The 57,671-nt window shown below is 54.0% G+C and carries 35 protein-coding genes (1 of these 35 running past the window's edge); 20 read left to right on the top strand and 15 right to left on the bottom strand.

What is annotated here, in order from left to right; genetic code table 11:
• On the bottom strand, positions 1-638 hold the 5' end (the start) of the coding sequence (locus B3M32_RS04845; protein ID WP_290743938.1) for a glycogen/starch/alpha-glucan phosphorylase. The gene continues 1,837 nt to the left of window position 1, outside the view; the window shows 638 of its 2,475 coding nt (coding positions 1-638); the start codon lies at positions 636-638; the stop codon falls past the left edge of the window.
• A gap of 116 nt (positions 639-754) precedes the next feature.
• Here B3M32_RS04845 and B3M32_RS04840 point away from each other — a divergent pair, with 116 nt between their 5' ends.
• Positions 755-1,819, top strand: a complete 1,065-nt coding sequence (locus B3M32_RS04840) for a histidine phosphatase family protein (protein ID WP_290743937.1) — start codon at positions 755-757, stop codon at positions 1,817-1,819.
• Between the two features lie 12 nt (positions 1,820-1,831).
• Here the strand turns inward: B3M32_RS04840 and B3M32_RS04835 are convergent, their stop codons facing one another.
• The 6 genes from B3M32_RS04835 to B3M32_RS04810 all read right to left on the bottom strand — a co-directional run bounded on the left by B3M32_RS04835 (position 1,832) and on the right by B3M32_RS04810 (position 7,473).
• Complete coding sequence (locus tag B3M32_RS04835) at positions 1,832-2,533, bottom strand: type II secretion system protein (protein WP_290743936.1); 702 nt, start codon at positions 2,531-2,533, stop codon at positions 1,832-1,834.
• A gap of 29 nt (positions 2,534-2,562) precedes the next feature.
• Positions 2,563-3,765, bottom strand: coding sequence for an NAD(P)/FAD-dependent oxidoreductase (locus tag B3M32_RS04830; RefSeq protein WP_290743935.1), 1,203 nt, complete (start codon positions 3,763-3,765; stop codon positions 2,563-2,565).
• Positions 3,758-3,949 carry a 4Fe-4S binding protein gene (locus B3M32_RS04825; protein ID WP_290743934.1) on the bottom strand — a complete coding sequence of 64 codons (192 nt, stop codon included), beginning with the start codon at positions 3,947-3,949 and terminating at the stop codon, positions 3,758-3,760. The genes B3M32_RS04830 and B3M32_RS04825 overlap by 8 nt, the downstream gene beginning before the upstream one ends.
• Positions 3,950-4,020: 71 nt before the next feature.
• Positions 4,021-5,601, bottom strand: coding sequence for a LamG-like jellyroll fold domain-containing protein (locus B3M32_RS04820; RefSeq protein ID WP_290743933.1), 1,581 nt, complete (start codon positions 5,599-5,601; stop codon positions 4,021-4,023).
• 75 nt (positions 5,602-5,676) lie between these two features.
• Positions 5,677-6,528: a TIGR02147 family protein gene (locus tag B3M32_RS04815; RefSeq protein ID WP_290743932.1), complete on the bottom strand. Its 852-nt coding sequence runs from the start codon at positions 6,526-6,528 to the stop codon at positions 5,677-5,679.
• A 60-nt stretch (positions 6,529-6,588) separates the two neighbouring features.
• The gene (locus tag B3M32_RS04810) at positions 6,589-7,473 is read right to left on the bottom strand and encodes a GGDEF domain-containing protein (protein ID WP_290743930.1); all 885 of its coding nucleotides are present in this window, start codon (positions 7,471-7,473) and stop codon (positions 6,589-6,591) included.
• 709 nt (positions 7,474-8,182) lie between these two features.
• On the opposite strand from B3M32_RS04810, the gene B3M32_RS04805 reads away from it, so the two are divergent.
• Together B3M32_RS04805 and B3M32_RS04800 are read left to right on the top strand one after the other, a co-directional pair.
• The gene (locus B3M32_RS04805) at positions 8,183-12,199 is read left to right on the top strand and encodes a fibro-slime domain-containing protein (RefSeq protein ID WP_290743929.1); all 4,017 of its coding nucleotides are present in this window, start codon (positions 8,183-8,185) and stop codon (positions 12,197-12,199) included.
• 65 nt (positions 12,200-12,264) lie between these two features.
• A complete protein-coding gene (locus tag B3M32_RS04800; RefSeq protein WP_290743928.1) occupies positions 12,265-12,672 on the top strand; it encodes an SPOR domain-containing protein in 408 nt (135 codons plus the stop codon).
• Between the two features lie 72 nt (positions 12,673-12,744).
• On the opposite strand, the gene B3M32_RS04795 is transcribed toward B3M32_RS04800, so the two are convergent.
• On the bottom strand, positions 12,745-16,848 hold the full coding sequence (locus B3M32_RS04795; RefSeq protein ID WP_290743927.1) for a hypothetical protein: 4,104 nt from the start codon (positions 16,846-16,848) through the stop codon (positions 12,745-12,747).
• Between the two features lie 35 nt (positions 16,849-16,883).
• A complete protein-coding gene (locus tag B3M32_RS04790) occupies positions 16,884-17,807 on the bottom strand; it encodes a glutamate--tRNA ligase family protein (protein ID WP_290743926.1) in 924 nt (307 codons plus the stop codon).
• Positions 17,808-17,979: 172 nt separating this feature from the next.
• Between B3M32_RS04790 and B3M32_RS04785 the strand changes: the two genes are divergently transcribed.
• Entirely contained in the window at positions 17,980-18,561 is a 582-nt protein-coding gene (locus B3M32_RS04785; protein ID WP_290743925.1) for a hypothetical protein, read from the top strand.
• A gap of 5 nt (positions 18,562-18,566) precedes the next feature.
• Positions 18,567-19,109 carry a 3'-5' exonuclease gene (locus B3M32_RS04780; RefSeq protein WP_290743923.1) on the top strand — a complete coding sequence of 181 codons (543 nt, stop codon included), beginning with the start codon at positions 18,567-18,569 and terminating at the stop codon, positions 19,107-19,109.
• A 54-nt stretch (positions 19,110-19,163) separates the two neighbouring features.
• On the opposite strand, the gene B3M32_RS04775 is transcribed toward B3M32_RS04780, so the two are convergent.
• Genes B3M32_RS04775 through B3M32_RS04765 form a run of 3 tightly spaced genes read right to left on the bottom strand, consistent with a single transcriptional unit; the run spans position 19,164 to position 24,057 of the window.
• Positions 19,164-20,387 carry a glycoside hydrolase family 3 N-terminal domain-containing protein gene (locus tag B3M32_RS04775; protein ID WP_290743922.1) on the bottom strand — a complete coding sequence of 408 codons (1,224 nt, stop codon included), beginning with the start codon at positions 20,385-20,387 and terminating at the stop codon, positions 19,164-19,166.
• A 17-nt stretch (positions 20,388-20,404) separates the two neighbouring features.
• Complete coding sequence (locus B3M32_RS04770) at positions 20,405-22,921, bottom strand: DNA topoisomerase III (RefSeq protein ID WP_290743921.1); 2,517 nt, start codon at positions 22,919-22,921, stop codon at positions 20,405-20,407.
• A gap of 2 nt (positions 22,922-22,923) precedes the next feature.
• Positions 22,924-24,057, bottom strand: a complete 1,134-nt coding sequence (locus B3M32_RS04765) for a glycosyltransferase (RefSeq protein WP_290743920.1) — start codon at positions 24,055-24,057, stop codon at positions 22,924-22,926.
• Between the two features lie 205 nt (positions 24,058-24,262).
• Here B3M32_RS04765 and B3M32_RS04760 point away from each other — a divergent pair, with 205 nt between their 5' ends.
• The 9 genes from B3M32_RS04760 to B3M32_RS04720 all read left to right on the top strand — a co-directional run bounded on the left by B3M32_RS04760 (position 24,263) and on the right by B3M32_RS04720 (position 32,318).
• Entirely contained in the window at positions 24,263-25,219 is a 957-nt protein-coding gene (locus B3M32_RS04760) for a hypothetical protein (RefSeq protein ID WP_290743919.1), read from the top strand.
• 269 nt (positions 25,220-25,488) lie between these two features.
• Entirely contained in the window at positions 25,489-26,019 is a 531-nt protein-coding gene (locus tag B3M32_RS04755) for a YceD family protein (RefSeq protein WP_290743918.1), read from the top strand.
• A 2-nt stretch (positions 26,020-26,021) separates the two neighbouring features.
• Positions 26,022-26,210 carry a 50S ribosomal protein L32 gene (rpmF, locus tag B3M32_RS04750; RefSeq protein WP_173341318.1) on the top strand — a complete coding sequence of 63 codons (189 nt, stop codon included), beginning with the start codon at positions 26,022-26,024 and terminating at the stop codon, positions 26,208-26,210.
• A gap of 34 nt (positions 26,211-26,244) precedes the next feature.
• Positions 26,245-27,222 (top strand): phosphate acyltransferase PlsX, encoded by a 978-nt coding sequence (plsX, locus tag B3M32_RS04745; RefSeq protein WP_290743916.1) that lies wholly within the window; start codon positions 26,245-26,247, stop codon positions 27,220-27,222.
• 223 nt (positions 27,223-27,445) lie between these two features.
• Complete coding sequence (gene fabD / locus B3M32_RS04740) at positions 27,446-28,363, top strand: ACP S-malonyltransferase (RefSeq protein WP_290743915.1); 918 nt, start codon at positions 27,446-27,448, stop codon at positions 28,361-28,363.
• Positions 28,364-28,489: 126 nt separating this feature from the next.
• Complete coding sequence (gene fabG / locus B3M32_RS04735) at positions 28,490-29,230, top strand: 3-oxoacyl-[acyl-carrier-protein] reductase (protein WP_290743914.1); 741 nt, start codon at positions 28,490-28,492, stop codon at positions 29,228-29,230.
• 48 nt (positions 29,231-29,278) lie between these two features.
• Complete coding sequence (acpP, locus tag B3M32_RS04730) at positions 29,279-29,521, top strand: acyl carrier protein (RefSeq protein WP_290743913.1); 243 nt, start codon at positions 29,279-29,281, stop codon at positions 29,519-29,521.
• Between the two features lie 126 nt (positions 29,522-29,647).
• The gene (gene rnc, locus B3M32_RS04725) at positions 29,648-30,466 is read left to right on the top strand and encodes a ribonuclease III (protein WP_290743912.1); all 819 of its coding nucleotides are present in this window, start codon (positions 29,648-29,650) and stop codon (positions 30,464-30,466) included.
• A gap of 46 nt (positions 30,467-30,512) precedes the next feature.
• Positions 30,513-32,318 carry an extracellular solute-binding protein gene (locus tag B3M32_RS04720; protein WP_290743911.1) on the top strand — a complete coding sequence of 602 codons (1,806 nt, stop codon included), beginning with the start codon at positions 30,513-30,515 and terminating at the stop codon, positions 32,316-32,318.
• Positions 32,319-32,480: 162 nt separating this feature from the next.
• Here B3M32_RS04720 and B3M32_RS04715 read toward each other — a convergent pair whose 3' ends face one another.
• The 3 genes from B3M32_RS04715 to B3M32_RS04705 form a co-directional block, all read right to left on the bottom strand.
• On the bottom strand, positions 32,481-33,290 hold the full coding sequence (locus tag B3M32_RS04715) for a hypothetical protein (RefSeq protein ID WP_290743909.1): 810 nt from the start codon (positions 33,288-33,290) through the stop codon (positions 32,481-32,483).
• A gap of 132 nt (positions 33,291-33,422) precedes the next feature.
• A complete protein-coding gene (locus B3M32_RS04710; protein WP_290743908.1) occupies positions 33,423-34,181 on the bottom strand; it encodes a hypothetical protein in 759 nt (252 codons plus the stop codon).
• Between the two features lie 148 nt (positions 34,182-34,329).
• The gene (locus tag B3M32_RS04705; protein ID WP_290743907.1) at positions 34,330-34,977 is read right to left on the bottom strand and encodes a porin family protein; all 648 of its coding nucleotides are present in this window, start codon (positions 34,975-34,977) and stop codon (positions 34,330-34,332) included.
• Between the two features lie 225 nt (positions 34,978-35,202).
• Between B3M32_RS04705 and B3M32_RS04700 the strand changes: the two genes are divergently transcribed.
• The 6 genes from B3M32_RS04700 to carB all read left to right on the top strand — a co-directional run.
• Positions 35,203-40,122 carry a T9SS type A sorting domain-containing protein gene (locus B3M32_RS04700; protein WP_290743906.1) on the top strand — a complete coding sequence of 1,640 codons (4,920 nt, stop codon included), beginning with the start codon at positions 35,203-35,205 and terminating at the stop codon, positions 40,120-40,122.
• 111 nt (positions 40,123-40,233) lie between these two features.
• A complete protein-coding gene (locus B3M32_RS04695) occupies positions 40,234-46,437 on the top strand; it encodes a T9SS type A sorting domain-containing protein (protein ID WP_290743905.1) in 6,204 nt (2,067 codons plus the stop codon).
• A gap of 107 nt (positions 46,438-46,544) precedes the next feature.
• Positions 46,545-52,769, top strand: coding sequence for a T9SS type A sorting domain-containing protein (locus B3M32_RS04690; RefSeq protein ID WP_290743903.1), 6,225 nt, complete (start codon positions 46,545-46,547; stop codon positions 52,767-52,769).
• Positions 52,770-52,819: 50 nt separating this feature from the next.
• Positions 52,820-54,487: an SLC13 family permease gene (locus B3M32_RS04685; RefSeq protein ID WP_290743902.1), complete on the top strand. Its 1,668-nt coding sequence runs from the start codon at positions 52,820-52,822 to the stop codon at positions 54,485-54,487.
• A gap of 338 nt (positions 54,488-54,825) precedes the next feature.
• Positions 54,826-55,050, top strand: a complete 225-nt coding sequence (locus B3M32_RS04680) for a hypothetical protein (RefSeq protein ID WP_290743901.1) — start codon at positions 54,826-54,828, stop codon at positions 55,048-55,050.
• 22 nt (positions 55,051-55,072) lie between these two features.
• The coding region (carB, locus tag B3M32_RS04675) for a carbamoyl-phosphate synthase large subunit (RefSeq protein ID WP_290743900.1) at positions 55,073-57,671 on the top strand (2,599 nt) is incomplete at its 3' end.

Genomic DNA, 57,671 nt, shown 5'->3' with positions numbered 1-57,671 from the left:
CGGTTGCGGAGCTTGCCGTGATCGTCCATCCAGCTTACCACGTAGCCGTAGAACGGGACCTTGATGGCGTTGGCCGGGCGGGCGATTTCCCAGGGGTTCGGGAGGCGCAGCCAGTTGTCCGGCTGTTCTTCCTGCTCGCCGTTCACAATCTTCTGGCTGAACATGCCGTATTCGTAGCGGATGCCCATGCCGGTGGCCGGGAGCTCGAGCGTTGCCATGGAGTCGAGGAAGCAGGCGGCGAGGCGGCCTAGGCCACCGTTACCGAGACCCGCGTCGACTTCCTGTTCGCGGAGTTCTTCGAGCGTCATGCCGATTTCGTCGAGCGCTTCGGTGACGGCGCTTTCGACGTCGAGGTTCAGCACGGAGTTGCCGAGCGTGCGGCCAATCAAGAATTCGAGGGAGAGGTAGTAGACGCGCTTCACGTCCTGCTTGTAGTAGGTCTCCTGGGTCTTGATCCAGCGGTCGACGAGGCGGTCGCGGACGGCGTATGCGACAGCGAGGAACTTTTCGTGGTCGGTCACGGTCACCTTGTTACGGGCGAGCGTGTGGTGGATGTGGTCGGTGAACGCCTTGCGGAACGATTCCGCGTCGGTGCCGAGCACTTCGACTTCTTCTGCTTTCTTGGTTGCTTTTGCCATGAAATTACACCTACGTGTTAGGGTTTGAATTTTCTCGCTTCAAGTTTAGAAATTTTTACGGGGTGTGGCAAAAGAAAATATTAAATTATGATGGTATTCACAATCAAGGAGCTTTTATGCATATAGCCCGCTTGTCCTCCAAGAAAATTTGCCTTTTTACCGGGGTTTTTGCCTTTACATTTTTTGTTGCGGGATGCGGAGGCGATTCGTCCAGTTCCCCGTCCGAAGATGTCGCCGAACAGCAGGCTCCGGCTTCTTGCGCCTCCCAGGGAACACCCGTATCGAGCGCAGATGTCGCCACGTCCAGTGCGACGGTGATTGCGTCTAGCGATGCCGCGGTGACTTCCAGCCCGACTGTTGAATCTTCGTCTGCAGTTGAATCCAGCGAGTCAAACTATGTCGCCCCGACCGATCCGGCCGAGCTCCTCTATACTATCGATCCTTCGCTTGCCGTAACGCCGGATTCCAACGGCTTTTACTATGTCGCCGACATCTACAAGGCGTTGCCTGCTACAAGCAAGGTGGTGTTCGTGCTCCGTCATTCCGAACGCGGAAAGAGCGAAGGCCAGGAATCGCAACTGACCGAGAACGGCGTGCAGATGGCCTTGAATCTCGGTGCCGACATGGCTGGCGGCGACGAAAGCTTCTATTATGCCTCGACCGATTTCATCCGTACTCGAGAAACCTGCAACAACATTGCCAAGGGCCGTGGGGAGACCGGATACCAGACTGTCACTTGGGACGGAATCAATGGCGGATATTTCCTCAAGGTGCCGACAAGCGAACTCGATACCCTTGTGGGTAAGCGCGGGGGCTCGTGGAAGAATATCTCCCAGTGGGCTTACGGGGCGCAGATTACCAATAGGTTTGTCGCCAATGTCGCCAATGACTTCTTCTATGACCTGTTCCAGAGGGGACACCGTTTTGTGAACGAAGTAATCCTTGCGAATATGGATAACTGGAAACGCGTAAGCATCCTGGTCAGTCACGACGTGTTGCTGGAACCTCTCACGGTCTATGCGACGAACAGGGAAATTGACCTCAAGTTCTATGAAAGCGGCAAGTGGATCAACTACATGGCCGGCATAGCCGTTGTCGTGAACGAGGCCGGTGCCGTGAGTCTGTTCCCCGTGCGCGGTGCGGACCTCGGCTGGATGTACTACGTGAAGCAGGAAGAGTAGCGAGGGAACTGGCTAACTTTTTTTGCCGCCTTTTCCACTCCCATTCCCGTTTCCGTTTCCATTCCCGTTTCCATTCCCGTTATTATTCTCGTTGCCGTTACCATTGCCGGGTTTCTCGGCGTCCGGGTCGCATTTCTTTTGTTGTCCCCAAGCGTGTTCAAGGCCGGCGCCATGTCCGTTACTTGCGATGCATTCGTCATCAGAATCACTCTGTGCGGGTTGCGTGGCTTCTGCGGAACAGGCGTTAACGTTGATGTTGCCGACTTCCCAGTATTTGGAAAAGGTCGCACATTCTGCGGCTGATGCTAATTGAGCATAATAAGCCATTTGTTGGCCGGCGGGCGTGAGGACAATGGCCCAGGAACTACCTTTGGAACATTCGTTGAGACCGGAAAGGTTTGTCGCATGCCAGCCAATGTAGTTGTTCTCGCTCTCTTGGGAGGATTCTTGAAGGCAATCGCCGTATTCGAAATAATTGGACTTTCCGTTTCCGGGGGCTGTATAGCCGATTTTTTGCCAAGACCCGACGCCAAGTCCTTGCTGTAGGTATGCGTCTTGAAGGTGAATGTAGGTGCCTGCTGCGGAGAGAAGTTCCGAGGATTTAGCCTTGGCAATCATGCCGAACAGCTTGGGAATGCCCACGGCGGCAAGAATGCCCATGATGACGATGACGACCATTATTTCGATGAGCGTGAATCCGTTCCGTTTTGTCATGGGAGTCCTTCTGTTGTTGTTCTTGTGAATTATTTGAACATCGCGAATTTATAGAGGTATTTGGCGGTTTGGATGGGCGTCTTCAAGAAGGCGCTCTTCTTGTATCCGCTTAGGGCGAACCCCTGCAATACCTTGTAGAGCCCGATTTGGTCTTCGCGGTTGATGGCGAGCAGGAACCGGCGGAACTTGTATTCGAAGTCGTGCATCTTGCCGAAGTAGCCGTAGCAGCGCTGTTCGTACTGCTTGAGGAAAGCCTTCGAAAGGTCTCCGGCTTTGAGCCCCTGGTCCACGTACTCGGCGCAGAAACGGCCGGCTCTCATCGCGGCAGCGATGCCACCACCCGTGAGCGGGTTGGTGTGGTGGGCGGCGTCGCCCACGAGGGCCAGGCGGTCGAGCGTGTAATCCTTGAGCGTGCTGGAGACGGGCACGAGCCCGCCGACGGTATGGTTGATCTTTGCGCCCGGGAAAAGCTTCTCGAGCCATTCCATCGTGATTTCGAGGATGTTACCGTCGTGCTTTCCGTTCGCGAGGAATCCGGCGCCGAAGTTCGTGACGTTCGACTTCTGCTTCGGGAAGCTCCAGATATAACCGTCGTTGATAAAGTCGTGGCCTTGCCAGAAGGTGAGGTAGTCGGGCCTGGTTAAAAGTCCCTGTACCTGGATGTCGACACCCGTGCATGTTTCACGCGGGTCTTGTGCGCTCTTGAGGCCCACCATGCGCCCGATGCGGCTTTCCACGCCGTCGGCCGCGATGACCATCTTGGCGAAAATTTCTTGTTTGCCTATTTCGGTAACGCTCCCGTTCCCGTCGCCCTTGCCAAGCACGACGCGGACCATGCGCTTGCCGCCTTCGACATCGCCTACGAATTCAGCACGGGCGCAAGTTTCCACCTCTGCGCCGTCATCGGTGGCGAGCTTCGCGAGCCACGGGTCGAAAACTTCGCGGTTCAGCATGATGCCCGTACCCGGCTTGGGGACTTCGATGTTCACGCCGTTCGGGCCGTAAATGTAAAGGCCGTTGATGATGCTCTCGATGCAGCTCTCGTCGATGGGACCGTATGTCTGGAGGTCGGCCAGCGTGGTGCTCGCCTCTCCGCAACGTACCGGGAATCCGATGCGTTCGCGCTTTTCGAGGAGCAAAACCTTGTGCCCCGCCCGTGCGAGGTTCCTTGCGGCAACGGAGCCTCCGGGCCCGGCGCCAATCACCACGACATCGTAATTGGAATCAAGCATCGCCGCCCTCCGTAATCTTGAGTGCACCGACAGGGCACGCCTTTGTGCAGATGCCGCACTTGATGCACTTCTCGTTATCGATTTGCAGGTCGAGACCGTACATGTCAAGCGCCATCTTGGGGCACACGCCGACACAGCCGGCGCACTGCAGGCATTTGCTTTTGTTGTGAGCGAGACGTTTCATAAAGGAAAATATACAAAGATATCGCCGCAAGAGTGCGGCGACAATCACAAAGAATCAGGAATAAACAGATTCTAGTCTAGGATGGCGGGTTCTTTTTGCAATTCGTAAAAAATGCTGAGCCAGCTTTGCAGTTGCTGCCAGGTGGTGTCGCCTTTGGCCCGGATGGAATCGTCGAAAGACGTGAGGAAGATTTCGTCGATTTCTCCATTGAAGGCGTTTTTCCCTCCGATACCAATGTTGAACTGCAATTCAGAAAAATCGTCGCTAATTTTGATATCGGTGTTGCGGATGGTTTTCCCGTCAACGGCAATGGTCAGGTGCTTTTGCACAAAAACGACAAAGTAGTGGTGCCAGGAACCATCGAGAATTTTGGCGCTTCCGTAGAGGGTTGTGTCGGTGGATGCGGATTCAAGGCCACTATAGATTCTTGTGCAGATGGTGGCGGGGTCCTTTGAACATTGCCTGATTTCAAAGCCTCCGTTGACGGAGGGTGTAGATGAAAAGATAGTGAACCCGGTGTCGGCAGGGGCTTCTCCCTTGATCCAAAAACTGAACCCTAGACTTCCGTCTTCGAACAGCGGGAATCCATCGGCATGTTTGTGGACCTTGAGGTCTTTTTTTGTTGAATCCAGGTGCAGGCCGGTTCCGTAGAAGCCTTCGCTGTCGTATTCGTCCAGGTTATAAAAGGTGTAGGGGTGGGGCCCGAAGGAAAGGTAGGTGGGCTCGATTTCGCGCAGGCTTAATACGTTTCCGTCCAGCATGTTTGCCGAAATTTCGGGAAGGTCCATCAGCAACACTTCTTTTCCCTTGGCGGATTTTACATCCAGCAGGTAATCGATTTCGTAGCCGTTGGCATCGATCAGGGTTGGGACTGTTTCGGACTTACTTTCCACCAAGATGGGAATGTGCTTCAACGTGATGCCTGCATCCATGGCCTTGAGGGTTGCCACGACACTGTCGTTGAATGTCATTTTGCGGAGTCCCACCAAATAGCCGGGCTTGTCCCTGGTCACAAGGAGGGTGTCTTCAGAGCGGAAGCTCCAGTAGACGGAATCCGTCTCCGTTTCGCCTTCTGCAGTCATGATGGTGATTTTCTCAAAATAAGCATTGGGAATGCCATCGGCCAGTATGTAGCCACGGTCCATGTCTTCGGAATTCACGACGAAGCAATTCAGCGAGCCGTCGATGCATATCGTGTCGCCAAGAGCGAGGTCGTAGGCGTTCAGTTCCAGCTTCAGGTTCGAGCCTTCGGAGACCTCAAAGCGATAGACGGAATCCTCAAGCTTCGTGATGTCGAGAATATTCCTGAAGTCCAGCAATCCGTCGGATGAGACCTGGATGTTGAAGGAGTCACTTTTTATATCTTCAAAAGAGAATTTCCCGGAATCGTCGGTGGTCGTCTCCATTTCGGGATTGTCTCTCACGGCAATGAAGTCTCTCCGCATGAGGGCGACTTTGGCGCCCTTGATGGTGTTACCGTCAAAGTCCGTCACGATGCCCGCGATGGTCTTCCCCGATTCCGTCTCGGAAATTACGCCCGCGGTGTCCGTGCTGTCGCTGCATGCGCTGAGGAGCGCCAAAACCGCCCCCGCGAACAGGATGACGCTGGAACTTATCTTTCGTCTATCGTCTATCGTCTTTCGTCTAAACATAAAACCTCTTCTGGATCCTTCGACTTCCCCTATCGCGCTTCGCGCTCCAGGGTTCGCTCAGGATGACGCTGAAACTTATCTTTCGTCTTTCGTCTCTCGTCTTTCGTCTAAAAGTGAGAACAGGTGGATGTTCATCTGGTAGACGCCGTCGGCCTTTTCCTTGTCTTCGCCGATGATGCGCCTAGCCTTCGCCTTGAATTCCTGCAGTTCGGCCTCGAGCTTCTTGTACGCCTCGCTCGAGATGCTGAACGTGAGCGTGCTCATGACGGTCGGCTTCTTGGGCGGCGTGATGAGCGCCTGCTTCGAGAGTTCAAAGCACTGCAGCTGGTACTGCTTGATGAGCTCCGCGTTGTTGTACGGACCGCTGCTGATGCTTTCCTTGGTGGGCTTCCAGAATCCCTGTTCGTCTTTGCGGGCAAGCCCGAGCCTTTCCAAAAGCGTGAGAGAGTCCTTCAGCTTGCCGAGCGGGACCTTCGGGAAAATCCTCTTTTGCACGGGAGTCAGGTCGTCGCCTACATCCATCGCGTCGAGTATTGCGAACAATGCGCTGTGATACCAGCGGCTGTAGTACTCGTAGGCGTCCTCGTTCAGTATATGTTGCGGATTCGGGTGCAGTTTCAACAGTTCCTGCATCGTGGCGTTGCGGACTGCGTCACTTTTCGCCTGGTCGAGCTGCACCAGCGTCTCGAAGTACTTGGCCTCCTTCTTGTCGAGTTCCAGCACCTCGATGAACTTTGCCACCATGCGGGGGCTGACCTTCTTGCCACGGAGCACGTCGGCGAAGTAGCTGCGGCTCTTTTCCATGCCCAGCAGGTTGCAGATTTCGGTACGCGTGAATCCCGGCTCCGCCTGGGCGCGGGCCGCCTGGTATTCTTCCAGGAACTTGCGGAAATGCGTAAATTGATATATGTCTAGAAAGCGGTTCACGCCTTAAATATACATAATTTTCTCAAAAAAGTGAGAACTTTTTTTGAGAACATATGCCGCTTATGCTGTCGCGACCTGGTTTCGGCCGTTTTCCTTGGCAATATAGAGCAGTTTGTCGCTTTCGGCGATCATCTCTTCGACGGTCGGGATTTCGGCGCCGAGCTTGCTTGCGAGTCCGAGGGAAATCGTTACGGGGATAATCGTGTCGTTCCACGAGAAGCGGTGGCGTTCTACGGCCATGCGCAAACGTTCGGCGCTCTTTTTGGCGTCTTCGGGACCGATGCCGGCGAGCAGCAGCACGAATTCTTCGCCACCGTAGCGGGCGAGCAGGTCGGATTCGCGCTTTTCGTCTTTCAGCAGGCGGGCGATTTCCTTGAGCACCATGTCGCCGCACTGGTGTCCCCAGGTGTCGTTCACGTGCTTGAAGTGGTCGGCGTCCACCATGATGGTATGCACGTAGAAGTTGTTGCGCCGCGCAAGGGCAAGCTCACCGAGCCCGCGGTCAAAGAAGGTGCGGCGGTTGGAAATCTTGGTGAGCGGGTCCATGGTGGCCGCCTCGAAAAGTTCGCGGTCGAAAGCCTCTTCGTCGCGGTCCTTGAAGTCGATTTTCAGGACCATCTTGCCGATCTGGAGGCGGTTGTCGGGCTCGAGAGTCTTGATATCGACAGGCTGGCCGTCGACATAAGTCCCGTTGGTGCTTCCTAAGTCCTTGACAGACACGGCGTTACCGTCAAAGGTCAGTGCGCAGTGCCTGCGGCTGACCAGTTCGTCGTCAAGCCGGATTTCGGCATCTTGACCGCGGCCCAGGATGACAGTCCCTTTTTCGAGCGGGATTTGCTTGAATTGGGACTGCGGGTACAGTACGATAAGGTGCGGGCGCAGTTCGAACTTCCTGAAAGGAATTGTCTTGCCCGGTGTCGCTATCGTCTGGTCAAAATCCTGCATGCGGTATCTCCGATTATGGTATGAAATTTAACTAAATTTTTTTCGACGGGGGCGCCCGATGGTGTGTCAAGTCTTTTTTTGACGGCTTGATGTAAAATGTTTTTTACCTCGGCGGAAAAAAGGTGTGATATAGCCCGCATGTTTATAACTAAAATCACATTAGACCGATTGTAAATGTTATTTAATATTTAATTTTAAAAAAAATCACCCCTTTTTCCCAAGAAAAGGGTAAATTTCATGGCGGTGTGGCATCGCAAGAAGCCAGGTCTTTTTGTTATGCTATGGCTGGAGAACCTAAATGGATAGAGAAATTATGAAAAAACATAAAACCACGTTAGCCGGACTTGCTTTGGGTATTATGGTGCTTCTTGCAGGAGTGCAGGAAGGTTGGGCGCAGTGCGCCGGAACGCTATTTATTAAGCCCCCTGACTCATGGACAAGCGTTTATATCGCGGGTAACAATACCACTCCTAAAAGATTCACGCAGAAATCGGATGGTTATTTTGTAGTTGATCTTAGCACCGTGAGCTGGGGTGATGGCTTGGCTGGCTTTAATATTGGTGACAAGGCTGCACCTAACCAGTCGACTAAGGATACGCTTCATATTTTGCAGAAAACGTTGTGGGTGAAATCTGAACTCTATGACAATAATGCAATGAAAAATGCCGCTCAATTTAGTTGTCCGGGAGAGGGGACGGTAACCTATATTATGGAAAATCCGGACAGTCCGGGTAGAACCTACATGGGTGGCGCTCCGGCTACCGCGAAGTTCTTCTATGTGCTTGTTCCCGATGAAAAGGAATGGCAGTCCGACGATCTCATGATCCGTTATTCCATGGACGGTGTGACTTTCAAGGATTCCAACATGGCTCCGGCTGGAGACCTGTGCGGCTGGATGTATATGTGGTTCGAAACGCCTCCGATAAGCGTTGTTATGTACCTGAAGAACAAGCCGACTGCCCAGTTGGGCTTGAACGGCCTTTGGGGCGAAGACGAAACGGCTGTTCCGGTCGACTTGAGCGTTTTGTACGAGGCTTATGGTGTTAACAAGCTTTACTTTATTCCGGATGACAATGACTGGCCCGATGACGGCAATACGCAGGGATGGTATGTGACCGATCCCGGTGTTCCCGAAGCTGGCGATAATTCTCGTTGTACTTTCAGTCTCGCCGCTATTATTTATGATACGGATATGTTGCTCAACGATGTGTTCTCGGACTGCTGCTCGGATGCCAAGAACCCTGCTGGCCCATACGAAGCGTGCGTGGGTGTACAGTATGGCATTGTCAAGGATGTGCTGGGCGCCGACAACAAGCCGGAGTATTCCGGTTCTGCCAATGCCGTAAAGTGCTTTGGCAACCAAACGAATTTCCAGAAACTGTTCAACTATACTCCGAATGTAAACGAGGTTCAGTGCTATGACATGCCGTTCCGCCATTACGGGAACGATACCCGTTGGGGTTTCGATTCCGATTCCATGGTTACCAACGACCTCGTGGGGGGGTTCTATCCGCTAGAAGATGCTACTGATGCCGGAGTGGTTACGCTGACCATCAATGGCCAGCAGGTCAAGGCCGGCCCGACTGCCGGTGTGAGAAAGAAACGTCCTGCAGCGGGTCCTGTGCCCAATAATGCCAAGGCCATTCTCGGTGTGGATTTGGACCACTATTGCTGGACTCCGGGATTCCCGGAAGGCACGAAAAAGTGCGAAGGCAAGTTTGCCGATGGTAATGACCTTAATCCTGGTGGTGCAGATAAACCGGCTCTGTGGTGCTGGGGTAGCTACTGTGACCCCGACTTTATGCGTTGGGGCTATGAATCCAGTGACAATTATGCTAAGACCGAGACGCGCAACCAGCATTTCTGCTTTGAATCGCATGCGACGTTTACCTATAACGAAACCCAGGAATTCACCTTCCGTGGTGACGACGATATCTGGGTGTTCATCAACAAGAGACTTGCCGTGGATAACGGTGGCGCCCACTTGGCCGCCCCGGGTCACGTTGTGCTGAAAAACCTGAATACTACTTATACTCCGGGTTGCTCGGGAGACGACTGCTTGCTTGTCCCGGGTAAGGATTACCCGATTGATATCTTCTTCTGTGACCGTCGTACTACGATGAGTAACGTGATTATCAAGACGAACATGTATATCAAGCAGTCCACGGGTATCGATTTTACCACAGCCCAGACTGCTGACGGTGGCCTTAAAATGGATATTTGCGTTGAAACGTCCGGTGGCGGCGACTGCGCCGCGGTTGCCCTTGGCGCTGCCGGAGGTGGTGGAACGTCTTCACTTCAGTGCGGTGACAAGATCCAGGCAACAATAGTTTATACCATCACGACGCGTAAGGGCGACCTTATCGCAACGCTCGAAACGGGCCGCAAGAACTATGGCGGTATCGACCTTACGAATCCCAAGGTCCCGGTCGTGTATCCGAACGATATTATCGGGCTTCCTCCCGGAAACTACCGTTTGAACTTCGAAGTGAACGGAAAGAAGTCTTACTATCAGTTCCGCGTGAAGGGTAACCTCGGTGTTATCACTGAAAATGTGGAATTCATCAATACCGATAACGAAGCGAGCCTGTACGCTTCTGGTACAAAGTGGACCTACCAGGACAAGGCTATGGCAGGGACCCGCATTCCGGTGTACGTTTCCGCTCCGGATGGCCAGGGCGGCGTGGACTTGATTTCTGCCAAGGGTCAGTCCTACCAGCTGAATGTTTCTGAAGGTGCCGTGGTCTATGAATCCGAAGACGCCCAGACTCCGCTGGCATCATTGGCCAGAACAATCGGCGAGTCCGGTATCGATACGGTTTGGGTGCTTGTCCCGCTGAGCGGCCTTGGTGCCGAAGCGTCCAAGCTGGTGACGGTTTCGGCCGGCAAGACTTCCGCTACGCTGACCTTCATGGCTCCGCAGATTATGTTCGCGGAACCCTTGACCAAGGATGCCGAAGGCAATCCGCTGACCTGGAATCCGCTGACGGGCGACCCGAATACGGATCCGGTGACGGGTGAAGAATATTTCCACTGGGTGAACAGCGATGTGGACCTGTACCTGATTGCCATGAACCCGGTGACGGGAAGCCTCTGCACGGAATGCTCCTTCTTGATTGCCGATATTATTACGGCTTCGGAAAGCGTTACCGGTGCGGTATCGATGTTCACGGAAGGTGTGGCCCTGGTACGTATCAAGTCCGGTATGGAATATGCCGACCCGAATGCGGCTAGCATTATCGTTGCCAGTATCGATAACAATAGCATCGCAGCCGCCTATGGCAACATGCACTTCTACAAGCCGCCTGCACCGATGCCTGTCGTTGCCGACATTTTCGATATCAAGGGCAAGAAGAGGTCCGCCGTAGAAATCCCGAGTCCGTACTTCAGTGAAGACCAGGAATACCTCGATGGCCGTGGTGACTCCATCGCGATCATCTACGACCGTGAAATCCATCCGGACTCTGTCCCGGCCTTCATCTGCGTTAATTTCGATGAAGATCACCAGGTAGAAATCAACCCCTACCAGATGGGTCTTTCCAACAACTCGAAGGATAAGTCCTTGAAGTGCTCGTACCAGTTCGATGCCGCAAAGGTAAAGGCTGCCTACGAAAAGTCTACGGACAAGCGCGTTATCGGTCTCGTTGCCGACTCTGCGTTCAGCAGCAAGGTAAGGACTCACGTGAAGCTCGATAACAAGATCTACTCCTTCACGGAATACATCTGGAAGGGCAAGACTGTGAAGACTTCCTTCGACAAGGGTATGACCGACCGTATGGCTCCGATTATCCTTTCTGCGACTGTGATGCCCGAAGCTGAAGGTAGCTCGTTCGACATCTTGACGGTCTCGTTCTCTGAACCGGCTTCGTTGGACGAAACTTACCAGAAGGAAGGTTTCCAGTTCTACCTGAACTCTGCAACCGAACTCAGCAGCTCTGCCCGCTACCGTGCCGCCCGTTCCCAGAACGGTCCTACGGTCAAGGACACTGTCAAGGTCCGCTTTGCCAACAACGATGTCCAGAACCCGTCTCCGCACGTGGGTGACTTCATCCGCTTCCGTACGGACGGCAAGGCCGACATGTGGAAGGATACCACGGACTTGACGCTGACTGCCCAGTATCGTGTTGCCGGCGATGCTTCCATGCACTGGAACTCCCCGACGGATTACCTGGCTGGCGAAGCCCGTCTGCCGAGCCCGTGGGTAGCAATCGAAGGTGCTGCCGCTGTGGACGATGCTTCTATCAATATCGGTTCTACGGATATTTCCAAGATCAACAACCCGACGATCGAAGCCTTCCTCGTTCCGCAGAAGTTCAGCCTGCAGGATGTCAAGGACAGCTTCCCGCATACCGTGGGTAAGTACCTGAGAACCGACATGAAGTCGCTCAAGAATTCCAGCGAACAGTACAAGAACGTGAAGCCGGAAGAAGTTTACTTCCAGTACGAAATGGATATCTTCACCAACCTGGGTAACTTCGTTACTCACAAGAGTGAAAAGATCGAATGTACGGACCAGAAGTACTTTGGTGAAGGCAAGACTTGCTTCGACTCCAACCAGAACTTCTACATCGCCTGGAACATGACTTCGGACAAGAACCGTCTGGTGGGTACGGGCGCCTACATCGTGAAGTGGAGCTCCTATGTCTACCTGGGTGCGTTCAAGAAGAAGAACAAGCTGGACGGCACCGAAGTCTGGGGTGTACGTCGCGGTCCCAAGAAGAAGTAACCGAAACAATTGCAACAATGAAGAGGACGGCCTTGCGCCGCCCTCTTTTTTTGTAAATTTGGTTCATGCGAAAAATGCTATTAGCCCTTGCGATGGCCGGCCTGGTATGGGCCGGAGAACCGACGGACCTGGATTCCCTGTTTCGTGGAAATGAATACAAGCCTGTCTTGAACAATTCCCTGCGCGATACGACCGACGTATCCCAGAAGGCTGTTTCCGGGAAAGGTGCGGCCAAGTCTGCCAAGTCGGACGGCTACTACATGCTGCAGTTCGAGGCGGTTGCCGATTTCGATGCGGCACAGCGTCGCCGCGCACAGATTTCGGCCAGTACCGGCTATGCAATCCAGGTCGTTTTCGACGCCCCGTTCTACAAGCTTCGTGGCGGCGGATGGACTACCAAGAAGGCTGCGGACGACAAGGCCCGCGAACTTTCTGCATACAACATCAACGCCTTCGTCGTGAAGATTAAATAGCCTGGCGCAAACCGCGGCTACCGAGTCATCCTTCAAGTGGTTGGTGGTTGGTGGCTTGTGGGACGGCTAATCCTATTCCAGAAGGCCCAGTGCCTGGCGGATAGATTGTTCGTCCATGGAAGACGGCAGTAGGGCGCGTTCTTCGGGAGCGACGTACTGGAACTTGCGTTCGGAATCCGGTCTGGAACGGCGATCCCTGAGGACAGCGGGCGTGCTCTTCGTGGAGTAGAAGAACTTTCCGGTCTTGATGAATCGCTGTTTCTGGATTCCTGCCTTGATGGCGTCGTTCATGGCCTTCAGGATCATGGGACCGGCGCGGTCGACATGGTGCAGCTCGAGTAGACGCTGGAACAGAAGTTCTTCGTGAATGGGCGATTCGTGGTCCACGTAGAACTTGAGCTGCGATATAATAGATGTCGCGGGCAGTTCCGCGATAGGCTTGTCGTGGGGCGTACCTTCGATTTTCGGATGCACGACCTTGTACTGTTCCGTGCTCAGTGCTGGCTGCGTATCTTCTACGGTTTCTTCTTCGTTCAGTTCCGTTTCGACGGGCGGCGGAGCAACGCTCTGCTCGATGGCGATCGTCGTAATCAGATGGTCCTTTTCGTCTTTCTCGCCCATGTACCAGAACGGGAGCCAGAGGTTGATGATCTTCCAGCCGAGCTGGCGCAAGATTGTCGGGCGAATGTATTCGCGGTCTTCGATGGACTCGCGGAACCGCTCCGTAGTGCAGTCGTCTTCGACAACGGCGAGGAACCTGCGGGAATTGTTCGCGTCGATAATGGCCGGCCCCACGGCGATGCCTCCCGGCGCAAAGCAGGGCTGGTAACGGATGCCCTGGCTTTCCAGGAATTCACAAACTTGCGGTGTAAGCGGGGACTCGTTGTGCTGCACCTCGGGCGGATCCAGGGGTTCCTTTTTCTGGAGGTAGTTGATCCAATCCCAGAAGAGGTTTGCCTTGGGCGTGCGGTGCATTTCCACTTCGTCCTTGGAGACGAATACCTGCAGTTCCTGCTTGGCCAACGTGGAGCAGAGGGCCAGCTTGTGTTCTGCCGAAATCTTGTCGTTGCCGTCGAGCTCGATGCAGACCAGGATGATGTCGCGGTATCTGTCGACGGCGCGGTCCGGGGTCTTGACGTAGTAGCGGATTGCCGGGTTGGTCTGCTCGAAGAACTTTGCTGCGGGGGAATCCTTGGTCAAGAGCGCATGGATAGCCGCATCGATTTCAAAGCAGCGGGCCTGATGGAACGCGATGATGCCGAGCGTCTGCCCGGGGTTCCTTTCGGCGTGCTGGATGGCCGTCTTGGCGATGGCCATGACCTTGTCCGGGACAACCTTCAGTGTGTCGCTATTGCCCTTTTCGCTCTTGGGCGTCGGCAACTGCTTGATTCCGTAGTTGTAAATCTTGGAGTTGGCAAACTTGACAAGTGAAAATTCGCTATAGGCGTTCGTGAACCAGAGTTCACGTGTCGGGATGCCCTTGCGGAGTGCGGCGGCGAGGACGTTCTCGAGGAAGAACATGCTCTGGCGCGGCAAAATGTTCGGGAATGCGTCGAATGGCTGCGGTTCCAGTGCGGGCATGTGCGGGTCGCCAATGAGAATTACCTTGTTCGCAATGCAGATGCTGGAGAAGGCTTCGGCGACAGTAATGCAGTCGGCGTCGAGGATAATGACGATGTCGTATACGATGTCGCCGAGGTCGTAGGTTTCGTCGAGCGCCGCTATGCGCAGCAGGTCGGGATTTTCCTTGATGAGCCCGTGTACGGCACGGAAGTTTGCGTTGGTAAACTGGTCCAGCTGGGTGCGGTACAGCTTGCCTTTCTGGGCACGTTCCTTGGGCGGCAAGCCGAAGAGCTCCGGACACTTCTTGCTGAGCCGCTGAATCTGGTTCTTGGCCCAGTATTGCGCAAAGGCTCGGGCCAGGTCGTTGCTGACGGATCCGGCATTGCTGGCATAGTTGACGAGTTCCTTGCATTCGGTGGCCGCAAGTTTCTGGAGCAAGGTCGTCACCTTGATATGGGCGTCCAGCAGGTTCCAGTTATCGTTCCATGAGCCGATTTCGTCGAGCCACTTGTCGATACAGAGGCTTTCGAGCGGCGTATCGAGATGGAGCGCCTTCGAAATGTTGTGGACGGATTCCATGAGGGCCTGGAGCGACTTGGTATGCTTGGGCATGTCCGGCAACAGGACCTTGATGTTGTGCCAGTTTTCGAGTACCAGCAGCAGATAATCCAGCCTGGGATCGTTCTTGTGGATCTCGCGGAAATTGTAGATAAAGTTTATCTTGTTGTTGAGTTCGACCCAGTTCGACTTTTCGTAGAGCCAGTCCTTGCCGAGCAGATGTGCTCCGAGAACGGAGGAATCCCTGTAGGCCCTCTTGTTTTCTTGCAGGTCGATAAGCGTGTCGATGAGGTCGAGCAGCTGCGTATCGGACGAGACCGTCTTGGGACTGCGGATGACCTTGATCAAGGCCTTGCGGGAATTGCGGTAATGGTCCGAAAGCCCCTTGAGCTTTACCTTGAGGCTCGATGCGAATTCTTCACGGGCGGCAAGGACGTTTTCGTCTACGGCGTCATCGGTGTAGATGTCCGAAGTTTGCCTGCGGTAACGGACCCATTTGTCACCTGCTTCGGGGAGGCCGCGCAGGGTGTCCTTGTAGGCAAGCCAGTTGTTCGAACGCAAGTCCCATCTTTCGAAATCCGGAGTGTTTTCGTCGAAATACATCTGGATAAGTTCGATGAGTTCAGATAACGTAGCGAGAAAGATTCCCGTGGGGAATAGGCCGATTTCCTGGAAGATGTTGATGAGCGGCTTGAGCTCGTCGATCATCGAATTGGCAGTCTTGAGTTCTTTTGCGACTTCGGCCTTGGTTTCCTTGTCCAGGCTCGGAGCCATAATCTTTTCGAAGGTCTTGCGGGCGGTAATGCCGTCTTGTTCGAAATACAGGGATACCAGCTCTTCGAGTGTCGCCTTGACATCCTTGTACTGTTCGAACGACAGGTCGGCGACGCCCTTGAATATGGAGTCCGGCAGCTTGGACTTGCCAGTCGGGTTTTCGCGGAACTCCTTGAGAATGTCGGACAGGGGACCCGGGCACAGGGAGGACTTGTTGTTGACGATGCCGAAATAGGTGGCGAAATCTTCACGTGTCTTGCGCAGATCCTGTTCGATTACGTCGCGTTCCGGACCGTTGAACGAGCGGAACATCGGGTAGAGGGCGTTACAGAAGTCCTGCTTGGAAATGGACCTGCGGGCAACGACGAGCGTACGCTTTTTCTTGGAAACCGATTCTGCGACAATGTTGGCTGCGACCTTGATCTTGGCTGTTCCCGGAAGCGCCTGGATGGCATAGGCGGAAGACTTTTCGTCGAGAGCGTCTATGGAAACCTTGGTGGTATGCGAATCCGTGGGGTACAGGAAATAATGGTCGGCAGGATTGAACACCTGGTCGAAATCGGCTTCTTCGAAGACGGATTCCTTGAACTGGAAACCTTCGTTACCCAATAGCCCTTTCAAGAAGGGCGAGCTGTCGATCTTCTTATCGTTGAAGCCGCGTTCGAACCGCTTCTTGAGCAGGAGCCTGTTCGTGTTGAAGAAGGTGAGGCAGAGCCCGTGACGCGTGAACTTCCATTTCTTCTCGGAGGCGATTGCTTTCTCGAAAAGGGAGAAATACAGCAGGATGCTGAACTTGCCGTTGATGGTGGCGTCTTCGATTTTCGGCAGCGGGACGGTGTCCTTGAGCCTGTTTCTCAGGATGACATTTTCGATAGGGCCACGGGGCGAAAGCGTCAGTGAGTTCAAGTCCGGACCGACGTTCAGCGGAATCAGGATGCTGGGGGCGAGCGCGTTGCCGTCCCATTTGAGGAATCCCATGACCAGGAAAAGATCCGGGCACAGGAAGTCTTCGGCCTTGCCCTTGAAAACTTTGCGGAACTGTTCCTCGGTGCTGGTCTTTTGCTGTGCAGAAATGGTTTGCGAGACAGGGAGGAACGTGTCGAGGGTAAGAGGGTTGCCCGACTTGAGCCATTTTTCGTAGAACTGGTCGCCCGCTTCTAGCAGTAGCGGAGTCTGGAAATCGCCTTTTGTCGAAAAATTCAAAAGGCGGTCTTTGGAGTCAAAGTTCTCGGCTTCTTTACTAATATTATTGACTATTTCGGAAGGGCAAACCTGAGTCATGAAAATAATATACTTTTTTTCTATGAACCAATCTTTTACAATTGGGATTCGGTGAGAAATAAAGCCTTTTCAAGCGATATGGGGTCTGGGGACGCTTGCAGGCGCGCCTTGAAACAGACCCTTCCCAGGAGTTCTTCGGCCGTTGCTCCGGCGTTCTTGTCTTGGCGGAGGCTGTGGGCCATTTCCCGCTTCGAAAGTTTCTTGCCGGAGCCGTCTACGATAAGGGCGTGGTGCAGGTAAACGGGGGGATTGGGCCTGCCGAGGAGGTCCATTAGCGCGATTTGCCGTGCCGTGGAACTGCGGAGATCTTCGCCGCGAACCACATGCGTTATCTGTTCGTCAATATCGTCTACGCAGACGGCAAACTGGTAAGTCCATTGCCCGTCGCGGTCGCGGATAGGGAAGTCCCCGCACTGTTCCTTTGGATTTTCGCGGAAGTCTCCCAACCGCAGGTCGTGCCACTCAATTACTTTGTCCGGAATCATGACCCGCAGGTTATGCGGAACGTTGTTCTCTGTGCTGCACGTCATTCCGGCCACCGAGCCGGAATCTAGGTGGCGGGTCGTAGCCCGCCATGACGATGTTTGTAAAAAGCATTTTCCCTGATATACAATTTCGCCGGTCTCGCTTTTGGGGTTTTCTTCTTCGAGCTGCTTGCGGCTGCAAAAACAGGGGTAGACGAGGTGCCGCGCTTCGAGCGTTTCGAGAGCCTTGCCGTAGATGCCTTCGCGTCCGCTCTGGATGCTCTGGGAGTCCCAGCGGAAACCGAACCAGGCGAGGTCTTCGTAGATGCTTTGGATGTATTCTTTGCGGGCACGGCTTCGGTCGTGGTCTTCGATGCGCAGGTGGACATCCAGATGCCACTTTCTTGCTGCGGCCCATACATAGAGCGCAGAGAGCAGGTGCCCTTCGTGAAGGTACCCCGTAGGGCTCGGTGCAAATCGGATTTTTCCGGCCATGTGCAAAAAAGTAGAATATTTCGACAGGCTTTTTGTGAAAAGTGATTTTGGACATCATTGGAAATTTGCCAAAAATAATTGGTTCCTTTTTATGGAATATTTATATATATTGCTTCATGTAATAGGCCCGATTTGGGTGTATAAAGGTTTGGTTCGAATGAAACTATTTGCCGTGAAACAATCGTTTTTTGCACGCGCGCTCGTGCTTGCCAGCTTCCTTGCCGTTGCGTCCTTTGCCGAAGATATCGTCGCCACCACGTCGAACGGCTCTACCGTAATCTTGCATGACAACGGCCGCTGGGAATTCTACCAGAATAACGCCAAAATTCGCGATGTGCGCCCCGACGCCATCCCCGAAGACGCCAAGTTCAATGTTTCCGTGCTGTACGAATCCTACGACAAACTCAAGAAAAACGTCCGCATGGCGATGGAAGCGGACTTGGCGACCGAAGAAGAAATCAAGGACAGTCTCCGCAAGGTCCCCCGTGGCGGGATGGTGTATTTCCAGGTGGCTACGAGCCAAATCAAGAAGGGCATGCCGCGCGAGCTGACGTACATGCTCTACGATACCGGCAAAAAGCCTATTTTCACCAAGACGGTTTCCGATACGGAAGCGACTCCCAGCGAAGACAGGGGCGTAAGCAACCTGCTCGTTGTGCCCGTGTACAGCCGTCCCAAGGCCAAGGTGATGAAAGCCCGTGTGCAGATGGCCCGCGGCAATGCTACCCTGGATATCGACATCCCGATAAAGTAGACAGAATGCGTTTTGCCGTAGTCGATGTCGAGACCACCGGTAATGCCGGTGAACTAAACCGCATTACCGAAGTTGGTGTGGTCCTTGTCGACGATACCGAGGTTGTCGATACTTTCCATTCCCTGGTGGATCCGGGTACATCCATAAGCCCGTTTGTCCAGAACTTGACGGGAATTACCGACGAGATGGTACGTGGCGCTCCGCAATTCGGCGCCCTTGCCGAAAAACTCGACGAGTTGCTCCGCGACAGGATCTTTGTGGCGCATAATGTCCAGTTTGACTGGAAGATGATGAAGACGGAATTCAAGCGTTGCTGCATCGCCTTCGACCCGCCGCGTCTCTGCACGGTAAAGCTGTCCCGTCGCGTGTTTCCCGGATTCCCGAGCTACAGCCTGCACAAGTTGACGGAGTCGCTCGGACTCGATGATTTCCTGCATCACCGCGCGATGGACGACACGCTTGCCTGCGCGGAGATATTGAAGCTCGCTTACAACAAGGTCGGGCCAGAAAGGATTCTCAAAGAAGTGAAGAACCTGAAGAAGGGGTGACTTAGAGTGGTTAAGTAAACATACCCCAAAGGCGCAGCGCGCCGACCCCACACCCTACTTCGCGTTGCCAATAAGTCCCGCCCTGTATTTCAGCTTTAGAATGCGGGCGCAGGATTCCTCGATGCGGTTCTTGTACGTATCGCTCTGCTTGGAAAGGGATTCGAGGTAGTTTATCATCTCGACGCCCTTTGCGGGGTACGTGATCATGAACATGTCGTTGCCGGCCAGGAGTGCCGTGCGGATGAGCTTCCTGAAATCTTTCTTGGGGTATCCCTTGTGGCTGACGCGTTCCATGCCGCTTACCCAGGCGCGGAGCGAAACGCCCCACAGGTCATCGGTCAATATGACGGTTTCGGGATTCATCTTGCGCGCCATGCGGACGATCTTCGGCTCGAATACGGCGGGCTTGCTGGAAACGCGGACAAAGCGGACGCTGCTCATCATGGTGACGGGGATGTCGTCGGCGAGGTTCTTGAAAAACTTGTAGTTTTCGCTCAACCTCTTTTTCGGGGTGGAACTGACGGCTATCTGATGGTCGCTATTGGTCCAGGAATCGTATCCGGGAAAGTGTTTGGAAACGCAGAATACGCCGCTGTTGCGCATGCCGTGTACAAAGGCGCGGACTTTCTCTTCGCGGTTGCTGTCGGCGCCCCAGCTGCGCTTGCTTTCTTCCATGAATGTCTTCTTGTTGCGATGGTCATAGGCCGGATCGAGCACGGGGGCGAGATTCAGGTTGATTCCCAAACCGTAGAGGTCGTGCCCGATTTCCTGGGCGAGCGATCTTATGGAATCCGTTTCCATCTTGCGCATTTCCATGGCGCTGGGCACGTGCTTCCATTTTTCGAAGATTCCTCCGAGACGGTTCACGATGCCGCCTTCCTGGTCACTGGCTACAAGGAGGGGAATGCGGAGGCTGTCGTTGGCGATGTGGATTCTTTCCTTGAATGCGGCGGTATCCTTGAGGTGGCTTTTCATCACGAGGACGGCACCGAATTCGTGCTCGATAAGGAAGCTGGCGGGGGAGAGGTACACCATCACCATCTGGGCCGCCTTCTGCTTGATGGAAAGCGAATTCCATAGCGGCATCAGTTCGTCAGGGAGCCCATAGGGATTTTCCGGGGACTTTGCCGAATCTGCGGGTTCCTGGAGGGAGTCCGCGGATTCGGTGTTTACTTGCGAAGAGTCCACCTGCGAGGGGAACGTCCGGGACGTGTCCGTCTGCGCTTCTTGTGCGGCGGCGATGGCCGCCGAAAAAAGTAATGCGAGGAGAATGCGCATGCAGGCTCCCGTACAAACTAGGATTCGCTCTTTCCGGCGGTTTTCTTGAAGAAACGTCTTCCCTTGGAGAAATCACGCGGCGGGAAGTCGAACTTGAGCTTGCCCTTCTCGAGCATGAGGTAGGCGTCGAAGAGGCGGCGCGTCTTGTTGCTGCGGAAGCCCTTGATGAGAGCGGTTTTTTTGCCCGCAAGCAGGTTCTGGATTTCTTCGGGCGGTATTTCCTTGCCGAGCAGGATTTTCGGGAGCGAAAGTCCCGAGGGCTGCTTGTCGATGTAGCTCTGACTCACGTAGCCGGTAAGCGTCTCGAAGACGTCGGTGCCGTCGATAGGCGACTGCCCGACCTTTTCGCCGATTTCGATTTCTTCGGGCTTTTCCTCGAACACGAACTCGATCTTGTTCTGGTCGTTGATGGTGAGTACCGCCGAGAATTCGGCACCCTTCTTGCTGCGGAATCCGGTAAGCGGGCCGATTTTCCTCTTGGTGAGGAGCTCGACGATTTCTTCGTCGGAGAGGTGCTTGCCGCCGATAATCTTGCGGATGACGATGCCGTCTTCGGTGGTGTAGCGGCTCACGGTCTCGAAAACCTTCTTGCCGTTCACCGGGCTGAACTTCGCTTCGCCGGTGGTGTTCTCTTCCTTGAATCCCTTGATGTTCTTCACCATGGACTTCGTCATCTCGACAATGCCCTTCATGAAGTTCTCGCGGGATTCCTTGCCCTTGCTGATGAGGTCCATCTTGTATTCCCACTCGCCGGTGAGTTCCGGGCTCGTGAGGGCTTCGCAGTTCATGGCCGAGAGCACCTTGATGAGGTCGAAAGCCTTCGCTGTCGGAATCATTTCCTTGCCGTCGCGGATAACGTACTTGTCGCTTACGAGCTTTTCGATGATGGCGGCTCGCGTTGCCGGCGTACCAAGCCCGCGCTCCTTCATGGCGTCGCGCAGCTCGTCGTCTTCGACGAGCTTGCCCGCGCTCTCCATCATGGAAAGCAACGTGCTTTCCGTGTAGTGCGCGGGCGGCTTGGTGAAGTCCTCGTTGCTGCGGATGTCGAGCGTCTTGGCCGCGGTTCCCTTGAGCTGCGGCACGTTGGATTCATCGTCGCTGTCCTTGCCGTACACGGCCTTGAAGCCCGGGTCAACGAGAATCTTGCCTTCGGTGATGAACGTCTCGCCCTCGACGGTCGTGACGCGGGTCGTGTTCAGGTACTGCGCCGGCGGGAAGAACACGGCGATAAAGCGCTGGCAAATCATCGTGTAGATTTTTTCTTCGGCTTCGGAGAGTCCCTTCGGCGTGACGCCCGTGGGGATGATGGCGAAGTGGTCGGAGATTTTCGAGTTGTCGAAAACCTTCGGGGTGCGCTTCACGTAGCTGTTGTCGAGAGCCTCGAGCGCAAACTTGCGGAGCGGGCCTTCGATCTTGCCGAGGGTCGCCTTCACGGTCGGCACGTAGTCTTCGGGCAGGCAGCGGCTGTCGGTACGCGGGTATGTTGTCGCCTTGTAATGTTCGTATAGGCTCTGCGCAATCGAGAGCGTCGTCTTGGCGCTGAACCCGAAGCGGTTGTTGGCTTCGCGCTGCAGGGTGGTCAGGTCGTAGAGCTGGCCGCACTTCTGCTGGCTGGGGGCGGTGGTCTCCTCGATCTTGCCGGGCTTGCCCTTGCATTTCTTGAGGATCTCGTCCGCCTTCTTGCCGTCGAAAATCTGCTTCTGGCGTTCCTTGCCGTCGCCCTCGAACCACTTGCCCTGGTAGGCGTTTCCGCCGTTGTCGAAGTCGGCCTCGACGGTCCAGAATTTTTGCGGCTTGAACTGCTGGCGTTCTTCTTCGCGCTTCACGATGATGGCGAGCGTGGGCGTCTGCACGCGGCCGCACGGCGTAATCTGGAAACCGCCCATGCTGCTGTTGTACGCGGTGAGGCCGCGGCTGCCGTTCATGCCTACGAGCCAGTCGGCTTCGCTGCGGCAGAGGGCGGCGTCCTTCAGGTTTTCCATTTCCTCGGCGGTACGCAGGTGCTCGAAGGCGTCCTTGATGGCGGCAGGCGTCATGCTCTGCATCCACAGGCGCTTGAACGTCTTGCCCGTGAACTTGCCCTTGAGCACGTAGTCGATGATGTAGAAGAAAATCAGTTCACCTTCGCGGCCCGCATCGCATGCGTTCACGATGGTCGTCACGTCTTTCCTCTTGATGAGCTTGCTCACGATGGAAAGCTGGGACTTGGTTGCCGGGGTTGCCACCAGCGGGAACTTCTCGGGGAGCATGGGGAGCGTCTTCATGTCCCATGCCTTGTAGCGCTCGTCGATGTCCTTGGGGTCGGCGATGGTGACCAGGTGGCCGATGGCGTGGCTCACGATGGTCGTGTCGCTTTCATAAAATCCGTTGTTCTTCTTGAACGACTTGGCCCCGAGTACCTTCACGAGGTCGGCGGCGACGCTCGGCTTTTCTGCGATGATGAGCGTGATCCCTGCGCCGGTCGCCTTTGTGGTTTTTGTAGCCTTGGCGGTCTTTGTGGTCTTTGTCGTTTTAGTTGTTTTTGTTGTTGCCATCGTTATTTCCATTTAAAGCGCCCGAACAGGCCGAATAGCACGGCCAGAACGGTAAAGGGGGCGTGAATGATTTCGACGGGGATGCACCACTTGATGAGGTGTTCCTGCCTGAAAATCCGGAGCCCGCGGAGTATTAGGACAAGGTCGCCGACGCATTTTGCGATAAAGGCCACGAGCGCGGCGACGAGGATTTTTAAACTGAAGGGGGCGAGAACCGCTACGACGCACTGCATGGCGAGGAACAGGAACACCATGGAGAGTACGAAAACGATTTTCGGCGTATAGTATATAGTCTTGGAGGCCCAGCGCTTGCGCTGTTCCCAGAGCTCGTGAAGCGTTTCCTTGCCGTTCGTGGTCACGAAGGTGGATTCGGCGATGCAGTAGCGCATGGCCCACGGGCGGTCGGCGGCGAGTTTCTGCATCAACAGGTCGTCGTCTCCGCTCTGGATCTTGATGACGTTGTCGAACCCGTGGACGCTCTTGAAGAAACTCTTGCGGTAGGCGAGGTTGTTGCCGGTACTGGTGAGCGGGAGGTGCATCGCGAGGCCCGCAGTTCCCGCTATGCGATAGATGAGCGTCTCGACAGCCTGCATGCAAATGATGAATTTCGACTTGCCGGGCTCGGTCGGTATATAGGAATGCCCGGCCACGAGCTCGATTCCCGGTTCGAATTCGCGGACAATGCCTGCGACCCAGGTGGGCTTCACGATGCAGTCGGCGTCGGTAAGGCACAGGATATCGCCGTCGCAGGCGTCGATGAGCTTCGAGAGGGCGTGCTTCTTGGGGCTGACACCTTCGGGGATGTCCGTGATGGTAAGTACGTGCAGGCGCGGGTCGCGCTTGGCGTATTCGGCGAGGATTTCCGGGGTGTCGTCGGTGCTGCGGTCGTCGGCGACCCAGACGTCCCACTTGCCCGCGTAGTCTTGGGCGAGGACGGAATCGAGGGTGGCCCGGATGCCGGCCGACTCGTTGCGGGCGGAAATCAGGATGCTCACGTGCGGTTTGGGTTCCACGTCCGATTCACCGAGGCGTACGGTACCCAGGGCGCGGAAGAACCGTACCTCGAGGACTATATAGAATAGGCAGAACACTGCCAAAAGTCCGATGACCAGATATGTGAGCACCGTAAAGAACATTTTTTCGGGCAAAATTTAGTTCATCGGAAACGAAATTTCAAAAGGCGACGTGACGAAAATGACCCGAAAATTTTAGGACATGCCGTTTTTTTGCAAAAAAAGCGTATTCCGACTTATATTATAATATCTGTTCTCTTTTTCTTCTTTTTTACTTATATTAATGTTCGCACAATATATAACAAGCCCTGAGGGGCAAGGAGTTCCTATGCAATTCAATTATTCCGGTATGGCCAAGATTCTGTCTTGGGGTATTCCTTTCGGTCTCGCATTTGCCTTGGTGGCATGCGACGACAGTTCCAGCAACCCCACTGGTGGCGCCGGTGGAACAGGCGGCAAGGAAGAAAGTAAAGATGAAGTATCCATCAATGTCAAGAGCAACGGCTGTAACTTCAAGAAAGACGACAAGTCGTGGGAATACTCCTATACGGTTTCGGGACTAGGTAGCGGTGAAATCAGGAAAATCTATACCTACAAGGAAGACGGATCTACGGATTCCACGGTCGTGGTAAGCAATATTGGGGCGGAGGCTGCGGCCCATGCCTGTCCTGCCACTGTCGGTGATTATGGCGAAGGCGATTATTCCAGCGTCGTCTGGTGTGAAGGCGGCACCATGTATTCTGCCGATGTCAGCAGGAATATCGACGAAGGCCTGACCCGTGACGAGGCCTTCGAAGAAGTCATGCACGCATGCCAGGCAGCCAACGGTAAACTCTCCGGTTCCGATGATGGGGATGAAGGTGAAGGAGCGCTGCCGGATGGCAAGTCTTCCAGCAGCAAGGGTGGCCCGGCCGATGATGACGACCCGTCGATGGACAAGTCTTCCAGCAGCAAGGGCGGTTCTTCCGAAATTGACGAGGATATTCCCCTCACGAACGTTTCTTGCAATGTCAATAAAGAAGACGATGTCTGGGAGGTTGCTGCCGAAGAAGGCTCCGCGACCATCGAATGGGTTGGCGGCAAGCCCATTCTCAACGCGAAGGTGGACATGGAAGACGCGGAAACCTGTGAAATGATGCTCGGACTTATGGCAATGGACGAAGAGAACGAATCGGAGCTATCTTGCGACGGGAAGTTCCTGGTTCTCAGGGATGAAACTGAATTCGCCGGTTACACCAGGGACCAGCTGTACGAAGAAATCATGGAAGGATGCAGCAACCTGTAAGGCTTGGCCTGCTTTCCCAAAGAAAAAACGGACGCTTCGGCGCCCGTTTTTTTTATTCAAGCGCTTGTACGAGACGGATGGATGTGGCAAGCCCCAACCTTTGCGGCTCGGCTATAGCCATGCGAGCATGGCTGCAGCGCTCGCCTTGCAAGGTTGTCCCCTCCGCGGTGCTCGGGGGACGACGAAGGGGCCGTGGCTGCAGCGAGGGGGAGGCTTCCCCCGCCCTCACCATTGACTTTATACCCCCGTTTTATTAAATTTGGGGCACTTTGAGAATAGATATCGCACAGAAACTTACTGAACCCGAAGACCGCCGAGTGGTCTGGTCCCATGCCGACGCTCCTGAAATCTTCGACGAACTGCACCTCAAGGGCGATCTGGTAGCCGAGGTGCTGGTGAGCCCCGAAGGCCCCGGTAAGTGCCTCGTGACCGGTTCTATCTCCGGAGTGCAAACTCTGACCTGCTCCAGGACCCTGGATTTGTTCGACCGCCCCTTCTCGACCGAGATGGTGGTGGAGGTCGAGCGGACTTCTGTCGCAAAACAGGAACTGGACGAAGACGATGCAGAGGTCTTCGCCTACAAAATCCCCCAGGGGCAGGACTTCGTAGATGTATCCGAGTGCATCCGACAGCTGGTTATACTGCAAGAACCAGTCGCGCCCGTGAAAAATCCTGACGAAGATTTTATCTTTGTAACAAATAATCAACCTGACGAAGGTGACAGCGAGCCCGAAAAGCCCCTGGATCCGCGTTGGGAAAAACTCAAGGCTCTCAAGAGCAAAATGGAAAATAGGAGTTAAAAATGGCAGTACCTAAAAGAAAAACCTCGACCGCCCGTCGTGACAAGCGCCGCACCCACTGGAAGATGGAAGTGCCGGCCATGGCTACTTGCGAACATTGCGGTGCCACCAAGCGTCCGCATCGCGTGTGCCCGGTTTGCGGTTACTACAACGGCGTCGAAGTCGTCAACATGAAGGATGCCGAAGCCTAAGTCCTGAAATTGGTCGTTTTTAAGGAGATGTTTCATGGTTAAAGTAGCTCTGGACGCGTTGGGTGGCGATTTCGCCCCCGATGTGGTAGTTGAAGGCGCCGTAAACGCCGTCAAGAAAAATGCCGACCTGCATGTGGTTCTGTGCGGACCGGAGGCCGTGGTCAAGGCTAAGCTCGAATCGCTTGGCTATACCGGACACGGCATTTCCGTGGTCGATGCTCCGGATGCTGTTGCCATGGACGAACATCCCGTCGAGGTCCTGAAGAAGAAGCCCCACTCCGGCCTGGTGACTTGCGTCGCCTTGCAGAAGAAGGGCATGGTCGATGCCTCCGTGAGCGCCGGCAACTCCGGTGCCATGATGGCGAGCTGCCTCATGCTTCTGGGCCGTACGACCGACAAGTTCAGCCGTCCGCCTATCGGTTGCGTGATTCCTACCGCCGACCGTCCGATCATTTTGGTCGATGCCGGTGCGAACGTCGACGAACGCGCTTCTACGCTGGTCGATTTCGCTATCGCCGGTTCCGCCTTCGCCGAGACCTACTTCGGTTACGAAAAGCCGAAGGTCGGCCTCCTCAACATGGGCGAAGAAGAACACAAGGGCCCGGCCGTGCTCCAGGAAGCTCACCAGCTCTTGAAGTCCGCCCCGGTGAACTTCATCGGCAACATCGAAGGTGAAACGCTTATCGAAGGTGTCGCCGACGTGGTGGTTACCTCCGGCTTCACGGGCAACGTTGTCTTGAAGATGCTCGAAGGCTTCTACGAACTGCACAAGAAGATGTTCGGCGTTATCGATACTCCCGAAGGTCGTCGCTTCGACGAGATGTGGGACTACCGCATGACGGGTGGAGCCCTGCTCCTCGGCCTCAACGGCACGGGCATTATCGCCCACGGCCGTTCCGACGCTCTCGCTATCGAGAAGGCTGTCGAGGTTGCCGCGAAGTATGCCGAGAAGGGTGTCTCGAAGAACATCAACGAACGCCTGCTCGCCATCAAGGACGAACCGGTCGCTTAGTGACGTCACTGACAAAACGTTTGGAAAAGAGTCTGCCGGTTTGGCGGGCTCTTTTCTTTTGTTGAATTAAAGTTTGGGAAAAACTTTGTTATAAATTTGCTTTAATTTTACTATAATTCTGATTTTTCGCTAGGTTTCTGCAGCCCGCTGATTATGGTGGGCTGCATTTTCTAAATTAGGGGGCGAACAAAATTTTGCGGCTTTCCGCAGAGGTATATATATAATGTCCAAGACTATTCTTCTTTTCCCTGGTCAGGGCGCCCAGTACGTGGGCATGGGCCAGACTCTCGCTTCCACTTTTGAACCGGCCAAGAAGCTCATGATGCAGGCCGACGAAATCCTCGGCTTTTCGCTCTCGAAGCTCATGGCCGAAGGTCCGGAAGATGTTTTGAAGAGCACCGACAACACGCAGCCGGCCCTCTTTACCGTGTCTGCCATGGTGATGGAACTTTTGAAGTCCGAAGGTTTCGCGTTCGACTACGTGGCCGGCCACTCCCTCGGTGAATACTCCGCCATCTATGCTGCCGGCGGTTTCAGCTTTGAAGAGGGACTGCGCCTGGTACGCACCCGCGGTGAACTCATGGCATCGGCCGGTTCCAAGAATCCGGGTGCGATGGCCGCCATCATGGGCCAGGACGAAGCCAAGATTCTCGAACTCTGCGAAGCCGTGAAGGCCGAGGGCGTCGTGGTTCCGGCCAACATCAACTGCCCGGGCCAGATCGTAGTGTCCGGCGCCGTCGCCGGCGTGAACAAGCTCGTGGAAAACTGCGGTGCGGCAGGCATCAAGGCCATTCCGCTCGCCGTCTCCGGCGCCTTCCACAGCCCGCTCATGCAGTTCGCCCAGGCGGGCCTCGCCGAAGCGATTGCCAAGACGAAGTTTAACGATGTCGAAAAGCCCGTGATTGCCAACGTGATTGCCGAACCGGTCACGAAGGGTAGCGAAATTGCCGACCTGCTGGTGCGCCAACTGGTGTCTCCGGTCCGCTGGAACGATTGCATGAACAAGGCCATGTCCCTGGGTGTCACGCAGGGCGTGGAAGTCGGCTCGGGCAAGGTGCTCATGGGCCTGATGCGCAAAATCAGCCGCGACGTGAAGGTCACTCCGGTCGAAACCATCGAGGCATTCCAGGCATTGAAGTAAACAGTGATTAGTAAACAGTGGTTAGTAAATGGGCGACTTCGCCGCGACTATAAACCCTAACCACCAACCACTAACCACTAACCACCAACCACTAGCCACTTTTTAAACTACTAAGAGGAACACTCAATGGGTAAACTAACTGGTAAAAAAGCCATCGTGACCGGCGCTTCCCGCGGTATCGGTCTTGCCATTGCAACCAAGCTCGCCAGCGAAGGCGCTGACGTCGCCATCCTTTCCACCTCGGTCAAGGAAGAATTGGCCGCCAAACTTTCCGCCGAACTTGGGGTGCAGGTCAAGAGCTACGCATGCAACGTGGCCGACTCCGAAACGGTGCAGAACGTGTTCAAGCAGATCATTGCCGACATGGGCACGGTCGACATTCTGGTGAACAACGCCGGTATTACCCGCGATGGCCTGCTGATGCGCATGAAGGACGAAGACTTCGACGCCGTGATCGCCACGAACCTGCGTTCCGTGTTCCTTTGCACCCGTGCCGTCGCCCGCACCATGATGGGCAAGCGCACCGGCCGCATCATTAACATTTCGAGCATCAACGCCCTGCACGGCCAGGCCGGTCAGGCGAACTATGCTGCAGCCAAGGCTGGTATCATCGGCATGACCAGGTCCAACGCCATGGAATTTTCTTCCCGCGGCATTACCGTGAACGCCATCGCTCCCGGATTCATCGGGACCGACATGACGGCTGCCATGGACGACGCCACCAAGGAAAAATATGCCGCCCAGATCCCTCTCGGACGTATCGGAAAACCCGAAGATGTGGCCAATGCGGTCGCTTTTTTGGCCTCCGACGACGCCTGCTACATCACTGGCCAGATTCTGGGGGTAGACGGGGGGTTGAACGCCTAGGCGTTTTTTACTAAATTTGAACTCAAACAATCCAAACGGAGTAAACAAATGACACAAGAAGAAATTTTCAAGAAGGTCACTGACGTTATCGTAGCCAAGCTGGAAGTCAAGGCCGAAGATGTGAAGCCTGAATCCGAATTCGGTAACGACCTCGGTGCCGACTCTCTCGACCGCGTGGAACTCGTGATGGCTCTCGAAGACGAATTCGAAGTCGAAATCCTCGATTCCGACGCCGAAAAGTTCCAGAAGGTTGCCGACGTGGTCGCCTTCCTCGAAGCTAACAAGAAGTAATTCTTAGGTGCCTTTTGTATACTTCGCCCGCAGGTCGGGCGGAGCATTTGGCGAAACTCCCCGGCGAAAAAACCGGGGATTTTTTTCTTTAAGGCCCCCGAAACCCCAAGACTACAAGGAGAAACTTTGGAAGAAAAGAACATGCTCCACAAATTGCTGAAACTCTGGTTCCGCCAGAAGTCCGGAGGCGGGCTTGAGGCGAAGCTCGGGTACCGGTTCAAGGATCCGGAACTGCTGGCCCACGCTCTGGTCCACCGCTCGTTCCTCTCGGGCAAGGACCTGCCGTACGAGAGCAACAACGAACGCCTGGAGTTCCTGGGCGATTCCGTACTGAACATGCTTACGACGGAATACCTTTACAAGACATATCCCGACGATCCGGAAGGCGAGCTTTCCAAGCGCAAGAGCGCTATTGTCTCTGGCCATGCCTGTGCGCAGTCGTCCCGTGAATGGAGCCTGAGCGAATACGTGAAGCTGGGGAAAGCCGAGGCCAAGATGGGCGGTCGGGGCAAGGAAAGTATTTTGGCCGATGCCTACGAGGCGGTTCTCGGGGCGGTCTACCTGGACGGTGGACTCGACGAGGTCCGCGCAATCCTGAACAAGTTCCATTTCCCGCGCGTGCAGGAAATCATTGTCGCCGAGGACTTCGTGAACCACAAGAGCGCCTTGCTGGAATACGTGCAGGGCAAGCTCAAGTCGGTTCCCGAGTACGTGCTGATAGAGGAGAGCGGCCCTGAACACCAGAAGGTCTTTACGACCGAGGTCCATATCGACGGACGCGTGTACGGGCGCGGCCAGGGCGGCAGCAAGAAGAAGGCCGAGCAGGAAGCTTCGAGGGTTTCCCTGGAAATGCTCCTGGCGGAAAAGGCTGGCGAGACTGCAGAGGAACAGGACCCTGCTGCGGCCAAGAAGCCGGTCAAGCCGAAAAGATATTTTAGACCGTAGGTTAGACTTGTACAAAGACGATGGATCTAGACCCGAGGAATGAGATATGAAAGGTGATAGAATGAAGATGTTGGTTGCGTCTGCCGTGCTGATGGTGTCGGCGATGTGCCTGATGGCTTGTAACGAATCCGGCGCCTCCAAGTCCGCGGGCAAGAAGTCCGCCGACCTGAACTGCCCGGAACTCCCGCAGGACCCCGAAGCCACGGGCGAGTTCGACCCGGTGGCTTCGAAGGATGCCCGCCCCTGCGGCACGATTACCCTCTGGGGTTCCGCGATGCCGAAGTCGTTCAACATGTGGGAAGACTACAACAGCTTCTCCGCCGAGCTCATGGGCATGATGTTCGAGCCGCTCGTGAGCCTGCACTCCACTGAGGACCGCGAAGTCGGTATCCTCGCCGACAGCTGGAGCGTATCGGAAGACGGCAAGACGTTTACCTTCCACGTGGACAGCCGGGCCAGGTGGAGCGACGGCAAGCCGATTACCGCCGAAGACGTGCAGTTCTACTACGACGTCATCATGGACGAGAAGAACCTCACGCCGATTTTCAAGGTCGGGCTCAGCCGCTTTGACCGCCCGGAGGTGGTGGACAGCCTCACGGTGAAGATGACCGCAAAGGAGACGCACTGGGGGAACTTCTGGGAAGCCGCGGGCATGCTCGCGTTCCCGAAGCACGCCTGGGCAGGGAAGGACTTCAACCAGATCCGCTACGACTTCCCGATTGTATCCGGTCCCTACATCATCAAGACTTTCCGCGAGGACCGTTACGTGGAACTCCAGCGCCGCGGCGACTGGTGGGGCTTCAAGAAGAACTGGAACCGCGGCAAGTACAACTTCGAGAAAATCCGCTACCGCTTCATGAACGACCAGACGAAGGCGCTCGAGGCCTTCAAGAAGCAGGACTTCAACGCGTACGCCATCTATACCAGCAGCATCTGGATGAAGCAGACGGACTTCGACGCCGTGAAGAAGGGCTGGGCCGTGAAGCAGAGGATCTTCAACAAGGAGCCCATCGGATTCCAGGGCATGGCCATCAACCTGCGCAAGCCGCAGTTCCAGGACGTTCGCGTGCGCCGTGCTCTTTCGATGCTCTTGAACCGCGAGGCGATGAACGAGAAGTACATGTTCGGCCAGTACTTCTTGCTGAACAGCTACTATCCGGATTTGTGGGAAGGCAACAAGAACCCGACGGCACCGCTCTATACGTTCAATCCGGACAGCGCCCGTGCCCTCTTTGCGGAGGCGGGTTACAAGGTGAACGCCCAGGGCGTGCTCGAAAAGGACGGCAAGCCGTTCGCGATCAACTTCATCACGAGCCAGGAAGACCTGCGCCACCTCACGCTGTTCCAGGAAGACCTGAAGAAGGTGGGCGTGGTGGCGACCATTGAGCAGATGAGCCAGAGCACGCTCCGCAAGCGTCTGGACGATGCCGACTTCGACCTTTACTGGGTGAACTGGGGCGCTGGCCGCCTCCGCGACCCGGAAGCGAGCTGGTCTTCGGCAACCGCGCTCCAGAAGGGGACGAACAACCTTGCCGGCGTGCAGGATAAAGTCGTCGACAGCCTCATCAATTTGCAGAAGACCGAATTCGACCTCGCGAAGAGGAACGAAATCTTGAAGGCGCTCGACAACCGCCTCGCCGAAATCGTGCCGTACGTGCTCATGTGGCAGTGCGACCACCACCGCATTCTCTACTGGAACCGCTACGGCACGCCCGAGAAGGTGCTGGACCATTTCAACCGCGAAGACGCCATCCCCGTTTACTGGTGGCTCGACCCGGTCAAGTCCGCCGCGCTCGACAAGGCGATGAAGGCCGGCGAAAGCCTGCCGATTCCCGAATACGACGTGAAGTGACACGACTTTGGTCGTGTCATCCTCCGAAGGAGGATCCATCCGGTTCTATACAAGCGCCTGTAAGAAATGGATGGACCCTATCGGTTGTCCTGCGGACTCCCTCCAGGGTGACTGCAAAAAAAGAGCCGCGCATCGCGCGGCTCTTTGTCTAAGTTCTAGTCTTTAGAAGAAGTATTCTGCGCCGATGTACAGGCCGCTGGCGTCACCGCCCATGTTGTCATGGTCGCCGCTACGGACGAACAACTGGGCCTTGACATTCAGCTGGTTCGGGATGACTGCGTATCCGGCACCGAGCCAGATGATAATCTGCTTGTCGCCGTCGTCGTCTGCGCCGTATTCCTTGCCGTCATCGCCTTCCCATTCGCTTTCGGTGATGCGGAACTTGAGTTGGAGGCCTGCGTAAGGAGTGAGGCCGATGTTGGCAATCGTGTAGTCGATTTCGCCGCCCAGGTGCAGTTCAAGGCCGCGTTCCCAGTTGTCGTGTTCGAATCCCCAGAAAAGGCCGGCTTCGGTACCGAAGGCGAGGCCCGGAGCCTGTTCGATGGGCATGGAGAACTGGCCGCCGAGGTAGAGGGCGAGTTCGTCGCTACCCGGATGGTTCGTTCCCGGTCCGTCATTGTCCGTGCTGCCGATGGGGAGGAGGAAGTCCACGAAGGCGTTGACCATCGGGGTAATCTGGTAACGACCGCCCAAGGTCAGGTCGCGGAGACCGCTACCGCCGTTGGCGCATCCCTTGCAGTCCGTTTCGCCCCAGAACTGGAAGCCCCAGCTCTGCAGGGAGATTTCGAGGTTCTGGATAATGCTGTAGCGGACACCGGCCTTCAGGCCCGCCTGGGACCAGTCGTGGTGCCAGTCGTAATAGAGTCCGGCAGCGGCAGAACCCTTGCCGGCTTCGAGAACCGGGAAATAGTCCCACGTAGCAAAGCTTGCCGAAGCCACGATGGCGGTGGCAAGAATAATTTTCTTGAACATACACTTCTCCTTGTGATAAACTTCTGCGTGTAAATCTAGAAAATGATGATGTGTTGGCAATTCATTTTATGTTTACAAAAAAAAGGCGGGCCGCCTTGGGCGACCCGTCTAGAATCCTTGCGAAGTTTCTGATTAGAAGTTCACGCCGAACTTGCCCGTGAGGGTGATGGGCATGTCTTCGCCGTAGTAGTCTTCGCCGATGCCGAAGCGGGCGTCGATGCCGGCATAGAACATCTGGTTGATGGCGATGTTCAGGCCGAGGAACGGTGCAATACCGATGGTGCCGCTTGCGTCAGAACCCGGAAGTTCATCGCCATCGTGGGTGTATTCGCCGAGCCACATGTTGATGTCAACACCGACGTACGGGGTGAGCATTTCGTTCACGGCGAAGTCCGCTTCGAGGCCAATCTTCAGGTCGAACGGAGGAGAAACTTCGTCATCGCCTTCGGTGCGGAGGCCAAAGCCCAATTCAGAACCGAAGTTCACCATGCCGAAGTTCTGGGAGTACTGGACACCAGCGTAGATGCCGAGGCCATCCGGAGAGACTTCTTCGTCACCGATGGGGAGGTTCACGTCGACGAAGGCGTTCATGATGGGCATGAACTGGTAGCGGAACATCAGGTCGAGGTTGCCGATACCGTCAGCCTTGGCGTCATCACCGTCGAAATGCGTGAAGATGGTGTACGGAAGGCGGAGACCGGCTTCCAAGTTCTGGATGATGCTGTAGCGGGCGCCTACGCCGACACCGAGGCGGCTCCAGTCGCCCCACATGGAGAACGGGACGGTGAGTTCGGCCTGGCCTTTACCGGCTTCCTGGACCGGGAAGTAGTCCCAGGTAGCGAACGAGGCGGTGGCTGCAATAGCAGTTGCGAGAAGGGCTTTTTTGAACATTTAATTGCTCCTTGTTTTGAGGTTAACTGATTGAATAATAATAAATTAAGAACGCAAAAGGGGACTTGGCATCCCCTTTTGTGATAATAAACACAAAAAAGCACCCCAAAAAGGGTGCTTTTTCGAAAAAAAACCGGAAATCCAGCCCTTAGAGGAACCAGTAGGTGGCGCCGATGGAGATCTGCATGTGCTGGACGTCGACTTCTTCGGAACCGCCGAGACCCAGGTCGAGATCCTCGAAGGTGTTGGTGAAGCCCATGACGAAGCGGAAGTTCACGTCGAGGTTAGGGATGACCATGTAGCCAAGACCGGCGGCGATGCCGAACTCGAACGTCTTGGTGTCCTCGAACATGTTGAACTCGGTCATCGTGTTGCCGAAATTAGATTCGAAGGCCTTTATTTCTTCTTCGGTCATATTCGGTCCCTCGAATTCCGCCTTGCTGCTGAGGATGAACCCGATTTCCGGGCCGGCTTCCACGTAAAATTCCGGAGTCAGGTTGGCACGGAACATCAGCGGAATCTGGAGCACCCAGGCGGAGAAGGTGAAGTCGTCTTCTTCGCTGTTGGTCACGCGGCGGAAATCAATACCGAGTTCGGGGGCGGCGGAGAACATCGAGTTGATGGTGTACTTCCCGGCAACAGCGGCATTGAAGCCCAGGGAGAAGGAGAAATCGTCGGTTTGTTCTCCCCTGAAATTGCTCATGTTCACACCAAGACGACCGCCGACATTGATTTGCGCGGCTGCCGTTGCGACTAGGCCGAAAACGAGGGCGATTGTCAAGAAAAGTCTTTTCATTTGTACTCCTTTTATTTTTTTGCGATAACTGACAATAAACCTATATTAAAATGTCTGTACGTGGGGAAAAAATAAGGTAACATACCCCTTAATTGAAAACTTTTGTTTACAAACGAGTAGCCGTTACCCCGTGTCCATAATCACAATGCAGTCCGGTTTGTCCAAAATCACTATGGAATTAACATATAATAAGTTATTTTCTTTAAAAATGGATACGAGGAAAACATGTCAAAAAATCGCATCTACCTGAAATACTCCCTGGCTCTGGCACTTCTTTTGTCTGGTACCGCGTTCGGTGCTTTTACCGAAAAAATGAAGCATTTCAATGCGTTGCAGAACTGTTACACTTTTGGATTTGGCCCGGCGGCCACCCAGACTTGTTCGGGTACTGTGTTCCTGAGCCAGTCTTCGGAGCCCTGTGAACTCGGTGCAACGGTGCAAGTGGGGTTCCAGAATTTGACATGCATTGCCACGACCAAGAAGGAATTGACGACGGTAGAGGACGTGAACAAGGTTTTCCACGAGATGGTCGCCACTGTTTGGGATGCCAGGTATCCGCTTGAACTCTTATCCGATATCGACTTGGGTGGATTTGACGAGAATACACCCGAAGGAACCTGCGATGCCCAGGCTGTGCCGCTGGACTTTGTCGCAAAGCAGTCTTTCTTGGGCGGCGACCATTATGTCAAGAATTTCTGCTATGTCCACGACATCGCTGACAGCGTCATGTCGGCGCCTGTTGGTCTTTTCCGCAGCCTTCCGGAAGGATACGCTGCCAATATCCGCGTCAAGAACGTGCGTATCGTTATCAAGGATTCCCGTGCGGATCGCGATGCGGCCACTGCTGCGGACAGCTATTACCCGGTGGGAGCCCTGTTCGGTTCTGTGGACATGGCCACGGTTGAAAATGTTGTCTTGGAAGATGTCTCTATCAGCGCCCCGATTGCGGGCGGTGTCGCCGGCTTTGTCAGCAATTCTTCGATTCGCAACATCCGTGCGATAGACGATATCGATATTTCCAACAAATTGGAATTGACCCCGGCCAGCGGCAACTACGCCGGTGTGACCATGGCGGGGAAGGACTTTGCCTACAAGACCTGGCCTTCGGAATATACGGTGTTCCTGGGTGGTGTCGTCGGCATGGCGGTCAAGGATTCTCTTTACAACGTTCGTGTCCGCGGGAAAATACGCGACTTCAGCAGCGTCAAGACTCCGTCTGCGCTTGGTGGCCTTGCCGGCATGATGGCTTATGCGGACATGGACTACGGTGCTTTCAACGATACTCTGGAGCTGAAAACGGCTACGGCTACTAGCGGAGCCGGCCTTACAACTATTTCGGGTGGTCGAGCGATGGGAGGCCTGTTCGGAGAGGTGTCGCACATGTCCCCATCGTCGGCCCCCAATAGCTACACAATCCAGAACGCGTTTGTCGATAGCGTCCGGATTCTGGGCGGTGTTTCGTCTGACGTGTATGCCGGCGGCCTTGTCGGTAGGGTTTCGTTTGTGAACGGCAACCGCATAAAGATTTTGAACAGCCGTGCCAGTGTCGATATCAGTGATTCCTTGGCCACTGCCGGCGATTTCCGTTACTATGCAGGGGGTATTCTCGGTGCCACGAGCGACTGCTCGACATTGGGCGTTGCCGACAACAACGAGACGGCGTTCCTTTCTGTGGTCGGGGCGAAAAGCTCCGGTGCTATCCGTGTTGCGGCTAACGCTACCGAGGTTTCCGGATTGAATGCCGAGGTGTTCCTGGGCGGTATTGCCGGACAGGCCTGCTTCACTGCGGCTCCGGACGCGTTCCAGAAGGATACCTCTACTGTCGTTGTCGAATCGGCGGTGAAAACCGGCTCCGACAGCGTGTTTGTGGGCGGCCTTGTCGGCGTGGCCGACATCTTCAAGAACAAGACGCTGACTTTCAAGGATTCTCGCTTTAACGGTCGGGTCATTGCGGCCGACAGTACAGACAAGGTGTACATGGGCGGTGCTCTCGGTGCGTTCATCAAGCAGACCCGCTCTGTGGCTTTCTCTGGTGTTTCCGTAAACTCTCCCTCCGGCAACGTCGTGGAACTCCGCAGCGAAGGCAAGAGCGCTGCCGGAGCCAAGGCGTTTGTTGGCGGACTCTGCGGTTATAGCGCCCGCCTGGCGGGCATCGCGCTGTCCTCTGTTGTCGGGGGCCTGCTTGTAGAAGATTCAGATTATGCGGGCGACTCCCTTTATGTGGGTGGCCTTGTCGGCTCGGCCGAAAGCGATATGGCGCTTTCTGTGAATAACACGTTCAGCGTGGGTGCCGTGCAGGTGAAATCTGCTACCCGTACCAATCCGGCTGTGTTTATGGGCTACCTGATGGGTCGTATTTCCATGACGGCTTCGCTCGCCCGCGTATTTACCTCGAACTATCATTATTCCGAAGACGATGTCGACTATATCGATGCCTTCGGCAAGATCACCAACGGCGATACCGACGTGACGGGCAGCTGGAAAAGCGGGGTTCCCACGTGGACCCTCCGGTATAATGTCCGCAATGCCGACACCAAGGATGTCACGGCAAGCCTTATTAACGGTACCCTGACCGAAGCCGACATGAAAAAATCTGAATTTGCCGGGGACCTGAACAGGGAACAGAAACCGTATGTGTGGAGCTTTGAAACGGGCTACAACGACAATCTCCCGTTCTTTGCCGATGAAAGCCATCAGCCTGTCGCTCCAAACGAGATAAAGACCTATACGGTGACTTTCGTCTACTATGTGTGGGATGATGAATCTTCTGCCTACATCAAGAAAAACCATCCTGTACTCGCCGAGTCCGGTACTATCGTGTCTTCCGTGGCTCCCGAAGTCCCCGAAAGGGAAGGCTATACCTTTACCGGCTGGGACAAGGGTGGCGAACAGGTTACGTCGAACATGGGTGTGACGGCGCAGTATACTTTGAACAGCTACACTATCGTGTTCATGAACGGTGACCGTGAATTGAAGACTTTGGAACTGAAGTACCAGGAAATGCCTTCGTATGATGACCAGAACCCGGAAAAGGAACCTTCTGCAGCCTACAGGTACGTTTTCAAGGGATGGTCTCCTGAAATTACCAAGGTTGTCGGTTCTACTGTGTACAAGGCGGTGTTCGATTCCATTCCGAACCGTTACAAGATTCGTTTCGTGTATAGTCTGGGCACGGTCACCGAGGGTGATTGGGAATACGGTGCCATGCCGATATGCGAAGAGATCCCCCGGTTGCCAGCTTCTGCAAGCCATACGTACACATTCAAGGGCTGGAGCCCGGAGGTGACGACAGTGGTTGGCGAACAGACCTATACGGCCCTGTTCGATTCCACGGCTAATACCTTCAAGGTAACCTTCATTGGCTATAAGGGCGACATTCTGGATATCCAGACGGTCAGCTACGGCGACGCCGCCGTGGCCCCGAAAGAAACCATCGAAGAAGGCAAGAAGTTTGTCGGCTGGAGCAAGGATTTCAGCAACGTGACGGATGACTTGCTTGTGCTTTCGTTGGTGGAAACGGCCCTGCCGAACTCCAGCAGCAGCGTCGAATTGCCTTCCAGCAGCAGCGTGGTGGTGCCGGAATCCAGCAGCAGTGTGGTGGTGCCGGAATCTAGCAGCAGTGTGGTGGTGCCGGAATCTAGCAGCAGCGTTGTGGAACCGGAATCGAGCAGCAGTGTCGTGAAGGATACGCTCAGAATTGTGGAGCCGAAGATCGAACAGTCCGGCAGCGCTATCCGCCTCACGTTCGGTTCGAAGTTCGTCACGCCCGACGAAAAGGTTTCTGCCAAGATCGAGCTGTTTGGCGAGAATGGCGATTACAGGGATACCGTTATCACGGAATCTCTTGAAGAATCTGTCCGTACGGAATGGGAACTGTTCCCGGCTCCGATGGGCAAGTTCACCGTGGTCTTGACTCTTGACAATGGCGATACGACGGCTGTCTACAAGGCCGAATTCGAAGTCGCCAGCGAGATTGCCGTGACGCCGCGTTCTTGGCAGATGGTGAGCCTCGCCGCATTCAATAATACGAGCAACAGCTTCGATGCCGAACAAGACGCCCTGTACTGGTGGGATGAATCCAACCCGGTGGGCGAATACTGGCAGTATCGCAGCTACAAGGTTAATGAATCGAACAATCCTTCTCGCGGATACTGGTACGGTACCAGGAATGGTAACCCGCTTATCCTCAAGGAAGAATCTCCGATAGTCGATTCCAAGCTTGTGTGGCATCTGGACAGCGTCTATAGTGGCTGGAACCTGGTGGCCAATCCGCATGGGTGGACTATCGACCTGAAGAACGGTACTGGCGGTGACGTCGAGTTCTGGCAATGGAATCCGGTGAAGGGCGGATACGAGATCCCCGAATTCCTGGGACCGTACGAAGCTGTGTGGGCCAAGGTTAAAGAACCCACCACTTGGACAATCTCTACGAAGCCAGTGTACAATCTGAAGAAGACGAGTGCACTTGCCAAGTCTGCCGGCGAAGATTGGTCCGTGCGCGTGATTCTCGCCGACGAGTTCGGCAAGCAGGATGGCTGGAACTTCATTTCTGTCGGCAAGGCTGCGAACATGGAAGAACCGCCTGCAGGCATGGGCGACCACGTAAACCTCTCTATTGTCGACAACGGCAAGTACCTGGCCAAGAGCGTAAAGCCCATTGCTGACGAATACGTGTGGCAGATGGAAGTAAGCGCCTCCGATTACCGCGATGGCTTCCTCACGTTCGAAGGTGTCGGTGCTTTGGCGGCGAAGGGACTCAAGATGTTCGTGACCGTCAATGGCAAGACTACGGAAGTCTCCGAAGGCCAGCCGGTGAAGGTCCTCTTGAAGGATAGCTCCACGCCGGTAACTGTGCGCGTCGCCCGCTCCGGCGTGGCTGTCGCGAAGGCCGCCTCGCTCGGCGAACTCCGTACGGTGCAGCGTGCCGGGCTTGTGGATATAGGTTTCGACGTGCCTGCGAACATGGCCGGTGCGAATGTGCAGGTGGATATCGTCTCGCTGGATGGCAAGGTGGTAAATCGCAGCAGGTTTACGGCTAATGCAGGCTCGAACATCGCGACACTGAGTTCGCCGCATAGGGGACTCTACTATGTTCGGGTCCGGGCTGGGAACCTGACGGCGATAAAAAAGACCATGGTCAGGTAAGGAATTGAAAAAAGCTCCATTTTAAGGAATGGGGCTTTTTTTTGTGTGTGATGATTGGCCTCAAATGAGTTATTTTTCTTACGTAAGTGTTTTAGGATAGAGAGGGCCTGTATGACCTTGAAACAATTTGCCTGTATTGCCGGATTGCCGCTGTTGGCGATAGCCTCCCATGCTGCCGGAACCTCCCAAACTACTTCCGGCTATTCCGGAATCATGCCGGTAATGTACGAGTGCTCGAAAGAGAATGTCTTGGGCGGGAGCAAGCCGGTTTTTAATTGTCATATAACCCAATTGAAATCGCAGGACGAACTCGCCGCTGCGAAAGCTGGGGGTGTGGGTCAAGTCTATGACGAGTGGGACATGTCGTTCGTCAATGACTTGTACAGTGAACTGGATGCGCAAATAGGTACGGGAGAGATCGAAGGCATCAACGTATATTTCGAGAATGATTTTGAATTTGGCGGGACGACTGCCACGAGCAGTGGCGATATAGAATGTGTTGACGGTAACAAGTTTTTTCGTCCTTTGAAAATTCCTGCGGGAACGACAGATGTCAGTATCAAGGTAGACGGCAAAGGCAACACAGTCAGCAACTTATGCCTTATCGACAACGGTTGGGCCAGTTTTTTTGCCCAACTTCAAAATGCAAGTGTTGAAAACATCGCTTTTGAAAATGCTTATATAAAGGCTTACCAGTTAAATGCTGATCAGGTAACGACTGCGGCTGTGGTCACATATAGTGCAAAGAATGTTGTTTTTGACAATATTACCATAACCGGTTCCTCGGTGAACGCCGTAAATTGTGCCGGAGGCATCGTAGGGGATGTTTCGGGAACTGGAACTAGCCAGTTGTCCATCATGAACTCCGATGTGGATGTATCTGTTACCGGCGTGAAGGTTGGCGGCCTTGTCGGGGTATTGTCTAATAGCCCCCTGGCGAGTGGATCTTCCGTTGTTCTTTCTGACAATACGGTGAAGTTGAAGATTGACGATGGCAGGGCGGACAGCTCGATTTATGTGGGAGGGCTTGTTGGCAAGATCGATTTAGAAAATTCTGCCAGCGGCATTGTGTTTGAAATCTCGAAAAACAGTGTGACTGCCGATGTGAACGAAGCTGAATTGGCGACATCTAAGCAACAACGTCCCTATTACCTGGGAGGGCTTGTAGGGTATATGATGTTTAATTCGGACTTGCTAGTTAGTGAAAATACGGTGACTTCGAAAAGAATGAACGTAAGCCGTACGGTGTCTGCGGACGTCTATGCCGGAGGCCTGTTTGGATATGTTGACTACGCTTCGAACGCAAACGGCTTTACTTTCGAGTACGAAAAAAATGTCGTGGATGTTTCCATGGATATAGAGACGAAATCGAGCGTCATGGAGTATCTCGGAGGATTGGCCGGCTATTACATGGGAGTGGCCGATGGCGAAACGTGGTTCCGTAATAATCAGGTCAAGGCTGTGATTGCCAGTAGCAATCCCGATGCCTATCTTGTGCAAATGGGCGGGCTAGTTGCGGCTTTGATTGAAAAAAATACTAACGGAGGCGACAATGGGCTATATCTTAACAGCCTTGGAAATGAACTTACGCTTGCGATGAAGGCTGCTTCGACACAGGCAGTAAGAGCGGGCGGCCTTTATGGTATTCTACGAACGAAGCCGGGGCAAGATCCCTATGGAGTCGTAATTACTACATCGAAGGTAAAAGCTGTTGATGGAAAAAATCTAATCGAGACGACTGCTTCTACGGTTGAAGAAATTCGTGCAGGAGGAATTGTCGGCGTTGTCGATAATTCTACCGTTTCCTTGAACATAAGCCAGTCGCACGTGCAGGGAGATCTTGAAATTGCGGCGACGAAAGCCACGGATATGACGGTCGGCGGTGTCGTGGGCTATGCCGTGGTCTCGGATGCGAATATCTATGGCAATGTTTCCGAAGGAAATATTCGCGCTTCTACTGGCGACAATGGTTATGTTGTAGGCACCTTGCAAACTCAAGCACAGAGTCAATTGGGGATGAATCTCTATGCCAACTACCATTATGGCGAAAGCGATGCGGATGTGGCAGATGCGATTGGCCATTTTACAGTGGGCAATACCAATGTTACGGACTGGAAAACGGTGGGAGAATCCTCGGGTAATACTTCATATTTCATCAAGTATAACTACCGCAATGCACTCAAATCCCTGGCTGCTGATGGAAGTCTCAATATTAAGGGCGATGGAGCTATTGGAACAAACGGCTTGTATAACGGTGTTATCGACAGTAGCGAAATGAAATCACGCCTGTTCACTTATGTTTTAAATAACGTGCAGGGGCCTTATTCTGTGGCGTACTGGGACAACGAACCGGGGAAACTTCCCGTGATTACGGGTGTGCTGACCGCTTATAAGGTGAGCGTTGACTTGTCGAGTGTTTATAGCCTTTTAACGAGTGATGATAAATCTTCGCTGAACGATTACCTGATTACGGAAAATGGTGTGCCTTATGTGGTTGCCTATAGTGAAAAGGACGGAACGCTCCCGACGGATTTCGTGAAAAAGATGAATGCCTTGAGCATAAGCTTTGCCCCGATGGATAGTTGGGGCGGAATGGTTGATTTGGCGAACAGGAACTTTTCGAATAATGAAACCTTTGGAGTCCAGTTGGATCATAAACTCAAGGTTGTCTACGAAATAGAAGACCCCAACCAGAGCGGGGTGTATCTTTCGTTGGATGACCAGAACCCGATATATCTGTGGCTCAAGGTAGAAAATACCACGCAGTTCTCGTCGGATATTGTCCCTCCGGTGTTCATGACGTTCGGTGGCTCGCGCGATGTGTTCGAGGTTGCGAATTATTACGTGACCTGCTCTGATAATTCGAAAAATTGTCCATCGATTCAGGATTATATCGGATCGGAAAAAACAATTTCGCAAATCCTTGCGACGTATCAAAGCAAGTTTGACGAACATACGGATGTTCTCCACCTCGTCTATAGCAACAGCTACGGGGGTGTCCCGGGGGTGAGTGTAGTTACCGAGAAAGACACTTACTCCTCGTTTATGTTGGATGCAGTCTCATATGGCTTTGGCAAGGATGGAAAACAAACGGCGGCCGATTCCCTGTTGGAACAGGGCGCTCTTAAATCGGAGCTGCCGCTGGCGTCGCGTATTGCTGTCCGTGCGGGGCTTGGTTACAGGCTCAAGAACTGGCAGGCCGATTTCTGGATAGCGGACTCCCGCGTGGTATCTGGTTATGACGAATTGGAAGCTTGCTATGAGAACTCTTCGAGTAACTACAATTCTTCTAAATGCTATGCTTACGAAAGCATGACTGCCGAAGGCCCTTATCTTGCAGGGAAGGATACGTTGTACAATGAGTACATGACCAAGGCGGATAGAAACGGCGCTTCTACGCCCAAGGCGTTGAAGTGGACATACAAACTGGATACGGAAAAAGTGCTTGATCTGGATAGCGTTGTCGCTGCATTTGCGCCCTATCAGGGATTGCTGCAAGAGATACTGTTCCATTTGCATATAATCCCGGAATACGAAACGATTCCCTACAAGGTTACGTTCGACATGAATACGGATTCGAAAAATGTATTCTTTACGGACAAATTTTACAGAGATTCTGCGTATGCCGTCGAACCCTGGGAACGTTCGGAATTTCCGAAGGCTTTCCGTACGGATGCCTGCTTTGCGGGCTGGACAGAAAAGCCGCTTTCGGTTTCGCCGGGAACGAGCGTTTCTACCGAAAAGGAACTGAATGTAAGTCTGCTTGAAAGGCTTGACGTAAAGGGGGACTCTTTAAAACTCTATGCGGCCTGGACCGATTCGAGCGATCTGAACCATTGTTGGGGTTTCTATGTGACCACCTTGGAACTGGATCAAGAAAAGGCTCCTTCCGACAAGCAGTTTGTAAACCGTGGAACGGTGTTCTTGTGGCAAGGTGATCCGAATGGTGGCGACAAAAAGTTCGAACATCATTTCGAAAAGGACATAATGTATGTGCCGGCGACCGATCCTGATACCATTACGTTCCATGTCGCTTCGCTCCCGGACTCCGGTTACGGCCTTGCGGATGCAGTCCTGGTGACTAAGGATACCTATGGCTCGGGCAGTGTTGAACCACTGCGTGTGACTTTTGGCAATACGGATACTACGTTTACCGTGGCGATGATGGGTGGGTATGAATACGCCCTGCAAATACGTTTCGGCAGGGCGGTGAAACTGAAACTCGACTTGAATACCTCCAATAAAGACGTGTTCTACGGCATGAACTCGATTACCGACAGCATTTTGTCTCTAGTGGAAGGTTCCGGGCAGGTTTGGCTGCCGAAAGAAATCTATACTTCCGATGCCTGCGTGCTGGGCTGGTCCGTAAAATCTGATTCCAAGAACTACGAATACCGCGACAGTGCTTCTAGCGACGAACTCTTCGAAAATCTTTCCAAGAATTATGCCCTATACGCCGTATGGGACGATGCGGATGAATGCGTGGCCTCGGCCAATTACAATAGGGCCCGTCTGGTATCGGAGCATGGCCAGATAGCCTTTGACGAAAATGGCAACGATTCTTTGAGGCATACCTTTGCCAGCGACAGCACGATGCTTTTGGCGCACAGCATGTATGGAGCCAATCTGGTATTGCGTTCCCTCCCGGAACCGGGATACAAGCTGGATTCTGTCGTGGCTGTCTATAAAATCCGCATGCCGGACGGGACATACGGTCCTGAAAACACCGAGGTCTTGCATAAGGGCAGCAAGATTAATGATTACCTGCTGAATGCGACCTTTAACGCGTACTTCTCCGAAGGCGAAGAAAGCGACGACAACTCCGTATTCAACTTTGTCGTGCACGATTTTGCGCAGTCCGGCTCTGCTGTCCGTATCGTGCTTGAAACCGACCAGGCAGCGGTGGATTCTGCTGCGGCCTTCCAGATGGCTTTGATGGATGCCCAGGGAAAACCGCTTGCCGGTGATACGACGATTTCGAAGTTGACGGAACGTTTCAAGGGTAGCAAGATCTGGTGTCCTCTGGCACCGGGAAAATACACGTTTGTGGCGAAGCTTTCTACCGCCCGTGACACGGTGTCCTTTGATACGTCATTTACGGTCAGCAACGAAATTGCGGTGCGTGCCAATGAATGGCACATGCTGTCGCTTGCCTCCGTGGACATGAAAAAGGTTGTCTGGGACGATGACCCGATGTTCTACTGGTGGGATGAATCTAGCTTGAGCGGCGAATACTGGCAATATCGCGGGTTGAAGGCGAATGGCAGCGTAGACGAAAATGTCGGTTACTGGTACAACAGTCTCGAAGGCCGAGCGTTGTCGCTGAGTCCCGAGGGAGAAAATCCCAACGACCGGATTGTCTGGAAGCTGGATAGCCTCTATACCGGCTGGAACCTGGTGGCGAACCCGTACGGCTGGTCTGTCGATATTTACGGAGACAGCAGCAATGCTTCTGACAAGGTGGCTTTCTGGAAGTACGATCTGAAAACCGGAAACTATGATCCGGCGACAGAGATTGGTCCTTACGAAGGCGTCTGGGCGAGTGTGGATCATCCGATGGAATGGTTCGTGCCTGGCACGCCGGTGTTCCCCAAAGCGGGAAAGGACGGGAAGGCTCTGCATAAGGCGGTGTTGGCAAAGGCTGCCGACAGGAACAATTGGACGATTCAGGCGGAACTTTCTGACGGTAACGGCAAGGTTGACGTATGGAACGTCCTGGGTGCTGGCGAAAAGCCTGTTTCCGGTTTGGAACCGCCTGAAGGCATGGGCGATCACGTGAACCTTTCCATTGTAGACGGCAAGAAGAGGCTGGCGAAGTCTGTGCGCGAGGCCGTTCCCGAAATGGAATGGACCGTGGCGTTGAGCGCGTCGACAAACCGTACGGGCTATTTGAGTTTTGCCGGAGTGGATGCCCTCAGGGAATTCGGCCTGAAGGTGTTCGTGACCGTTGACGGAAAGACGACAGAAATGCATGATGGCCAGTCGCTTAAGGTGGGCCTGACGAAGTCGGCCAAGCAAGCCACGGTCCGCGTGGCCGCATCGGCAAAGAAGACCGTCGCTTATACGATAGGCCGTCTCAATTCCGTGCAGCGCAACGGGATGCTCCAGGTGAGCCTGGATATCGGTAACGGGCTTGCCGGAACCCGCCTGAGTCTGGATCTCGTGGATATGCAGGGACATCTGGTAAGGACGGTTTCTGCACGGGCTGCCGAAGGCCTGAATACCCTGCAAATGGCCTTGCCGCGGTCCGGTGTCTACGTCCTCCGTGCGCGTGCCGGCGGTCAGGCCAAGACCGGCAAGGTCCTGGTAAAGTAGAATTACGGAAAATACGCCTAAAAAAGCCCCTTTTAGGCGTGTCGTAATTTTTAAATCCCAAAGAAATAAGTTATTTTAAAGAAAAACGTATTCCTAGGGATTTACGTATGAAAAAGATTTTCTTGAAGATATTCCTGGTGGCAGCGGCTTTGGCGGCTGCCGTAAATGCGGCCACTGTTTCCCGTTACATGTGCAAACAGGACACCCCTAATACCCCTTACTGGTTTGGCGTCCTGGATCAGGATGTGGCCCAAGTGATGGACCATTTCGGCAATCAGATAACGATTGTTTGTGAAGCGATTACTTACGAAGAGAATTTCTTTTGCGCTACCCTGGATTCGAAGAATAACGAAATCGTATTGACGCAATCCGAAACGGATGTCAGCGGGGGTGACACCTACTGCTCTAAGGACTGGTATACCGAAGTCTCGGCTTATATGCCGGGTAAGAGTGGGGTGTTTGATCCGTATGGTGGCATCTACGAAAAAATCAAGCAATTTATGCAGACGACAAAAAAGATTCGGCTCGGTTCCGATATTGATTTTGGCGGCGGTAGCATTGTCAACGATGTCGCAGAGTGCAATAGGCCGTTTTTCCCGTTATTGTCAGATGACGTTGAATCTATAGAAGGCAAGAAGGACGGCAAACAGTATACTATCAAGAACATGTGCTATAACGACCTTTCTAAAAAAGGGGCCGGTTTTGTTATTGATAGTACCCAGAATAATGCTGGTGCACAAGTCGCTTTCAAGGACGTTGCTTTTGAGAATGCGTGGATAAGTAGTCCTGAGAGAGCCGGCGTGGTATCGAACGAATGGTACGATGTCATGCAGAATGTATCGATAAAGAATGCCGAGGTTATCGCGTCCACTGCCGGCGCTGTCGTCGGTTTAATTGCCAATCCCGCCGGGGCAGGTTCAGCTGGCGAGGCGATGATGACAGGGGTGAATGTGGAAGGATCCCGTGTGTACGGAACAGACAATGTCGGCGGATTTATTGGTTCTGTTGAAGGGAGTTATTTCGCAATAAATCGTTCCAAGTTTGTCGGCGATGTTGAAATGGATGCGAGCATGGCGTCGCCTATGGGTGGTGCCATTGGCAGCATAACAAAATCGGGTGCTTATGGAGCTGTGTCTATCAATGGAATTGTCGTGGAAGGAAGCGTCGTGAAAAGGCAAGGCGTGAATGCCAATCCGTCTGCTATGGGAGGCATGGTTGGTTCTGTGGATGCCAGCTATTTTGACGTGAGTATTCGTAATACTTACTCCAGGGCAGAGCTCGCTGACGGTAACGGTGCGTCTAGTGAGGTCGGCTTTGTTGTCGGTGAATTAAGTGCTGCGGCCTACGTGACGGTTATTGGAAATCTCCACGAGGGTTCTACATACAAATACGCGGGACATTGGGCCGGTACTAGTGGTGGAGCGGCGGCATTGAAGGCTGTTGCAAACTATCGTCGGAAAGAAAACGGGATGACGGTGGATGCGAATTTGAACAATTTTTGGACTAAAAACGACGATGATCTGGTGGGCGTTCTTTCTACAGAGGATATGTCGAGTGTCGCCTTGGCCGGAGTGTTGAACTATTTCGGAAAAGATTCCTGTGCATTGGATGTCAATGGCAAGGTGGGAAACTCGTATTGCTGGACCAAGGATGGAAACCTGCTCCGTCTTGTTGAACCCGATGACGAACTGAAACCGATAATGCCGGCTATTTTCGACTATTCCGAAGCGAGAACGTTCATGACAAGTGCAGAACGTATTGCGTTCTCCAGTACGGCCCTCTTTACCGACAACCAGGGCGAGTTAGACGATGCTGAACTCGGTAAGGTGACTGGGTTGGGGGACAAGTTTTACTGGGAATACACCGGTTTGGATAATAAACGCCTGAGCGTGGCAAATACGGTTGCTGCATTGAAGACTCCCCAGATTCCGGCATTGTATATGCAGAAGCCGGAAGTAAACTTCGATATAGGATACCTGGTGGCGGGTGATTTGCTCGATGCCAGTAATTCTGCCGGTCTTTTATTTTTGACGGTTCCTGTTTACAGTGTGAAGCCGTCAGAAAGAATTTCGTCGATAATTCCCGTTATATATGACTTGCGAAATGCAGAAAACATGGTTGCCAGGAATGCCCGTCTTTGTTCAAATGATGCGATGGCCGGTAGTGGTTACGAATGCGGATCGGGCAATGCTCATACGATTCAAATGGTAACGAGTATGTTGAGTCTTGTGGATGAAGCTGTCCGCCAGATTGCTGCCGATATGGACAACGGAGTCGATGTTCCGTCCAATTTGCGCCTGGAAATAGACTATGGGGCTATGCAGTATGGCAGTTTCACTATCTACAATGAAAATTCCGAAGATATGGAACTTGTTGCGCAAGGCTACGATTATTCCGGGAGCAGCTCCAGTGGCGGAATCGAACTGTTTGCTTCCAGTTCGAGCGAGTTCCCTGGTACTCCGAGCCGATACGACCTGAAACTGAAAAAGACTGGATACAGGGCTGTAGGTTGGAAAGTGGCGCTCAACATTCTAGATATTTACGGAACAGGCTTTGAAGAACTACCGGGTGTTGAAGGAACGCTAGCCTCGAAAGCCGATATTCTGTATGCAATATCGGAGGCGGATGCCGGGTATGGTACCAAAATATTCGTTACCCATTCAAATTACATTGTCGTGGATACTCTTGTTGCTGCCTTGGAAGAATATGTTCCGGATCCGAACGCTGTCAATTCCTTTTTTGGCGGAGCCCGTATAGACTTGCAAACGGAAAGCGAAGAAAAAATTCCGTACAAGTTTATCGCCGACTTTGGAAATGTCTTTTACAAACCGTTCCTCGCCAGTGAATACAATGCCTCTTTGGATTATGCGGCTCCGTTGGCCTACAGGGCTTCGCTGGAAATGGCCGACGCCTCTGGCAATAATTCGTCGTCATTCCCGCCTGCCTACATGGTAAAGGACGGGCGTATATGTGCTTCGGATGTTTCCGGTTATGATTATGTTGTTTATCCGACGTCTCAATATGCGCCAATTGCTAACTATAGTGGCTATTTGGACGATGTTTTCTTGGAAACCCCCGGTGTCGAGGTTGGCGTCGATGAGCGCGGCAACGACTATGTCAAGGGGTATTATCGTTGGGATGAAAATAATTGTACCGGCGACTACGTGTACTACATGACCCTGGCTTCGTCGTTGAACGGGAAAGACATGAATAGTTTTGCGGGCAATGTCTGGTTGTGGCAACCTTATAACGAAATAGATTCAATCGTACATGGGTTTGTCTTCGGCTCTACGGAACCCAACCTCTATGTGCCGGCTAAAGGGATGGACCAGAAGTTCGCCTTCAAAGTGCGCTCCAGTGTGCCTTCTGGCTATCAGCTGGATTCCATAACCGTCAAGGGCGATCGGGGAGCCTGCGAACCCGAACACCAGAACGACTTTTCTTATGCCTGCTTGTGGAGATTCAAGATTGGAGGCGGCGATACGACCTTGGTCCTGGCTCCGTTTGAGCTTGCTCAGAATACTCCAATTTATGACAAGTCGATAACGTTCAAGTTCAATTTGTCGGATATTCCCTATAAGCTTGCGTTTATGCATTCCAAGGGGGCGTTCATTGACGAACCTGTAAATACGTTCTTGTTGGAAGAATACGAAGGAACCCATTGGAAAGATACATTGACGTATCTCCGTTCCAATGAGCAGGATAGGTCGTTCCCGCTTATGTTGACGACGAACGGTTGCGTAGAATGGTTCGCCATGGTGCCCGGACAGAACGATACGGGATTGCCCTTCCTGGCATTCGACGATCAGATGTTCGATTGGTTCGCTCCCGGTGTGACCCGGGCCTATGCAAAATTCATCCCGCACAGCGATGGCCCGAAGGCGCCGGACTGTACGTGGCTAAGCCGATTCTACGGTCAACCCGCTACGCATCGTGACTCCGTCAAGATAACTGTCCATACGGATGGCCATGGAGTCTTGAGGGCGAACCAGTATATCGGCAAGGATTCCATATCCCAGAGATTTACCTCGGTAGATGGATCCGATACCTTGTTCCAGATGTTCGTTCCCAAGGTCAGGGACACTACATCGAATTCCACCGGGTATTTCTTGTTCCCGTTGACAATCCACGCCAATGCGGACAGCCGCTACACCTTGAATGCCGACAAGTTCTATTACACGGTAAAGGGTATCGATGGCTCGACCGTCATAGTGGACGGAGCCAAGCTCGCTGTCGGGGATGCCGATATCGACTTGTACGTATCCTTCGATTATGCGGGACCGTTCTACGTGTCGTACGACATGAATACCGATTCCAGCAATTACGGGAATCTGTTCTTCCCGGCCAATGCCGTCAAGAATGATTCCTTGCCTGCTCGCAGTCCTTATCCCATGTGGGTGCCGTTCCGTACGGATTCCTGCTTTGCCGGCTGGTCTACGGATGCGGACGGGACTTCCGGTGCAGTGAAAACCCTGGATGAAAAGGCTGTTTCTTCGATGAGCCCGAACATAGATGCCCCGACGAACCTTTATGCCGTTTGGGACTCCCCTGAAAATTGTAGCGTCAGCATGGCGACCGTTTTCAAGACGGGCAAGGAAGCCGAATTGTCCGTGTACCAGATATTTGATGGCGATACGATTCGCCATGCCGTTGACAGTGCCGGATTGCAGATTGCCGTTAATGACAAGGGCTACAACTTCTTTATCGACGTCTTGCCGGGAGATTCGTTTATGCCGGTTGATGTCGCCGTGAAGGGCGACAAGTCGATTTCGGCCAATGGCGACGGCAGTTTCTTGATTGGGGTTGCTGACATAGAATACTCCGTTTCTTGGGATTTGGCCTACGTTCCGCCCATTGTGTTCGAAAAGGCTGTTTTCTCCAAGATTGGCCGCGCTATCCGTGTCGAATATGCGTTGGACAAGTTCGAAAAAGCGCATCGCAATGTAGCTCTCTTGGCCCGATTGGAAAAAGAGGGGGTGGGCGATTCCGTGTATGTTCTTGCGGATTCCGTGAAGCCCGGTTTTGCCGGCACCTGGACGCATTTCCCGTTGCGGGCCGGTTCCTACAAGTTGCAAATTTCTGCCAAGGATGACTGGAGCGTTTCCGATACGACATTTGAGTTCAGTATCGCTTCTGAATCCTTCGAGGTCCATATGGGCCAGTGGCAAATGATTTCTCTTGCCGAGCTCGATACGACCGACGTTGACGAGGATGACGACCAGCTGTTCTACTGGTGGGATGAATCCGGCGTGGGTGGCGAATTCTGGCAGTACCATTCGTTCAAATCCGGTGACGACATCATCAGGGAGCGCGGTTATTGGTACAGTAGTCTTGAAGGCCGCAAGCTGACGTTTATCAACGACGACTATTACGACGATATCGTGTGGTCGCTCGACAGCGTCTATTCCGGATGGAACATGGTGGCGAACCCCTATGGATGGCGCGTCGATATTTTTGGAGACAGGTCTGCCAAGGACAAGAAATCCGACGTCGAGTTCTGGCGTTATGATCCGACGACAGGTGGCTACGAACCTGCGACAGTTATCGACCCCTACGAAGGCGTTTGGGCAAAAGTGAACCGTCCGATGGAATGGGTTGTCCCTGTGACCCCGGTGTTTGACGATTCCAGCAAGGGAACTCTTCGCAAGGCGGTGCTTGCCAAGTCGAGGGATAACTGGAGCATCCGGTTGAAACTTGCCGACGCTAACGGAAAGTCCGATAATTGGAACGTGCTGGCAGTGGGCGATACGCCCCGTTCCCAGGCGGAACCCCCTGAAGGCATGGGGGACCACGTGAACCTCTCCATTGTCGAAGGAGGGAAGTTCCTGGCCAAGTCCGTCAAGCCGGCCAAGTCCGAAATGGAATGGACCGTGGAACTGAGCGCGTCTTCGAACCGTGCCGGATTTATGAGTGTCGAGGGCGTAGATGCCCTCCGTGCGTTCGGCCTCAAGGTCTTCGTGACTGTTGGCGGAAAGACGACAGAAATGCGTGAGGGCGAGCCTTTGAAGGTGAACCTGGCTAAGTCTGCCAAGACTGCAACGGTACGCGTGGCTGAAGCGGCAAAGATCGATCTGGTGTACAGTCTCGAAGGGCTCCGCGCATTGCAGTCTGCCCAGGGCTTGAAGGTCTCCTTCTATGCGGGGAACGGCCTTTCTGGGGCCGGGGTGCGCGTGGATGTGCTTGATTTGAGCGGCCGTATTGTTGCTTCGGCGAATGGCAAGGCCCTGGTCGGGGAAAATACCCTGATGCTGGATATGCCCAAGGCGGGGCTCTATATGCTCCGGGTGCGTGCCGGCGGCAAGCAGGCGTCGGGGAAGGTCGCTATTCGTTAAATTTTGTCGACTTGCCATAGGGGCCCAGTTTTTCTAAATTTGGCCCCGTTATGACAAAGGCTAAATTCATCAAATTCATCATTGCGTCGGTGCTTGCCATCGCCGCTCTCTTCTTGCCCTACGAATCCCTCGGATTCGATGCCGCAAGCCCTATGGGGATCCTCAACCCGCTCGAAATCCGCGTTATCGGCGTTTTCGTCATGGCGGCCCTTTTCTGGATCCTCCAACCGTTCCCGATCTGGTCCACCTCCATGCTCGTCATCGTGCTTATGATTATCACGATGTCCGATTCCGCACTTAACGTGTTCCGCGTGGACGGCGTGACGATGATTAGCCATAAGTCCATCATGGCGACTTTTGCAAACCCCATCATCATGCTCTTCTTGGGTGGGTTCTTCCTTGCTGCCGCCGCCACCAAGTACAAGATGGACTTGAACCTCGCACGCGTGCTCCTGAAGCCCTTCGGCAAGAACCCGAAGTTCGTGCTCCTGGGCCTCATGCTCATTACCGCCGTGTTCTCCATGTTCATGAGCAACACGGCTACCGCCGCCATGATGCTCGCCATCCTGGCCCCGGTGCTCAAGCTCTTTGACGAAGATGACCGCGGTAAAGCCGCTTTCGCTCTTGCTATTCCGCTCGGTGCCAACATCGGCGGTATGGGTACCCCGATCGGTACGCCTCCGAACGCTATCGCCCTTGGTGCCCTGAACGATGCCGTCGCCCGTGGCGACCTCGTTGCGAACCCCGTGAGCTTTGGTCAGTGGATGGCCTTCGGTATCCCGTACGTGATTATTTTGATGGTTATCGCTTGGCTCCTGCTTGTCAAGATCTACCCGATCAAGATGAAGGAAATGGTTTTGAACATCGAAGGTGCCGGCAAGTTCGATACGAGCCCCAAGGCCATTATCGTCTACGTTACCTTCATCGTGTGCGTGCTCCTGTGGGTGACCGGCAAGGGTGTCCACGGCATTAACGATAACGCGATTGCCATGATCCCGATGGCTGTCTTCGCCCTTACCGGCGTGATTACCAAGAAAGACCTGAACGCGATGAGCTGGGACGTGCTCTGGCTCGTGGCTGGTGGTTTTGCCCTCGGTGTTGGCCTCAATGCGACCGGACTTGCTGCTCACCTCATCAAGACGATCCCGTTTGCAAGCTGGTCTCCGCTGGCCTTGATGATTGGTTGCGGCGTCATCTGCCTATTCATGGCGAATTTCATGAGCCATACTTCTACTGCGACGCTCCTGGTGCCGATTCTCTGCGCCGTGGGTATCGCCTGCCAGGACAACCTCGTTGGCCTTGGCGGTGTGACCGCCCTCCTCGTGTCTGTCGCGTTTGCCAGCTCTCTCGGCATGAGCCTCCCGATTTCTACGCCGCCTAACGCCCTTGCACATGCTACGGGTTACACCGATACGAACGGCATGGCGAAGACGGGTATCGTGATGGGTATTTCCGGCCTCGCACTCTCCTGGGTGATGATGATTTTCCTCGCCAAGGTGAACTTCTTCGGTACGCCGGCTCCGAAGGCTGCGGAAGCCGCCCCGGCCGCTCCTGCCGCTGCCGAAAAGGTTGTTGAAGCCCCGGCCGCTCCGGCCGTCGCTGACAGTGCTGCCGCCGTCGCTGCTGACAGCACCGCAGCTGTTGCCGTGGATAGCGCCGCCGCTGCCAAGGTCGAAGTTGTCGACTCCGCTGCCGCCCCGGTTGCCGAAACGAAGTAATTTCTCTGTAAAGATTGGGAGCCGCCTTCATTTGGGCGGCTCCTTTTTTATATATTGGAAAAAAAGAAGGAATTTATCAAATGAAAAAGATTTTCTTGTCTGCTATCTTGTTGAGCTTCATTGTGTTAGCTGCGTGCGGCGACGACTCTGGCACCAGTGATACTAAGGACGTCTGCACGGATGACCCGGCGCTGTGTGAAACCCAGACGACCGATCCAGAGCCCGTGGAATAATCGCGGCAATTTCCGCCTTTACATTTTTTGTGTTTCACCATTGAAAGTGTTACACTTTTTGTCTATATTTGCGCAAGTTTAAACCTTGAGTAATAAGACAAGAAGATGAAACAAATTCTTGCAATGTCGAAGACCGAACCGAACTGCGCAATCCACGGCGCACCGGCAGATGGTTTTTCCAAGGTTGATAATTTTTCTGATTTTGCTGAACTTTTTAGTTCAGCGTTTTTTTTACCCAAAACGTCATTCCGGGTTCGACCCGGAATCTCTTTGAGATTTTATTGCAGGAAGATGGCGGATCAGGTCCGCCATGACGAAGCATTTAATTAATTAGTCAACGGAGATAAACAAAATGAAGATTGAAGGCATCGACAAAGTCCTTATCATCGGTTCTGGCCCGATCGTGATCGGTCAGGCTTGCGAATTCGACTATTCCGGCACCCAGGCTTGCAAGGCCCTGCGCGAACAGGGTTACAAGATTGTGCTCGTGAACTCCAACCCGGCTACCATCATGACTGACCCGGTCATGGCCGATGCCACCTACATCGAACCGCTGAACGTCGCCCGCCTCACCCAGATTATCGAAAAGGAACGCCCGCAGGCACTCCTCCCGAACTTGGGCGGCCAGACTGGTTTGAACCTCGCCTCTGCTTTGAGCAAGGCTGGCGTGCTGGACAAGTACGGCGTGAAGGTCATCGGTGTGAACCTCGACGCTATTGAACGCGGCGAAGACCGTGAAATCTTCAAGGAAACCATGCAGAAGCTCGGCATCGACACCCCGCGCTCCGGCATTTGCCACTCTGTGGAAGAAGCCGAAAAGATTGTGGCCGAAATCGGCTACCCGGTGGTGGTTCGCCCGGCATACACCATGGGCGGTGCAGGCGGCGGTTTCTGCTACAACGTGGAAGAACTCCGCACCATTTGCTCTAACGGTCTTGAACTCTCCATGACGCACCAGTGCCTCATCGAAGAATCCATTCTCGGCTGGGAAGAGCTGGAAGTCGAAGTGGTTCGCGATTCCAAGAACCAGATGATCGCCATCTGCTTCATCGAAAATATCGACCCGGTGGGCGTGCATACCGGCGACTCCTTCTGCGCAGCCCCGTTCCTCACCATCGACAAGAAGCTTGAAGAAGAACTGAAGGAAAAGGCCTTCAAGATTGTAGAATCCATCGGCGTGATTGGCGGTACCAACGTGCAGTTCGCTCACGACCCGAAGACCGGTCGCGTGGTGATTATCGAAATCAACCCGCGTACCAGCCGCTCTTCTGCCCTTGCTTCCAAGGCTACCGGCTTCCCGATCGCCCTCATTTCTGCAAAGCTCGCCGCAGGCCTCACCCTCGACCAGATTCCGTACTGGCGCGACGGAAGCCTCGAAAAGTACACCCCGAGCGGTGACTACGTGGTGCTCAAGTTTGCTCGCTGGGCATTCGAAAAGTTCCGCGGCGTCGATGACTGCCTCGGCACCCAGATGAAGGCCGTGGGCGAAGTCATGGCTATCGGCAAGACCTACAAGGAAACCCTCCAGAAGGCTATCCGCGGCCTCGAAAACGGTCGCTCCGGCCTCGGCTTTGCGAAGGACTTCAACAAGAAGAGCAAGGAAGAACTCCTCGAAATGCTCAAGACCCCGAGCTCCGAACGCCACTTCCAGATGTACGAAGCCATCCGCAAGGGCGCTACCGACGAAGAAATCTTCGCCGCCACCTACGAAAAGGCTTACTTCGTGCAGCAGATGCGCGAACTCGTGGAACTCGAAGAAGAAATGCTCAAGACTCCGGGCCGCCTGCCTTCTGACGAACTGCTCATCAAGGCCAAGAAGGACGGCTTCAGCGACAAGTATATCGCCAAGATCCTCGGCATCCGCGAAAAGGACGTGCGCAAGAAGCGTACCGAACTCGGCGTGGTCGAAGGCTGGTGCGCAGTGCCGGTGAGCGGCGTGAAGGACCAGTACTACTACTACAGCACCTACAACTGCAAGGACGAATCTACCGCTTCCACCAACCCGAAGAAGATCATGATTCTCGGCGGTGGCCCGAACAGAATCGGCCAGGGTATCGAATTCGACTATTGCTGCTGCCACGCTGCAATGGCCCTCCGCGAAATGGGTTACGAAACCATCATGGTGAACTGCAACCCCGAAACGGTTTCTACCGACTACGATACCAGCGACAAGCTGTACTTCGAACCGGTCTGTCTCGAAGACGTTCTCCAGATTTACCACAAGGAAAAGCCGGCCGGCGTGATTGTGCAGTTCGGTGGCCAGACTCCGCTGAACATCGCCCGCGCCCTCTCCGACGAAGGCGTGAAGATTCTCGGCACCAGCATCGACTCCATCGATATCGCTGAAGACCGCGACTTGTTCCGCAAGATGATGGATCAGCTCGGTATCCCGATGCCGGAAAGCGGCATGGCCACGAACATCGACGAAGCTCTCGCTTGCGTCAAGCAGATCGGCGGCTACCCGGTGATGATCCGCCCGAGCTTCGTGCTTGGCGGCCGCGGCATGGAAGTCATCTACGACGAGAACATGCTCCGCGAATACGTGGCCAAGGCCGTGGGCGTGACCCCGGATCGCCCGCTCCTCATCGACCGCTTCCTCCACAACGCTTTGGAATGCGAAGCTGACGCCCTTTCTGACGGCGAACACGTTTACATCCCGTCCGTGATGGAACACGTCGAACTTGCCGGTGTCCACTCCGGTGACTCCGCCTGCATCATCCCGCCGGTGACCATCACCAAGGAAAACCTCGCGACCATCAAGGATTACACCAGGAAGATTGCTGAAGCCCTCCACGTTTGCGGCCTCATGAACATGCAGTACGCTATCGAAGACGGCAAGGTGTTCGTGCTCGAAGCGAACCCGCGTGCTTCCCGCACGGTGCCTCTGGTCTCCAAGGTTTGCAACACCCAGATGGCCCGCCTCGCTACCCGCCTGATGCTCGGTGCCAAGC

Origin of the sequence: Fibrobacter sp. UBA4309 (genome assembly GCF_002395745.1) — a bacterium.
GTDB lineage: Bacteria > Fibrobacterota > Fibrobacteria > Fibrobacterales > Fibrobacteraceae > Fibrobacter.
This window is presented reverse-complemented; position numbering and strand designations above follow the sequence as displayed.

Coding starts and splice junctions, on each gene's coding strand:
- B3M32_RS04790 (WP_290743926.1), bottom strand. CDS start 17,807: ATGGCCGGAAAAATCCGATTTGCACCGAGCCCTACGGGGTACCTTCAC.
- B3M32_RS04710 (WP_290743908.1), bottom strand. CDS start 34,181: ATGTTCAAAAAAGCCCTTCTCGCAACTGCTATTGCAGCCACCGCCTCG.
- fabD (WP_290743915.1), top strand. CDS start 27,446: ATGTCCAAGACTATTCTTCTTTTCCCTGGTCAGGGCGCCCAGTACGTG.
- B3M32_RS04820 (WP_290743933.1), bottom strand. CDS start 5,601: ATGTTTAGACGAAAGACGATAGACGATAGACGAAAGATAAGTTCCAGC.
- B3M32_RS04775 (WP_290743922.1), bottom strand. CDS start 20,387: ATGCGCATTCTCCTCGCATTACTTTTTTCGGCGGCCATCGCCGCCGCA.
- B3M32_RS04800 (WP_290743928.1), top strand. CDS start 12,265: ATGCGAAAAATGCTATTAGCCCTTGCGATGGCCGGCCTGGTATGGGCC.
- B3M32_RS04835 (WP_290743936.1), bottom strand. CDS start 2,533: ATGACAAAACGGAACGGATTCACGCTCATCGAAATAATGGTCGTCATC.
- B3M32_RS04715 (WP_290743909.1), bottom strand. CDS start 33,290: ATGTTCAAGAAAATTATTCTTGCCACCGCCATCGTGGCTTCGGCAAGC.
- B3M32_RS04685 (WP_290743902.1), top strand. CDS start 52,820: ATGACAAAGGCTAAATTCATCAAATTCATCATTGCGTCGGTGCTTGCC.
- B3M32_RS04840 (WP_290743937.1), top strand. CDS start 755: ATGCATATAGCCCGCTTGTCCTCCAAGAAAATTTGCCTTTTTACCGGG.
- plsX (WP_290743916.1), top strand. CDS start 26,245: ATGGTTAAAGTAGCTCTGGACGCGTTGGGTGGCGATTTCGCCCCCGAT.
- B3M32_RS04720 (WP_290743911.1), top strand. CDS start 30,513: ATGAAAGGTGATAGAATGAAGATGTTGGTTGCGTCTGCCGTGCTGATG.
- B3M32_RS04700 (WP_290743906.1), top strand. CDS start 35,203: ATGTCAAAAAATCGCATCTACCTGAAATACTCCCTGGCTCTGGCACTT.
- B3M32_RS04765 (WP_290743920.1), bottom strand. CDS start 24,057: ATGTTCTTTACGGTGCTCACATATCTGGTCATCGGACTTTTGGCAGTG.
- fabG (WP_290743914.1), top strand. CDS start 28,490: ATGGGTAAACTAACTGGTAAAAAAGCCATCGTGACCGGCGCTTCCCGC.
- B3M32_RS04760 (WP_290743919.1), top strand. CDS start 24,263: ATGCAATTCAATTATTCCGGTATGGCCAAGATTCTGTCTTGGGGTATT.
- B3M32_RS04690 (WP_290743903.1), top strand. CDS start 46,545: ATGAAAAAGATTTTCTTGAAGATATTCCTGGTGGCAGCGGCTTTGGCG.
- B3M32_RS04825 (WP_290743934.1), bottom strand. CDS start 3,949: ATGAAACGTCTCGCTCACAACAAAAGCAAATGCCTGCAGTGCGCCGGC.
- B3M32_RS04770 (WP_290743921.1), bottom strand. CDS start 22,921: ATGGCAACAACAAAAACAACTAAAACGACAAAGACCACAAAGACCGCC.
- B3M32_RS04795 (WP_290743927.1), bottom strand. CDS start 16,848: ATGACTCAGGTTTGCCCTTCCGAAATAGTCAATAATATTAGTAAAGAA.
- B3M32_RS04830 (WP_290743935.1), bottom strand. CDS start 3,765: ATGCTTGATTCCAATTACGATGTCGTGGTGATTGGCGCCGGGCCCGGA.
- B3M32_RS04705 (WP_290743907.1), bottom strand. CDS start 34,977: ATGAAAAGACTTTTCTTGACAATCGCCCTCGTTTTCGGCCTAGTCGCA.
- B3M32_RS04780 (WP_290743923.1), top strand. CDS start 18,567: ATGCGTTTTGCCGTAGTCGATGTCGAGACCACCGGTAATGCCGGTGAA.
- acpP (WP_290743913.1), top strand. CDS start 29,279: ATGACACAAGAAGAAATTTTCAAGAAGGTCACTGACGTTATCGTAGCC.
- B3M32_RS04695 (WP_290743905.1), top strand. CDS start 40,234: ATGACCTTGAAACAATTTGCCTGTATTGCCGGATTGCCGCTGTTGGCG.
- B3M32_RS04680 (WP_290743901.1), top strand. CDS start 54,826: ATGAAACAAATTCTTGCAATGTCGAAGACCGAACCGAACTGCGCAATC.
- B3M32_RS04810 (WP_290743930.1), bottom strand. CDS start 7,473: ATGCAGGATTTTGACCAGACGATAGCGACACCGGGCAAGACAATTCCT.
- rpmF (WP_173341318.1), top strand. CDS start 26,022: ATGGCAGTACCTAAAAGAAAAACCTCGACCGCCCGTCGTGACAAGCGC.
- B3M32_RS04805 (WP_290743929.1), top strand. CDS start 8,183: ATGGAAAATCCGGACAGTCCGGGTAGAACCTACATGGGTGGCGCTCCG.